Origin of the sequence: Rhodococcus sp. PAMC28707 (assembly GCF_004795915.1) — a bacterium.
Taxonomy (GTDB): Bacteria; Actinomycetota; Actinomycetes; order Mycobacteriales; family Mycobacteriaceae; genus Rhodococcoides.
The window spans coordinates 4,590,930-4,648,600 of sequence record NZ_CP039253.1 but is presented as its reverse complement, the minus strand read 5'-3'; the positions used below and the strand labels follow the sequence as shown (position 1 = coordinate 4,648,600).

Genomic DNA, 57,671 nt, shown 5'->3' with positions numbered 1-57,671 from the left:
CAAGCGAACCTCGGATAACGAATACGACGGTTGCCCTCGAGCGACTTCCGACAGAATTCGACGGGCTGCGAGTCGCGTTGGTGTCCGATCTTCATGTCGGACCGGCCCGCGGGGAATCCTTCGTGCACAAGGTCGTCGACGATATCAATGCGCAGGGCCCGGACCTCATCTTGCTGGACGGTGATCTCATCGATGGGACCGTCGATCTCGTCGGCTCCGATCTGAACCCACTACGCGAGTTGTCGGCACCACTGGGCGTCTTCGGAGTCAGTGGCAACCATGAGTTCTACGCCGACGACGGTGGCAAGTGGCTCGACTTGTGGTCGACTCTAGGGATCACCGTTCTGCGAAACGATCGGGAGGAAGTGACGCGAAACGGCGTAAACATCGACATCGCCGGAATCAACGACGCGACAGCACCCGCGCCTTACGAACCCGATCTGAGCGCTGCCCTCGAAGGGCGTGAGTCCGATCGATTCGTCCTTCTCCTGGCCCATCAACCCAAGCAGGCGCACGAGGCTTCCGAAATGGGAGTGGACATGCAAGTGTCCGGACACACCCATGCGGGTCAGATTTGGCCGCTGCGCTATCTGGTGCCGCTACAGCAGCCGAGCGTCGAGGGACTGGACCGGATCGGCGGCACGACCCTGTTCACCACGCGTGGGGCCGGAGCGTGGGGTCCTCCTGTACGAGTTGCAGCTCCGCCCGAAATCTCGATGCTGCAACTCGCCGGAGCATAGTTTCAGGCGAAGGCCTCGATCGGCGGGCAAGAGCACACCAGGTTTCGATCTCCGTGTGCCCCATCGATTCTTCGCACTGACGGCCAGACCTTCGCCCTTCCGTTCACTGCGTCGGGGAACACTGCCTCAGCCCTCGAATACGGGTGATTCCATTCACCTACGAGGCTTTTCGCAGTGTGCGGCGCACCGCGAAGTGGGTTGTCTTCCACTGGCCACTCCCCTGCATCGACTCGATCGATCTCAGCGCGGATCGCGATCATCGCATCACAGAAGGCGTCGATCTCGTCCAAATTTTCACTCTCGGTCGGCTCGACCATCAAAGTGCCTGCGACGGGGAAGCTCATCGTCGGCGCATGGAAGCCATAGTCGGCAAGACGCTTGGCAACATCGTCGACCGTGACGCCCGTAGCTTTGGTCAACCCTCGAAGATCGAGGATGCACTCGTGCGCGACCATCCCATTGTCACCGGTGTAGAGAACCGGAAAGTGCTCGTCCAGACGCCGGGCAATGTAGTTTGCCGATGCGATGGCGGTGAGCGTCGCGCGACGCAGCCCCACCGCCCCCATCATGCGGATGTACGCCCAGGTGATGGTGAGGATCGACGCGCTGCCGAACGGCGCGCCCGATACCGCGGGGCCGCCCCCGAGATCGGCTCGTAGGGGGTGCCCGGGAAGGTATGGCTGCAGGTGACTGCGTACTCCGATCGGACCGACACCAGGGCCGCCGCCACCGTGCGGAATGCAGAACGTCTTGTGCAGATTCAGATGGCTTACGTCACCACCGAAACGGCCCGGGCGGGCAAGGCCGACAAGAGCATTCAAGTTTGCCCCGTCCACGTACACCTGACCGCCGGCGTCGTGTACGAGTGCACAGATGTCGTCGATCTCGTGTTCGTAGACGCCGTGGGTGGACGGATAGGTGATCATGATCGCAGCCAACGAACCGGAATGCTGATCGATTTTGGCCCGCAGGTCGTCGACGTCGACGTCGCCGTTGCTGCGGCAGGCCACCACGACGACCTTCATGCCGACCATGACGGCCGAGGCAGCGTTCGTACCGTGTGCGCTCGACGGAATCAAGCAGACGTCACGGTGGCTGTCCCCCCGCCCGAGGTGATAGTTACGGATCGCGAGCAATCCTGCATACTCCCCTTGGCTTCCCGCGTTGGGCTGCAGACTCACGGCGTCGTAACCGGTGATGTCGACCAACCATTTCTCGACATCGGCTATGACAGAACGGATTCCTACCGTGTCATCATCGGGAGCGAAGGGGTGCAACCGTGCGAATTGTGGCCAGGTGATCGACTCCATTTCCGCGGTTGCATTAAGTTTCATCGTGCACGAGCCGAGGGGAATCATGCTTCTGTCGAGCGCAATGTCTTTGTCCGAGAGCATCCGCAGGTAGCGGAGCATCGAGGTCTCGGATCGATGGCGCGTGAACGCCGGGTGGGTCAAGAACTCCGAAGTTCGCACGAGGTTCGTTGGAATGGACTCGACCGACTCGGAAACGGAATCACCCGCGTCGAAGGCACTCAGAACGACGTCGACATGGGCTGTGGTGGTGGCCTCGTCGCAGGACACTCCGACTCGGTCGGCATCGACGAATCGGAGATTGATACCGGCGGTCTTGGCCGCATCGACTATGCCCTGCGCGCGTCCCGGAACGATCGCCGTGACCGTGTCGAAAAAAAGGTTCGAAACCAGTTGCACGCCAGAATTCGAAAGACCGTCGGCAAGCCGTCGTGCGTGCGAATTTACTTGGCGCGCAATCGCTCGCAGTCCGTCGCTTCCGTGATAGCTGGCGTACATTGCCGCCACTATCGCCAGCAGAACCTGAGCGGTGCAGATGTTCGAGGTCGCCTTCTCGCGACGGATGTGCTGTTCCCTGGTCTGCAGGGCAAGCCGGTAGGCGAGGTCTCCGTCCGCGTCGACGGACACACCGACCAGACGGCCTGGAAGCTGCCTCGAATGTTGCGAATGCACTGCGAGATAACCGGCATGTGGACCGCCGTAACCCATGGGAACACCGAAACGCTGAGTAGTGCCGAAACAGACGTCCGCACCCGCTTCACCGGGAGGGGTGAGGAGAGTCAGCGCCAACAGGTCTGCACCGATCGCAACGAGCGCACCTGCTTCGTGCGCTCGCGTGATCGTGTCCGCGTGGTCGACCAACGCACCCGAGGCGCCGGGCGTCTGCGCAAGCACACCGAAGAAGTCACCCTCGGGAAGGCCCTTGGCCAGATCAGTCGGTACCAATTCGATGCCCAGCGGCTCAGCCCTGGTTTGGAGGATCGCACGAGTCTGCGGGAACACATCGATGTCCACGAGGAAACGCGACGACGTCGACTTGCGATTCGCCCGGCGAAGAAGCGTCATGGCCTCAGCAGCCGCAGTGGACTCGTCGAGCATAGACGCGTTGGCCACTTCCATTCCGGTCAGATCGGACACCATCGTTTGAAAGTTGAGCAGCGCCTCCAAGCGACCTTGGCTTATCTCCGGCTGGTAGGGCGTGTAAGCGGTGTACCACGCTGGGTTTTCGAGTATTCCGCGAGTCAACACCGGAGGTGTGAGTGTGTCGTAGTAGCCGAGACCGATCATCGACGTCGCCACTGTGTTGTGCGAGGCAAGGGCGGCCAACTCGGCGAGGGCTTGATGTTCGCCCACCGGCTCCGGGAGAGTTTCGAGACCGTCACTGATACCTGACGACGACGCAGGATCGAGAATTGACTTCGGCACTGCGCGGGTCGCCAGTTCGTCCAACGATGCGACGCCGACAACGTGAAGTATTCGTTCGAGTTCGTTGCTGTCCGGGCCAATGTGTCGGTCGGCGAACAATGCCTTCACCGATTGCGGATCTGCTGTGCTAGAAGAACTTTCGGTCACGGGGGCGCTCCAAGGTGTGCGTACGACAGGGCCGGATCCTCCCCCTCTGTCGCGTGCTCACCGAAACGAGCGCCTGAGAGATTCAGCCGATCCGGACTCGAGGAGCTGTCCGAACGTCTTTTCACCTTGGGCGGATGGGTGCTCCCATCACTTTCCAGAGACGTCGAAGCTCACACGGTCCGTGTGCCTGAGAGATTGACGGGGAGGTATTGCTCCTTCGGCGTCCGAGACTGGCTGCCCCGGAACTCTCCCGCGCAAGCGCGACGCTCGAAGTCTATCCTGTCTTGCAGCTGGCCCGAGTCTTGCGGCGGGAGGCGAGCTCATCCTCGGGACTCGTCTCGGACTCTCCGCCGTCCGCACGCTCGGCCGGGAAGTCGGCAATAAGACCGGTCAGCTCGCGCATCGCTCCGTTGACGGCGATACCGAATACCCCTTGGCCGCCCTGCAGTAAATCGACTACTTCCTCCGCGGACGTGCACTCGTACACAGTGGTGCCGTCGGAGAACAGGGTGATGTTTGCCAAATCTCCGACGCCGCGCTTGCGAAGGTGATCAACCGCTACTCGTATGTTCTGCAGAGAAATTCCAGTGTCGAGTAAACGCTTGACGATCTTCAGAACCAGCATGTCCTTGAAGGAGTAAAGGCGTTGACTACCGGAACCAGCTGCACTGCGAATGGACGGAACTACGAGCCCCGTACGAGCCCAGTAGTCGAGTTGGCGGTAGGTGATTCCCGCTATCTGACATGCACTCGGAACTCGATAGCCCACCAGTTCGTCCGGAACGGAATCATCCGGGAACAGCCCCGGCTGAAAGTCGGGCACGAAGGGCGTCACTGTGGCGTCTGCCGCAGGCTGCGTCGGCAGATCTGCATTCGAGGTATCCATCGATTCAGCATCGTCCGGCACAATGCTCGATGAACCGTGGTGGCGTCCCTGCGGCTGATCTTCCACTTACTTGCTCCCTCTTCGGATGTCTCGACGCTGCTGCTCGGACCATGACGACGATAGAGGTCCGACCGGGAGACTATCCCGGTGTACTTCTGCGTGAAATCCACTCCGCTTACCCGGCAAGACTACGCCCCGGCGCGAACCAACGACACACGATCGTCGACTTCTGTGCTTCACAAGGGGAACGCTAGGGGGCCGAGGAGGGACAATCAACGCAACGCGCCGTAAACCTGAACCTAAAGTTGAGGTTGAGACTCTTCCGTTACCGAATTGAGGGCTTCAGCCGTCCGTGGCCTTGAAATCATCCGGTGAAACCGATTCCAGAAACTCCTTGAACTTCTCGACTTCGTCCTCGCGCTCATTAGGCATCAGGAGTCCTGCTTCGGAAAGGACAGGCTCCTCGGCAAATATAGGGACGCCCGCCCGCAACGCGATTGCGATGGAGTCCGATGGACGGGCAGAAACTCGGATATCCTTGTCGAAGACCAGATCCGCATAGAACGTGCCCTCCTGAAGGTCCACGATGCGAACTTCCTTCAAAGTGTGTCCCAAAGCGCCGATCAAGTCCTTGATCAAGTCGTGCGTCAGGGGTCTGCCCGGTTGCACACCCTGCTGCTCGAGCACAATGGCCGCCGCTTCGGTCTGCCCGATCCAGATGGGCAGGTATCGCTCTCCATCGGCTTCACGCAGAAGCAGAACGGGCTGATTCTGAGGCTGCTCGACACGAATACCGACAACACGCATCTCACTCATTGCCTCTGCCTCCCATATGCGTTGAAAATCGGGCCGCAGGTCAGGGTCCGCCCACTGCAGCCGAGTCTATTGGAATCGACCGGCCATGCGGAGGGTGGCCTAGGTAGGAGCACGAAACGAGGCGAACGCTCAGCGATCGAGCGCACCGCGCACCGCGGCCTTGACCAGACAAGTGTGCAGCGTCAAGGACAGCGCAGCCAGCTCTCTGATCATTTCTTCGGCTCGGTCCCGCGCTCCCGCATCTCGGCCCTTCGCAACTGGTCCGGCGATTTGCGCTACCAAACCGGCTTCCCGATCAGCAGCCAATTTGAAAGCTCGTAGGTGCCGAACCTCGAGACCGAACTGCAACATCGCTTTCGCAGTCCGCGCAAGGGTTATCGAGCCCTCATCGTAGAAGCCGGCCTGACCCGGCGTCAGTAGGCCGCCGCGAATGAGCTCGGTCACGAAAGTCTCGTCGACACCCGCTCGTTCCATGAGGTCGGCCTTGCTGACTCTGACCTCACGATCGGCGAGAAACTCTTCAGGCGACACTTCACCGGGAGCAATACTGAGGCCGCGGGGTCTGCGAGGCGCATCCTCTGCACGCTCGACGCGTGCAACACCACTGTCGATGGCTTCGAGCTGCTCTTTGATCACCTTCAGCGGAAGGTATTGATCTCGCTGCGCCGTCAATACGTATCTCAACCGCTCGCAATCGGCGATGGAGAAACGGCGGTATCCGGACGCTGTGCGCTCGGGCGAAATCAACCCTTCCGCTTCGAGGAATCGAATCTTGGAAATCGTGACGTCAGGAAAGTCGGGCCGAAGTCGATCGAGGACGGAGCCAATCGACATCCCCCCGGGAGACTGCTGCCCGACGGCGGTCACTGGCTGCCCGCACCCGCAGACGATTCGCCGACCTGGGATCCGGCGCCGCCGCGTGGACCTGTCAGGAATACCAGGCGGAACTTGCCGATCTGGACCTCGTCACCGTTGGTGAGCACAGCCGAGTCGACAGGCTCGCGGTTGACATAGGTTCCGTTGAGGCTTCCGACGTCGACCACCTGAAACTCGTTCTCGTCCTGACGGAACTCGGCATGACGCCGGCTCACAGTGACATCGTCCAAGAAAATGTCACTGTCCGGATGACGGCCGGCAGAAGTCGTCGGCTGGTCCAGTAGGAATCGAGACCCTGCATTAGGTCCCCTCTTCACGACGAGAAGAGCAGATCCGACGGGAAGGCCTTCCACGCCCGACACCGGGGCCTCCGAGGTCTGGCTCGTCGCCGAGTTATCCAGCTCCTGCAAGAAATCCGCACGAAAAACCGAAGTGGTTTCCGCTGGCGACTCTCCGTAGATGCCGTCGTTGTCGTTCTCGCTCACCGTTTCTCCTTCTCAGTCCTCTGCACCCTGGCGACTAACACCACGGTCGACGCAAAATAGTTTGCTTGTTCTGTGTTCCTACGGACCTGAGCCCCGACACGACAACTGCACAACAACGACCGTACCTTGCGGACGGGCATGGGTGTAGACGGTTGCTTCAGCTCGCGTCCGCTAATTACTCGGTCGTAATAGCAGCATATCCGTCCGCATCGAGCATCTCTGACACTGCGGCGTCCAAGACCTCTACCGAGGAGACCTCCAGCTCGACCAACCACCCGTCGGTGTAGGGTCCCGAATTCACCTTTTCCGGATCGGCCTCCAGAACTTCGTTGACGGCAATAACTTTGGCGGTCAGTGGTGCGAACACGTCAGAAACACTTTTGGTCGATTCGACCTCGCCCATGGAGGAGCCGGCGGTGACGTCGTCGCCGACAGAAGGCAGCTGAACGAACACGACATCACCCAATTGCGCCTGTGCATAGTCGGTGATACCAACTCGGACGCTGGATGGGCCTAGTCGCTGTACCCACTCGTGTTCAGGTGTGTAAAACAAATCGGCAGGCAGCTCGATCTCGCTCAACTCGGCAGTCCTTTCGTCTGAGCTCACCGGACGGTGATGCTGGGTTTTGCTCGATGAGCGTATTGACGTGATCATGGGTCCCGCAAGGCGGACACGGTGACCTGCTCCGATTGTGAAATCCGGCATTGACCTCCATTCCTGGCTACCGTATCGACCACACCGCCAGGAATATCCAATGCTGCGGCCAACGTCGCCGGATCGCCGACTGCGGTGTAGACGAACGGTGCACTTACCCTCTGCCCGTCCACGACGACCGCCCCTGCACTTCCCGCAATCCACGAGTCCAATCCGATACGCACTCCATCGTTGTCACTGCCGGCGATCTGCACCGTCTCCGCGCCTGCCGCTCGCAGCTCCTGCAACGCATCCACGAGGACCTCCGAACCGACGCCGTTGCGGGGGTCTTCCACAGTCATCACGATGCCTGGGCCCGTCGCGGGAACGGTCCCAACGAGTACCGACAAGGCGTCGAGACGCTCGCGCGCTTCGGTGAGCGCGGCACCGGAGCCGCCGTCCTCCTGCTGCAGTGTTGCCAGCGTGTCCTGTAGCGAGGTGATGTCTTCACGCAGCGCGGCTTCTCTACGACCCAGATTGTCCAGGAGGACGAGAAGATCGCCAGGGCGCGCGCTGTCGAGTGAATTCTCACTGTCGTTCACGCGAACCTGCGCGGCCAAGCCGATCCCGAGGGCGATCATCAAAACGATCGTCAGCGAACCGAACACGATCGTCCTGCGTCGGCGCCGATCACCGTGGAACTCGTGCCTTCCCTCTCGTGCCACTGCGGTCAGGCTCCGAACAGTCGACGGCGCAAGGCTGCGGCATTTCCGAAGATCCGGATGCCTAGAACTACGACTATGGCCGTCGACAGCTGTGTACCCACTCCGAGCTGATCTCCCAGCCACACAATGAGTGCTGCGACGAGCACGTTGAAGACGAACGAGACGACGAAGACCTTGGAATCGAAGATTTCGTCCAGATACGCTCTGAGGCCGCCGAAGACCGCATCGAGCGCAGCGACCACGGCGATCGGTAGATACGGCGCGACTGCACCGGGAATCTGCGGGCCGGACACGGTTCCGATCAGTACCCCGATCCCGAGAGCCAGGAATGCCAGCAGAACCAACCCGCCGCCGCGCCTGTTCAGAGCATGTGTGGCACGGTCGTCGGACATAGAGTTTGCCCCTACCCCTTCGTTGCGTTCCTGTGTCACCTTCCGCCTTCCTGCTGTGTACGCGGGGCAGTCCTGACCGCGGCTGCGGGCAGTTCGAGTGAATCCTCGGACCGCACTTCGAAGCCGACATCGTAGAGCTGAGTGAGCGCTGACATTCTCAGGTGGGCATCACTAACCGCAAATCGAACCTGCAGTTGGTCGGGCGACCCGATCGCGTCGATCGTGTACGGGGAGAAGACTGGATGATTGTCTACGAGCATGGCCCCGCCCGCCTGCCTGATCGTCACGTTCGGGCCGATTCGGATACCGTCGACTGCAATCGCCTCGGCACCACTCGCCCACAATGAATTCACGACCACTTGGAGATCTCGGTCCAGTACGGTGGCCGCAGAGTTTCCACGTTTCTTCTGCGAAACATCGGACAGGTTTGCCGAGGCAGGCGGCTCGGTGACCACGACGGCGATGCCTGCACCGGACGAAATCTCGGCACCCGCCGCAGACTCGATGTTCCTCAGTGAACTCAGAATCGATGCGCCGTCATTGTCGCTCTGTAAGACGCTCGACCGGGCTGATTCGACCTCGCCGGCGAGAGTGGACCGAGTTCGTTCCATCGCGTCGGACCGGCTCTCTGCCTCGCGTACCGTCTCCACCAAGTCGTGCGCTTGACCGGACGCGTCCGACCTGAGGACGTCGACTCGAGATAGCGCCACACCGAAGACGCTGCCGATGAGAACTACGCCGACGATGGCGAGGACCACGTCTATCGGGGACCGAGTGGATTTCGACGACTTGGTCGCCGAGGCGGCTGCATACCCTGGATCGAGGTGTTCGCTCATCAACGACTTCAGCAGTGAAGGCGTCGGGTTGCGTATCGGTGGTTTACGCATCACGAAACACGTTGATTCTGGCTCCTCGGAATCGTCTTCGCCACGACCGATGCCTTGTAGGTGTAGAGCACTCCTGTCCAGGTATAGAGAGCCGTCCCCCAAATGATCAGCGAATATCCGATCGGTGTGAGCACATCCGCGACGACCGACTCTCCGGTGGCACCGAGCAGCACAGGAAGGGCGACCATGATCACGAAGGTTGCTGCTTTACCCAGATAAATCACCTCGGGTGGCGGTAGTCCGCGTCGGCGGTAGATCAGCAAAGTACCCGCAAGGACAACGTCGCGTCCGATCAGAATCGCCGCCACCCACCACGGAATGATCCCGCGGGCAACGAATGCAGCGAGAGCACTCACGACCGACAATCGGTCCACCAACGGGTCCAGAATTGCACCGAGTTGCGATGACTGATCGAGCGCCCGTGCAAGCTTTCCGTCCAGCCAGTCGGTTGCACCGCTGAGCAGCAGGACTGTCAGCGCCCATCCATCTGCTTCAGGAACGAGGAGCAGATAGAGAAATAGAGGGATCGCCAGCAACCGAAGTGTGCTGAGCACGTTCGGCACAGTGAGAACCCTGCTATTGAGATCGGCGTCGGAACACGGATCGCTCACCACCCACACCTCGATCCTTTGTCGTCGACGCCTTGATTGAGGCTGGATTGGTACCCACACGTGGGGCGAAAAGTCACCGCCACGCGAACACCGGTTGCTCGAAGTCTGCCACGCGAGTATGGCGCCGATGGAAGACGACTTCGCGGAACTGATGAACGACTGCACCCGTCGGCGCGTGTACCAGCGAATCTCGGAACGGCCATTGGATGACGGGCCGTTCGGATTCCGGGATCGCCACGAATCTCGGGTCTATATCGATCTCCGAGGCCTCGACCTCGTACACGATCTCGACCTCGACGACGTTCGGCACGACATGCTTCAACGTATCGCCAACCCACACGACGAACGGCGTGATCACATACCCGGATCGAGTGCCGTAATCGTCGAGCCGGCCAAGGACATCGTGTGGAGAAACATGCACGTTCAGCTCCTCGCCGAGTTCACGCAGACAAGCATCCTCAGCCGACTCCCCCGGGTCGATGCCACCTCCTGGCAAAGCGAATTGCCCTGGATGAGCGCGCAGACGCGAGGGACGCATGGTGAGAAGCATCCGTCGTCGGTACGGTTCACCACCGATGGCTATGGCCACAGCGGCCGCTCGCATGTCGCCAACCGCCATCCGCCGAGAATCGAATTCCGATAATGCGGACACGATCGACGAACGTTCCAACCGTTCGTCCGCGATCACGACGGAATCCATATCGGGACGGAATATTGTCCGCGAACGTTCCACAAGACTTCGCCGTCGGATCGAACACCGAAATCACCAGAATGGATGCCCAACGCCGCGACGACCTGCTGGTCGGAATCGGGCATCGACAACTCCTCGGTCGGTGTGCGGGACAGTTGATACATCCTACTCATCGTGCAACGCCGAGCTCTCGCACGAATACCGGGTCCACAACGACGCGATCGACCCGCCAACCAGTCCAAGGCCTGCGCCCACAACGATTCCGACTGCTATACCGGGCGCGCCGCCGACGGCGGCGCCGATAGTGATACCTACCCCGGCGCCCATACATATACCGACGCCAGGAAACGACTCACCGAGTCGTCGGGCTGATCGACTTGTGCTCATTGCCATATCCCACAATCTTTTTCGATCGCTCGACCGGTCACACTCTGTCTGCATCTTCGGCGGGAAGCCGCACTGTCGGCGGAACTTCGTGCACGGAAATCGCGTCCGAGCCGGTGTGCCCATCGACCGAAGGGGTCTCCGATTCGCCCGGCAGCACCGCGTCGAGCGCACGTGGTACCAGCCAATACAGCAACGCACCGAAAAGGACCAGGATGTTGCACCATTGCAAAATGGTTGCTGCATTGTCGTCGGCGATTACACGGTCGAGGGCTTGCATGTTCATCACCAGACCGTGGAGAAGTATCAGGACCCACAGCCTTCGGAACCGGAAATAAACCCACACCGCAGCTGCGCCCCAGAGGAATGCCCACACGAACCCGCCGAAGCCGAAGTACACGTAGAGCAAGCCTCGCATGGTGGCGGCGAGAACCACGATCCATCCGATCGGTAGTCGACCCGCAAGAAGGAGAACGGGCAACGCCGCTAGGAGTGGCTCCTCACGCAACCCGGTTGCCAACGCTGAAGCGACAGCCAGCCAGGGTGACTCCACGACCGCCGGCACCGAGAAGTCGAACCGCGCGATACCTAGCTGGCCGAGCACCAACACGACCGCTGATGCACCTGCGATGGCCGCGCACCATGCGATGGCCGCATCGAGTGCAGTTCCATGGCGCTCGGGCAACACAGTGGCGAGAGTGCGTCGACGCAAGACGAGAGTCAGCCCGATCGCTATGAATCCCAACGACATCTGGACCGCCAGCGCAATGAGGTCGGCAAGTTGATCCGACACGCTCAGCACTGGGGCAGGCGCGTTGGGCTCCTGCATTCTCCACAGCGCACCGAGAATGCTGACCGAGTACAGCAAAAGCCAACCGGTCACCATGCCGAGAACGAACAGGACGCTGACGATCGACGCCGGGAACATCGATTGGTTCGGGCGCGACCACACGCTGCTGTTGCCCACCATCTCCGACCACCCGACCTCGAACGCCCATCCGAACGCGACCTGTCTACCACGAGTTCGAGATCGACGGGGACTTCGAACTGGGCGCGACGATGACCAGAGCGTCCTTCCGAGGTATAGGCGGATATCGGACGAATACTTGACTTGTTCAAGAAATGAGAGTCGTATCACAGGGGTGACCTCGAGGCCCAACTACCGGGAGATGTTGCGCGATGCAGCACTTCGTGTCACGCGCCCTCGCATCGAGGTTCTCGACGCGGTGCACACGTACCCGCACTCGGACACCGAGTCCATCTATGCCGTAGTTCGCGCTGAACTGCCGGTCGTCTCCAGGCAAGCCGTCTACGACGTGCTCAGCGCCTTGACTGCCGCACAGCTCGTGCGCCGCATCCAACCCGCCGGTTCCGTGGCGCGGTACGAATCCAGAGTCGGCGACAATCACCACCACCTCGTATGCACCTCGTGCGGGGCTATCTCCGACGTCGATTGCACGGTCGGATCGGCTCCCTGCCTCACCGCATCCGACACTCGAGGATTCGCTGTACACGAAGCCGAGGTCGTGTTCTGGGGCATCTGCCCAGATTGCGCGCCCCCACAGAGTTCACGATCACAATCATGATCGGTTCGATCAGCCAGCCCCGGAAGGAATCTCGTGTCTGAAGACCACACCACTCGCGAAAAAGAGATGAACCAGGACCAACCCCAAGAGGGAGGGGCCTGCCCAGTCCTACACGATCGGCAGCTACATCCGAGTGAGGGTGGGAGCAATCGTGATTGGTGGCCGCAGAGCCTCAATCTACGGATTCTCAAGAAGAACCCGGCCGTGGGTAACCCGATGGGCGACAACTTCGACTACGCCGCTGAGTTCGCCAAGCTCGATCTCGCCGAGGTCAAGGCCGACCTTGCGGCCTTGATGACGGACTCACAGCCATGGTGGCCTGCGGACTTCGGTCACTACGGACCATTTTTCGTACGTATGGCCTGGCACGCAGCGGGCACGTACCGGATCCAGGACGGACGCGGCGGTGCCGGCGCGGGGATGCAAAGATTCGCGCCGTTGAACAGCTGGCCGGACAACGCAAGTCTCGACAAGGCTCGCAGACTGATCTGGCCTGTCAAGAAGAAGTACGGCAACAAGCTCTCATGGGCCGATCTCATCGTCCTCACCGGAAACGTGGCAATCGAATCGATGGGGTTGCCGACCTACGGATTCGCCGGCGGCCGCGTCGACGTCTGGGAGCCCGACGAGGATGTCTACTGGGGACCGGAACAGACATGGCTCGGCGACGAGCGCTACACGGGCGAGCGGGAACTGGAGAATCCTCTGGCCGCTGTCCAAATGGGTCTGATCTATGTCAACCCCGAAGGCCCGAACGGCGAGCCCGATCCCGCGGGTTCCGCCGTCGACATCCGCGACACGTTCGGCAAGATGGCAATGAACGATATCGAAACCGCTGCGTTGGCAGTCGGCGGCCATACCTTCGGAAAGGTTCATGGTGCAGCCGATCCCGAGCCTCACATAGGCGCAGAGCCAGAGGCCGCACCGCTCGAGCAGATGGGTCTCGGCTGGAAGAACAGCTACGGCACGGGCGTCGGCGCAGATGCCATCACCAGTGGCATCGAAGGTACCTGGACGCCGACTCCGACGACCTGGGACAACACTTTCCTCGAAACGCTGTACGGCTACGAGTGGGAGGTCCACAAGGGTCCGGGTGGTGCATGGCAGTGGCGTCCGAAGGACGGCGCTGCCTCCGATCTCGTTCCCGACCCCGCCGACCCTGCCAAGCGGCACGCTCCGATGATGCTGACCAGTGACATCGCGATGCGTGTCGACCCGATCTACGAGCAGATCACTCGACGTTGGCTCGATCACCCTGAGGAACTGGCCGAGGAGTTCTCGAAGGTCTGGTTCAAGTTGACCCATCGTGACCTGGGGCCGGTCTCCCGCTACCTCGGTCCCGAGGTTCCAAGCGAGACCCTCCTGTGGCAGGACCCGATCCCGGCGCGCGACCATGAGCCGGTCGGCGAAGCAGACATCTCAAAACTCAAGAGCGTTATCCTCGCTTCGGAGCTGACCGGGCCACAGTTGATATCCACAGCATGGGCTGCAGCGTCGTCGTTTCGGGGCAGTGACAAGCGTGGAGGCGCCAACGGTGGGCGTCTTCGCCTGCAGCCACAGGCCGGATGGGAGGTCAACGAACCGGACGAACTGGCAAACGCGATTCGTGTTCTGGAAGGGATCAAGGAGACCTTCGACGCTGCGGGAACAGCGAAAATCTCCTTCGCCGACCTCGTTGTCCTCGGCGGATGTGCCGCCGTCGACCATGCCGCGCAGAGCGCCGGGCACGATGTCACGGTGCCATTCACTCCGGGGCGCACAGATGCAGCACAGGATCAGACGGACATCGAGTCGTTCGCCGCTCTCGAACCCAAATCGGACGGATTCCGCAACTACGTCGGCAAGGGCCAACGCCTTCCGGCCGAGTACTCCCTGGTCGACAAGGCCAACCTGTTGACTCTCAGTGCGCCCGAGATGACTGTGCTGGTCGGCGGTCTTCGAGCGCTGGGAGCAAACCACAAAAAGTCCGAACATGGAGTCTTGACGACGCGTCCGGGAACCTTGACCAACGACTTCTTCGTGAATCTCCTCGATATGGGCACAGAGTGGGTTCCCACATCGGAGGAAGGCATCTACGAGGGAAAGGACGCGGCGACGGGAGAAGTGAAGTGGTCCGGTACCCGTAACGACCTCGTCTTCGGCTCGAACTCCGAACTGCGCGCCCTGGCCGAGGTCTACGCGTCGGACGACGCCTGCGAGAAGTTCGTCCACGACTTCGTCGCTGCGTGGGACAAAGTAATGCAGCTGGATCGCTTCGATCTGGTCTGAGCAGAATAATTGTCGGTCCGACGCAGCGGGTTCACCCCGTTGCGTCGGACGGACTGTGCTCTCGCCAATCTCCTCTCGGACGTCCGAGAGGAGATTGGCTTCGGGCGGAAGGGGTAAACAGGATCGATGACAAGTACTGCACTCGTTTCGTCGCCTCCCCTACCTGCACCCTGTGGTCCCTTGTCGGCCGCTGTCGTGGACTTCATCACCGGTAAGTCGACAACTGCGCCCCCGGCTTCCGGTGGAGTGGATCCGATGTCTCGGGACCTCCATGTGGCGTTGGCTACGTGCTACGAGTTGCACTACCGAGGCTTCGCCGGAGTCGACGACCGCTGGGAATGGAATCCGGATGTGCTGCGATTCCGCGCAGGCTTGGAAGAGTCGTTCATGTCGTATCTTCGCGACAGCGTCGAGCCAGGGAACGACGCGATTGCCGAAATGGAGTACTTGTCCGTTGCGCATTCTTCGGGTACCGGGCCTTCCTGGTATCTGCGCAATGAAGGTTCGTGGGAACACATGCGCGAGTACTTCGTTCACCGGTCGATCTACCATCTCAAGGAAGCCGACCCGCACGCATGGGCAATTCCTCGGCTGCACGGACAGGTAAAAGCGTCGTACGTCGCGGTCGAGTTCGACGAGTACGGCGGCGGGCGCGGTGAGCGAGTACATCAGAAATTGTGGGCAGACCTGATGGATGCCGCCGACCTGAATTCGACTTACCTCGGATATACCGATCGAGTGCCTGCCGAGACGCTCGCCTGGGTCAATTTGATGTCGCTCTTCGGTCTGCACCGGGGACTGCGCGGCGCTACGGTCGGGCACTTCGCTGCCACTGAGATCACGTCCTCGCCCGGGTCACAGCGGTTGGTCACCGGCCTCGAGCGGCTAGGGGCACCGCAGGCCTGCATCGAGTTCTACGCCGAGCACGTCGAGGCAGACGCCGTGCACGAGCAGTTATTGCGTCACGACGTCGTCGGCGGCCTCATTCGTACAGAACCCCATCTCGAGTCCGACATCGTCTTCGGGATGCGCGCTCTCGATTTTGTCGACGCTGCGCTGGGTGACCGAGTACTGACAGCGTGGCACTCAGGCGCGTCCAGCCTGATCTGAAAAACTTTCCCGAACGCTGCTCAGGCGTGCCGGTTGCCGTCTACCATCCGATATTGGGTTTGGATCAAGCAATCCCCGCACTGGTGGGGCGCACGTCTGACTGGGGGCGGAACCGCTATGTTGTCCGACGTGATCGATGTGACCATCGACTTCGAACATTCGAAAGATCAAGTCTGGGAAATCGTGACTGCGCCGGAATGGTATTGCCGGTTCTTCATGGGACTAGAGTCCTGCCTGCCTGTATCGGAATCGATTCCGGGCGCGTTCACGGCAAGGGTCGACAGCATCGATCACGCTTTGCGTCTCGACCTCGATTACGTGAGAACGACGATGTCGATCACTCATCTCGATTCCGGCGGATTCGTCAATGTCCACCTCACCGAGGTTTCGCCGGGCCGATGCACGGTCGACGTGACTGTGTTCAAAGCATCCCTGAACGGCGCGTACTCGCGTGTTCCCGACCGCAACAGCGTTGTATGCGATTGGTTGCGAGCAGGGTTCGCGCACCTTGCCGACTACCTGGCGGGGAAGCAGACCTCTGTTCTCTCCGGTTCGGGTAACTCCCGGACGATGCAACTCGATATCGCCAAGACAATGTACAAAACCGGTGTCATCCGCACTGCACGTCCAGATCTTGCATTTCGACAACTGAATTCTTTGTCCAAATGGGGTTTCACGCTGGGCGGCGGGTTCGGGGCAGCCGCGGCGACATCACCGGATGCCATCGCGCTTATCGACGACCGAGGAACTCGGACGTTCGCAGAAGTACATCAACGGTCACACCGCATAGCTGCGGGTTTGTACGCGATGGGGCTGCGCTCCGGAGACACCGTCGGGGTGCTGGCACGCAATCACATCGCGATGACCGAATGCACCGTCGCCTGCGGATTACTGGGGGTAGACGTGGTGCTGTTGAACACCGGCCTGGCAGCACGACAAATCGAAAGTATCGCCGACCACCATCAGCTGAAAGCCTTGTTCGCCGACGACGAGTTCGACTCGATCATCTCGCATGTGGCCCAGGAAGTGCCACGAATCAGCCTCTCCTCGCGCTCGACCGTTCCTGGCAGGCGCCTGCTCGAGCAGCTTGTGGCACCCCCGTCCGCGACATTCTTTCGGCCCGAGCATCCGGGAACATTGGTGGTTCTCACCTCCGGAACGAGCGGAACTCCCAAAGGCGCATTCCGCCCCACCGCCAAAGGGTTCGGGACGATCGCAGCGATGTTGTCGAAGATGCCGCTGCAGGTGAACGAGCGAATGATGATCGCCGCCCCACTGTTCCACAGCTGGGGTCTGGCGGCACTTCAGCTCAGTACACCGCTGCGATCGACGGTCGTGTTGCAGGACAGATTCGAACCTGAATCCTGCTTGCAAGCGATTGCAGAGAATCGTTGTACCTCGCTCATCGCGGTGCCGATCATGCTGCAACGTATCCTCGAGTTACCCCCGGACGTCCGCGCGCGGTACGACACCTCGAGCCTGCGGGTAGTGGCATGCAGCGGATCGGTGCTGGCAGGCTCCATGGTCACTCGCTTCATGGACACATTCGGTGACGTTCTGTACAACTTCTACGGCTCTACAGAGGTGTCGTGGGCGACGGTCGCCGGACCTGCCGACCTCAGAGCTGCTCCTACTACGGCCGGAAAGCCGCCCCTTGGAACTCTTGTGGCCATTCTCGACGGCGGAGGTGATCCGGTTCCGCGCGGCTCTGTCGGCAGAATTTTCGTAGGTAACGACATGCTGTTCAACGGATATACCAACGCCCCCAGGCCTGCTGTCACAGCAGGCCTGGGGGCGGACATGATGGACACCGGCGATCTGGGCTACCTGGACTGCAACGGCCGGTTGTTCGTCAGCGGCCGGGACGACGAGATGATCATCTCAGGTGGAGAGAACGTCTTTCCTGGTCCTGTCGAGGATGCGATTGCTCATCTTCCGCAAGTCGGCGAGGTCGCAGTGGTAGGTGTATCGGACAAGGAATACGGTCAGAGGCTGGCCGCATTCGTCGTGATGCGCGGCGCCGCAGGACTGGACGATGACATGGTTCGTCTCTACATCAGAAATCGGCTGAGCCGATTCTCAGTGCCTCGCGACGTCACGTTCCTCGACGAGCTTCCGCGGACAGCAACCGGCAAGGTGATCAAACGTCTACTGATTCAGTCCTCGCCGCAAACCCCGCTCGCGACCTAGCCTGCCACCACGGCGATAGAAAAAAAGTCCACCGCGCCGGGGCATCAAGATCGTCGGGCTGACTGTCCCCGCGATATGCTTTCGGCTACATCCGGCGGCGAACCGAGGCTATTCATACATGAGTGCGACCTTGCGCCGAAACAAGTCCGAATCGAAGTCGTTCTGGACGCGATTCGATACGCGGACAACGATGGTGATCACGAGCGCCTCTGGGGCGCTGCCGCTACTGGCAATTGCGCTGATCTCACCGTCGTTCCTTCGCGACGGCGCGCTACCCCTCCTGACCGCAATCGTCGTCTTCACAGCGATTACCGTGCTCTACGCCGTGCACGTCGGCAAACTGACAGATGGGCAGTTCGCTGTCCTCGGTGCCGGCGGCATGATCGGTGTCGCAATTTCGGCTTACCTCATCGCCGATCCTGCCGGTACGCGAGCAGTAACGTCACTGCTTGCCGTTGTACCTGCAATTGCAGCGTCCGGCTCCTCGCCCCGCATGACTGCCGCTCTCACGGCAGGTTCGGTGGCAATGGCGACGTGGTTGTCGGCCGTCAGTCTCTCGTCCTCAGGCGTTGCGGTCACTATTGTCGCTATCGGTGCGGGAGCAACGTCTGTGCTGGTACCGGTGATCCTGATCGCGACCCTTCGCCGGTCTCTACTCACCGTCAACAAGCGCCTCAATGTCCTGGCGAATACCGATCCACTCACCGGTCTGCTCAATCGCCGCGGCATGATGACACAGGTAGAAGCATTGCTCGACCGGACGTGCGACAGTCGCAGTCAGTTGTCCGCCCATGTCATCGACATCGACCATTTCAAGGCCGTGAACGACAGTCATGGCCACGCTGCAGGCGATCTCATACTCGTGACAATTGCTGATGCCCTCGTTCATGCAACCGAGGAGACCGGATCGAAAGGAACGATCGTCTCTCGCATCGGTGGCGAAGAATTTCTCGTATTGACTCCCCTTACCGAAAACCATTGTTTCGAATCGAACATTCTCGAACGTGTCCGCTCCGAATGCGTGGTCACCGTCAGTATCGGATCTGTCACTGCAGACGTCCGTGCCGTCCTCGATCCCCGGCTCACCATCGACGGTGAGTTGGAGAGCCCCCACGTCGAGCAAGTCATCGATACACTCATGCACGCCGCCGACAACGCCCTCTACGCTGCCAAATCCAGTGGCCGCGACCGTGCGTCACACGCCGGGACAATAATGGTCACGTGGAACTCGACGCGGCAGACCGATGAATCGTTATCCCCTCGAATATGATCCCCGCAGTCGTAGCTTCGATGTCCATTATGCGACTGCAGACGAGTGATAGCCGTTTCCGGTCAACGCACGCGCGTCGCTTTCCATAAGGCCCCAGACCTCCGCATGTGCTTCTCGTGCAATGGTCTCCCGATCCCACCACATCAAACGCGTGCGGTACTGATCGCTGGGGTACGCAGCAGCGGGCACAGTTGTGTCGATTCGCCCTCCGGATGTTTCCCACTGACGAAGCACATGGTCGGCAGCACTTGCGAACAAGTACCTGCTCCCTGTCAGTTCGATGGTCGGCAGCGCCGTTCTCGCCAACAGTCCCGAGATCACCCGCGCCGGCGCTCCCTCTCGTACCCACGCGCTCTTCATCTCGATGATTCCGTGCGGAAGTCGAGTCCGGAGTTGACCTCTGACCACGTCGAGTCCCGGTGAGTCCGCCCATTCGGTCAACACATGCGACTGCTCGACATAGGTATAAGGACCCTGGGCCCGAACACCACCGAGCATCTCCCCGTCAGGTCCGAGAACGACATAGAACAACGCTGTCGTCGCGCCCGATTCCACCTCGTCGATGTCGAGAGCACACGTCACACCATGGCGCGAGTACGACGACCAAGCACCGTCGACATACCTCGTCCAGAGTTTCGGTGCTGCAGAAGGCATTGCCGCAACGAGAGTCATCGATCCCTCGCAGTGGCTGATTCTCGGGCCGAATATTGCGTCGACGGGCCGATGCATCCCTGAAAGCTTCGACCGAGCGGCACGCGAACCCCAGTTCGCGCTAGGGGTTGCATTTCGGTAATTGACTGTCGCAGGTGCAGACACGGTTTCTCCTAAGAAGACATGCCGAGTTCCAAAGGTCCCCGGCAAGGGGCGAAGGCCGACGCTATCGGGCGCCGACAGTTCAGTTGCCAAGTGGCAACCAGGCAATTCTTCCTGGTCGTGGAACATTTGACTGTTCGAAGGTCGTAAATCTTCGTCCCAACACTGTGGATAGTGGTACTTCCGGCACCGACGACGCACTCTGTCAAGACTTTCGACACCGATTTCGCAGTCGTATCGGACGTCAGTGAACACAGAGCGCACCTGGATCGGTTATCTTGACGACAGCGGAGCACCTGCTCGAGCGTCCGAACGAGAAGAGTGAGATCCACGTGTCAGAACATCGGATACTGAATTCGGCCCTCGAGAGCGATATAGCAACCGTCGAGGAACTAGCGGCTCAACCCGGAATACGGATTCTCGACGCGTCACAAAACCAGCTTGAATCGTTGATGGGTCTTTTGCCCACCCCATCGGCAGAGGTCCTCGACGAGCCACAACGGTGGATTCACTATCCGTGGAGAAACTCGCTCGTGAAACTACTCGGGCCGAAAGGCTTTCGGACTCTGCGACTGGACCGAAACAGAAACAAAATCACCCTCTCCGAGCAGGAGCGGATGACCGAACTGCGCGTGGGAGTCGTCGGGCTCAGCGTGGGGCACGCCGTGGCGCACACCATCGCTATCGAAGGACTGTGCGGTGAGCTCAGACTCGCCGATTTCGACGTCCTCGACCTGTCCAATCTCAACAGAGTCCCGGCATCGGTGTTCGACCTCGACATCAACAAAACCACGGTCGCGGCACGCCGAATCGCCGAACTCGATCCATACTTGACAGTGGTTACACACCCCGAAGGTCTGATCGCCTCCAGCATGGACACGTTCATGGACGGACTCGATATCGTCATCGACGAATGCGATTCGCTCGACGCGAAGTTGACTCTCCGTGAGGCCGCCAGAAGTCGAGGCATACCAGTTTTGATGGAGACCAGCGACGGCGGAATACTCGATGTCGAACGGTTCGATCTCGAACCGACCAGACCATTGCTACACGGCCTCCTCGGAGATCTCGATGCCCGCTCCCTGGCTGACATCACACCGGAGCAGAAGGCACCGCTGGCTGCGCGGATTCTCGACCCCACAAAACTGACTCCCCGGATGCTCGCTTCGCTACCGGAAATCGGAGTGTCGCTGTCCACTTGGCCCCAACTCGGCAGCGATGTCGCACTCGGCGGCGCCTCGGTTGCGGCAGTTGTGCGCACTTTCGGATTGGGCACGCCACCGCCGTCGGGAAGGGTGCGAATCAATTTGGAGACGCACATCTCGGCAATCGTCGACTTTTGACCGGTGGTCTTCACAAGATCGGGCGAAATCCGATGGCCCGCCTCGGTGTCAAGCGGCGAGCCGGTCTACTCGACGGCTCGACCGATCGTCGCTGCGGGCGTCCGCTCTCGGCGAGCACGGTGGCTGGTGTCGCAGAACGGATAGATCTTGCTCCGCTTACACATGCAGAGCGCGACGACACTGCGATCCGATACGACCTGGGATCCGTCGGGCATGGTGATCTCCACCGGACCGTCCACAAGCATCGGCCCGCGATCCACCACGCGAATACGTGTACGTGACATGAGGTTCTTACCCGATCTACTCGACACCACAGTGTGAACAACACACCTGACTGTGTGCTTTGCTTCCGCTGCAAAGCTGACGGTGAGGCAGTCCGGGGTTTACCCCGCAGCCTCCGCTTCGAATCATGTGTCCTCCTGCGCCGAATGACAACACCGATGAGGCGACGGGCACGGGCGGCAGCCGCCAGACGGACTACGGGAAGCCTTGCATTGCTGGCGCGTAGCCGAGATCGAAACTAGCGTTTGCACTATGAGCGAGTCGAACGGCCTGGGCGACAAGAAGTACGCAGCCCACCCTGGGGAACAGCACGACGAGGGTCTTTCGTCACGGCTCAATTGGCTGCGCGCGGGTGTGCTCGGCGCCAACGACGGAATAGTCTCCACGGCAGGACTCGTCGTCGGCGTTGCGGCGCTTTCGGCCGAGCGGGGACCGATACTCACTGCAGGCGTCGCCGGTCTTGTCGCAGGTGCCGTGTCGATGGCACTCGGCGAGTACGTGTCGGTGAGCACCCAGCGGGACAGCGAGAAGTCCCTACTGGCCAAGGAAAGAATAGAGTTGCGTGACGATCCCGACGCGGAACTGGAAGAGCTGACCTCGATATACGAAAGCAAGGGGCTCAGCCGGGCCACTGCCCTCACCGTCGCTCACGAACTCACCGCGCACGACGCTTTCGCAGCGCACGTCGACGCCGAACTCCACCTCGACCCGGATAACCTGACCAGCCCGATTCAGGCGGCACTGTCGTCTGCTCTGTCCTTCACATTGGGCGCAGCGTTGCCCCTCATTGCGATACTCGCGCCACCGGCGTCAGCTCGAATTCCGGTGACCTTCGTGGCGGTTCTGTTGGCACTGGCGTTGACCGGCCAGGTCAGCGCGCGCCTGGGCGGTTCGCGGCCGGGCCCTGCAATGTGGCGCATCGTCATCGGTGGCGCGCTGGCCATGATCGTGACCTACCTGATCGGACAACTGTTGGGTGTTGCCGGAGTGTGACGATCAGGGCTGCGCAAGGAGTGCGGTGAATTCTTCGGCGTAAGCGAGCTGCGTTCGCAATTCGGCGCACGTGCTTTCGGCGCGTCGATGACATTCGTCGACGTATCGCGCGGCAGTTGCTCGTACCTCGCGGTCGGCGGATCCATCTGCTCGCGCGTCGAGAGCGGTAAGAAGTTCGCGCATCTCCCCGAGCGTGAATCCCAGTGGTTTCATGCGCCGTATGACGAGCAGCCGCTGCACATCTGATTCGGTGTACAAGCGGAACCCGCCTCTACTTCGCGCCGACGGTGTCACCAAGCCCGCATCGTCGTAGTGACGAATTGTCTTGATGGACAGTTCGGTTCGCGCTGCGACGTTGCCGATCTGCATATGTGCCGCTTCGTCTTGGCGTTGAGGCATATCCGCATAGCTCCTTCTTTACACGCGTGAACCCGTCAGTGCCCTGCGCCGAGTTTCCCGCTCAGTAGCCCGTGTCGCTGCGCGCTGGCCTCGTTCAACCCGACGATGGTCGCGGTCTTCCCCTTGGCTGCGTATTTGGTGGTGATCGCGTCGAGAGTCGCGACGGTCGACGCATCCCAGATATGTGACGACGACATGTCGATGACGATATTGGCAGGGTCGCCGACGTAATCGAACTGATAGATCAAATCGTTGCTGGAGGCGAAGAACAACTCACCATGCACTGCGTAGACGCGGGTGTCCGGGTCCGGGTGTGCCACATCGACGACCTCCGTCAGATGCGCGACGCGTCGCGCGAACAGGACCATCGCGGTCACGACTCCGACCGCCACCCCGTAGGCGAGATTGTCGGTCGCAACGGTGACCGCGACCGTGGCGACCATGACGAGGGTTTCGCTCGTGGGCATCCGGCGCAATGTCGCCGGGGCGATGCTGTGCCAATCGAAGGTGCCGACCGAAACCATGATCATCACCGCCACCAACGCGGCCATCGGGATCAGTGAGACTACGTCGCCCAGACCGACGACGAGAATCAGCAGGAACACGCCCGCGAGGAACGTCGAGATCCGAGTTCGTGCACCGGAGGTCTTGACGTTGATCATCGTCTGCCCAATCATCGCGCAACCGCCCATACCGCCGAAGAATCCGGTGACGATATTGGCGACACCCTGGCCCCAGGACTCTCTGGTCTTGTTCGAGTGAGTATCGGTGATGTCGTCGACGAACTTCGCAGTCATCAGCGACTCGAGCAGACCGACGATGGCCATCGTGAACGCGTACGGGGCGATGATCTTCAGCGTCTCGAACGTGACGGGAACGTCAGGAAGAAGTAGCGACGGCAAACTCGACGGAAGTTCCCCCTCGTCACCGACATTGGGAACATTCAGCGCGAAAACGATCGTCGCTGCCGTCAGCAACACGATCGCGACCAGCGGCGCAGGGACGATGGTGCTCAACTTGGGCAAGAACACCATTACTACGATCCCGATGGCAACCATGGGATACACCAGCCAGGGGACCCCGATAAGGTGCGGAACCTGGGCGATGAAGATGAGTATGGCCAGCGCATTGACGAATCCCACCATGACGCTGCGTGGGATGAACCGCATCAATTTGGCGACCCCCACCACGCTGAGCAGTATCTGCAGAACCCCGGCGAGAATGACAGTCGCGATCAGATACTCGACGCCGTAGTCCCGCACCAATGGCGCGATGACCAAGGCCACTGCACCGGTGGCCGCCGAAATCATTGCAGGTCTACCACCTACGATCGAGATCGTCACCGCCATGGTGAACGACGCGAACAGCCCGACACGCGGGTCGACGCCGGCAATGACCGAGAACGAGATCGCCTCTGGAATCAGAGCCAACGCCACCACCAGCCCGGCGAGAACCTCGGTCCGCAACCGCCGCGGCGATCGCAGCGCAGACCACACCGTCCATTGTGGTTCGATCGTCTGCTCTGCGGTGGCCGCGGAAGCCATGTAGATGCTCCATTCTCTGTCGAGGAATGTGGTGTGAACCGAAGATGCGGGGTGTTGAACACTTGTCGGTGTCGAGAGCAACCTCCCTGGACGGGCGCCCCTGGAAAGCACTGCTCCCAAACCTACTCTCCCCTTGGGGTAGAGTTTCACTTGGGAACGCTATTCCATGACTCATCTCACGCAAAAGGGCAATCAGAGAATTCCAGGCTTCATAGCCGAATGCCCTTTCGGGGTCGAGTCCACCTTGGAGCTCAACCGCCCATGCGACTACTGAGCTTCGACCGACATTTCGCCCATCTCGCCCCAGCCGGATGCATCCACGGTCTGGCTGACGATCTTGGGCGTCGACGCAAGAGCTTGCGGGAGTTCTTCCATCGCCTTCTTGAAGTGATCACTGTTGACGTGTGCACCACCGGCTTCGTCATCGCGGAAGGCCTCGAGCAATACGTAGACAGATGGATCTTCGAGGCTGCGAGACCATTCGAACCATAAATTGCCCGCCTCGGCGCGGGTATTCGCGGTGAACTCGGCTACGTGCCCGGGCCAACGCTCGGTCCACTCGGGCTTCGTCTCGAACTGTACGACGATGAAGATCACTGTTTTCTCCTTGGATTTCGGAACTGCCGGAAAGCTGACTTCGGCGGCTGGCCCTCGCTCGAGCCCCGGGCGATGTCAGTAGTCGTCACTGGAGTCCGAGACCCCAGTCCCCTGCCTGACCCGTTGAATGTGGATGCGTCGAGCGAGCCTGATCATCGGGCGAATCAAGAGCTCGACACTGCCGATCAAGAACAACCATGTGCCCGCGACTGCAGTCGTCTCGCCGAAAAACAAGACACTGCCGATGATGAACCAGACCGCAACCAGGATGTCGTTGACGATACTGACGACCTCCCAACGCTGACGAATCACCAGTTCCTCGTGCCCGATGGTAAAGGTCAGTTCGCTCATTCGAGGCTCCCGCTGTTCGAGTGTGATGCATAGGTAACTACCCGCAATTCGTGCCTCGAACACACAATCTCATGTCACGGTCAGATAGATCAGGGCCACATTCAAAACAACGATGATGGCTGCGATGAGCCACGCCGCACAGGCCGTGATCCGGTGATTGACATCCTGTCCCATCAATACTCGATCGGAAGTGAACCGCACCAATGGGATCAATGCGAACGGGATGCCGAAAGACAACACGACCTGGGAGACGACGAGTGCGCGGCTGGGATCGATCCCAGCAGCAAGAATGAGGAGTGCAGGCACCAGCGTCACCACTCGCCGCAGCACAATCGGAATCCGTTTGCGCAGTAGGCCGTCCATGATCATCGCGCCCGCATACGCCCCCACCGAAGTCGACGCGAGCCCCGACGCAAGGAGCCCTACCGCGAACAGCAGCGCGACCACTGGACCCAATGTCTCCGCTACCGCCGCGTGGGCACCCTCGATCGAGTCGACACCATCGCGTCCGCCGAGAGTTGTTGCCGCCAAGAGCAGCATCGACATGTTGACGGCTCCGGCCAACAGCATTGCCAATCCGACGTCTACTCGGGTGATCCGCAACAGCCGCCGACGTACCGGTCCTGGTTCGGGATTGCCGTGGCGATCACGTGCGAGTCCGGAGTGGAGGTAGACCGCGTGCGGCATGATCGTTGCGCCCAGCATCGCTGCTGCGAGCAACACGCTTTCTACACCGTCGAATCGTGGGACAAGTCCCGCAGCGGCCTGCGAAAACGACGGGGGTTCGACGAACACGCTGGCGAGGAAGCCGATGGCAATGACCGCAAGCAACCCGAGGATCACGAACTCGAACGGCCGTTGTCCACGCCGATCCTGCACCAACAACAACATCATCGACACCAGCCCGGTGATCAGGCCGCCGGCAAGAAGTGGCAGGTCGAACAATAGATACAGTGCAATCGCACCACCGACGACCTCGGCGAGGTCGGTCGCCATGGCGACGATCTCCGCTTGAGACCAATATGCAAGTCGCACAGATCTACTCGATTTCGAGCGGACGACCTCGGGAAGCGTCATGCCGGTGACGATGCCGAGCTTCGCGGACAGGAATTGCACGAGTCCGGCCATCACATTCGCCGCCACGATCACCCACACCAGTAGATAGCCGAACTGCGCGCCCGCACTGACGTTCGAGGCGACATTCCCCGGATCGACATAGGCGATCGCCGCAACGAAAGCGGGACCGAGCAAGATGCTGGCCGCTCTGAACCGTGACGGCAACCGCACGGGCTGGCGTGGTGCGGGCGACTGACTTATCACACCAGTCCGATCGCCGCTTTTTTCATATTGCTGACAATATAGTTCGGTCACCCGAACTATTCGATCGACCCGATCCTTTGCCTTGTTCGAGGGCGACCTACATACGACTCGGGTCCGGACCGAGCGCCGAACTCGGTATAACATCAAGCGATGACATCGATTGATGACAAACCGGAGGAGCGGCTCGCGACCCCTCGCGGGTTCGTACCAGTCCTAGCCGCAATTTGTACCGTCGTCGCGATCGTCAGCAGCGTCGGCGCCCCGTTGATCCCAACCGTTGCCGACGCATACTCGGTCTCGTTCACAAGTGCCCAGTGGACGCTGACGATAACGATGCTGGTAGGAGCCGTTACCGTTCCGGTCCTCGGCCGCCTCGGAGACGGTCCCCACCGACGACCCGTGATCATCGGAGCGCTGTCCGTAGTCTTCATCGGTTGTGTCCTGGCCGCGATCCCCAGCAACCTCGCACTCCTGCTCATCGGGCGTGGCCTCCAAGGAGTCGGGCTGGGGCTCGCGCCGCTCGCGATGGCGGTAGCGCGCGATCACCTGACACCGGTCGAGGCCAAACGCACCGTTGCGGCATTGTCGGTCACCGCGGTTGCGGGCATCGGTCTCGGCTACCCCTTGACTGGGGTAATTGCGCATTTCTGGGGCTACCACGCCTGCTTCGTTGTCGCATCTGCGGCATCGCTGGCCGTGTTGGTCGGTGGCATCACATCGGTTCCTTCCAGTCGGCACGTACCGCACAAGCCGCTCGATATTGTCGGGGCAGTACTCCTCGGAATCGGCCTCACTCTGTTGCTGATTGCACTCACCTCCGGCAGCTACTGGGGTTGGACTTCCTTCCAGACGATCGGATGTGCGGCGGTAGGCCTCGCAGTCGTCGTCGGCTGGACTTTCCACGAGCTGCGGACTCGGTTCCCACTCGTGGAATTGCGGCTGTTGTCCAAACCCGCAGTCCTGACTGCTGATGTAACCGGACTTTTCGCCGGTATCGGGATGTTTGTTCTGTCATCGGCCGTCATCCGCTTCGTGCAAACTCCGTCCGACACCGGATACGGACTCGGTCGGTCGGCGATGGTGGCTGGTCTCGTACTCGTGCCCTTCTCGTTGACGAGTGTGTTCGCGAACAGACTCCTTCCGCTGGCCGAGCGGTGGATCAGCAAATCGATGATCATGCCGATCGGTGCGATGGCCTTCGCCGGCGCGCTCACGCTGTTCCTGTTCGGTCGAGATGAACTATGGGTCGTATTCGTACTCATGGGGGTAGCCGGCCTCGGGATCGGGTTCACCTTCGCCGCGATGCCGGCATTCATCGTCAGCGCGGTCCCACCGCACGAAACAGGGAGCGCTCTAGGAGTCAATCAAGTTGCACGCACGGTCGGTGGCGCGGTGGGCAGCGCTTTGAGCGCCACCGTGCTCGCGATATATACGGCCCCCGGGCAGACGTTCCCGGACAGCGCCGGCTACACAGCGACCGCCATCGTCGGTATCGGCCTGTGGACGGGCACGGCAATTTTGGCTTTTGCACTGTCCTATCGAGGCAGCCGCGCCGAAAGACTGCCCGCCAGGTTGGTCGACGAGAGCATCGAGTCGGCTGCCACCGGCAGCTTTGCCTACGACATCGCCAGCCGCAGAGGACAGAGTGAGGATTCACGATGACCGAGACACGCCCGGTAGCCCGCGTTCGTGACTCCGACCGCACCAAGCAGGATCTTCTCGAAGCTGCAACAGAGCTGTTCGGCGCACGTGGATATGAGCGAACGACGATCCGAGAAATCGGCGAGAAGGCGGGCGCTGATCCTGCCTTGATCGCCCGCTACTTCGGGAGCAAGGCGGCCTTGTATATCCAAACCCTGCCGACGGAAAACGAAAATCCGCACCTGTCGGACATGCTCGATCCCGCTCGGATCGAGGCAACGATTCGGCGTGTTCACCAGGTGGGTCCGAGCCCTGTGCTGCAGGCGGTCGTTCGCGCGCACGACGATGCGGCGGTTCAAATCGCAGCGACAGCTCGGATCGACGCCAAACTCACTGCGGGAATACAAGATCGGATGGAGGAGGCAGGTCTCGACTCCCCACGACTGAGAGCCCAGATGGCAGTGGCGGTGCTGGCAGGAATCGCGTTGGGACGCGCAGCCGGAACCCTCGACGAGCTAGCGGGTGCAGACGAAAACGAGGTCGTGCAACTGACAGTCCGGTTGTTGGAGTCTCTTTTGGACGCGAACACGCTGTCACCCGACGATTCTTCGCGGTCTGGAGTCTGACCAACGAAACCCCCTCGCCACCATAGCCACTCAGGGCTTCAAAATTACCTTGACCGCGCCGTCCTGCTTCTTCTGGAATATCTCGTACGCGTGCGGGGCCTGCTCGAGAGGCAGGGTATGGGTTGCGAACGAATCGACACCCAATGGATCGTCGTCACCGAGCAGGGGCATGATGTCGTCCACCCACCGCTTCACGTTTGCCTGGCCCATGCGCAGCTGAATTTGCTTGTCGAACATGGTGAGCAGTGGAAGCGGATCGGCAACCCCGCCATAGACACCGATCAGTGAGATGGTGCCCCCACGACGGACGATGTCAATGGCGGAGTACACCGCATCGAGTCTGTCGACTCCGGCCTTTTGCATCATCGGCTTACCGAGAAAGTCCGGCAGCAGACCGGTGAGCTGCTGCGCAGCCTTCGCCACAGGTGAACCATGTGCTTCCATCCCGACAGCGTCGATCACCGAGTCGGTGCCGCGCCCGTCGGTGAGATCTCGAATCACGTCGCCGAGTTCCCCCGCATGCTGGGCGAGATCGACGGTCCGAATTCCGCGGGCTTGCGCACGGGCAAGCCGCTCGGGGACTCGATCGACCGCAATGACGTCGAAGCCGAGGTGGGTTGCGATGCGGGCAGCCATGTCTCCGATGGGGCCGAGACCGAGGACCGTCACCGAACCGCCCGGCGGGATGTCGGCGTACACAACGGACTGCCACGCCGTCGGAAGCACGTCCGACAGGTATACGTACCGCGAATCGGGTGCTACAGATGGAACTTTGATGTGGGTGAACTGTGCCTGAGGAACGCGCAGATACTCGGCCTGTCCTCCTGGGACACTGCCGTACAGCTCGGAAAAACCGAACAGTGCCGCACCCATTCCCTGCTCGCGCACCTGGGTGGTCTCGCATTGTGTGTACAACGAGCGATCACACATGAAACAGCTACCGCACGAGATCTGGAAAGGAATCACTACTCGGTCACCGACAGCCAAGTTGGTAACCTCCTTACCGACTTCACGAACAATGCCCATCGGCTCGTGACCCAAGATGTCCCCTGGGTTCATGAAAGCGCCCAGCACTTCGTACAAGTGCAGGTCAGAGCCGCAGATGTTCGTCGAGGTGACCTCGATAACGGCGTCCGTGGGCTTCTCGATGATGGGGTCGGGAACCGAGTCGACGCGAACATCACGCTTACCGTGCCAGGTAACTGCCTTCATGGGACTACTCCTTCGCTTTTCATGCAAAAGTCGGCCTTCGAGCGGCCAAACCGACTATCAGTTTCCGCCGGCCGGAGCGACGGGGCTCTGACTCATCACTCGATCCCACCAGCTGTCCAGTGGGCTCGGATCGACCCAGATCACGGATTCGGTAGCTTCGTCGTTTGGCATTCGTACTCCAGACCATGGCTGCTCGTATACTCCGAGGCGCCAATCTGCTTCAGTGCCACTGTCTCTGATACCCGAGGACGTCAGTGCGAAACACACGCAGACCTGATTCTGCAGCAATCGCCGGCGTCTCTGTGGTCAGCTGTCCTGGCCCTTGTCCTCGGCGACTTCGGGAGCTACCTCCCGAGTAGCCATTCCGCCATTCTTGCCTTCGTCCGTCGGCCCGGGGCGACCGCCTTTAGGCGCGGTGGACTCGGATTCGATGTTGTCGCTTTTTGTCATGTAGCACCCACTACCCCAAATAGTGGTGAAGCAACCTGATGTCGGATCAGGAATCGGCTGGGCGACGACCTTCGATGACAATCAGTTCTTCGCTTCGACATCCCGCCTCGATCAAGCCGACCGCTTCCATCCACGGTGCACGCTCACGAAGAACTGGCCCGAAGTCGATCGTTCGACGGCGTATCACCTCGGCATCGAGGCCGGTATCCCTCAGCCGATCGAGGGAATCCTCGACCCCACAGAGTTCGGACTGCACCATGATCACTGCTCCCCCCGGCACCAGAAGATCGAACGCATGCTTGCACAGAAGATCCAACACCACTCGGCCGCGGTCTCCTGCGTCCCACGCACGGTGCAGACCCATCCCGACCGGAGCACGAGGCGAGGGTACGTACGGCGGATTGGAGACTATGACACCGAACGGCGCGTCTTGCTGCGCGTCGACAAGCGTCCCCACCCGTGCGTCGATGCTGACGCCGTTCGCATCGGCATTCGACAGTGCGCAGGCAACTGCGCGGCTGGAGATGTCATACGCGACAACTTCCCGGGCGCCCCGACTGGCAGCTTCGATCGCAGCAATTCCGCTCCCGGTACACAAGTCGAGCACCCGGGCACCCGCCACTGCGGTATGCGTAGCAATCTCGGCGCACAGCAAGAACGAATCGTCCTGCGGCGCATAAACTCCGTCGTCGACACTGATGGATGGAAACGAACGCTCTCGTGCAGCGGTCACCGGCACCTCCCTATTGGTACTGGGGAGTGCCCCGCCTTGTCTGCAGGCAAACCCCGTCCAGCAAGACGACTATCTTTCCCGGGAACCCATCGGCGAAACAGCCCTGTTCGGCTGATCATCTCGGGTATGACATCTGGGACACAACCGACGCCGACGCTGTCTGGTCGGTACTGGCCGACGGTTGGAAATACGCGGTGCGGGTCGTGGATGCATCCCACATCCGCGCAGTCGACAGCGCATGGCCGTCGCAAGGTTCATCGATCCATCACTCGGTGGGCCTGTGGCCGGCGGTGCTGGACGACACCACAACCGTCCTCGACTCCTCCCTCTGATGGGAGCTCCAACTCCGGGCACATGCCCTGCCGTTCGGGACCGCTCACATCACTATTCGATTGCACCCGCAGGCGCGCGTTTGTCGAATACAGATGATCGAACGCGCTGCGAGCAACGAGTTCGACATTGTGATGCCCTGTGTCGGCGTCATGTTCGCCCGGCCGGAGGACTTCGCGCACTACTTCGAGAAGAACTATGAACCAACGATCGCGAGGTACCACCGGGTCGCGGACGACCATGCCGCAGTCGCGGCTATGGACGCCTCACCGATCGAGCTGGCCGGCCAATTCTACGAAGGGGCAGCAATGGACTGGGAGTACCTGATCGTGACCGCGAAAGTTCGTTGCTGAGGCAGCAAAGTGCCTCAGCCCCCGTTTGCCGCGCTCTGGCCGGCACGACGGCCGAAGAAGCTGCCGTCGCCGAGTGACGCCCCGCTGGCGTAGCCGCCCGCGCTGACGCCTGCGGTGCAGCGACCTGCAGCGAAGAGGCCGGGGATCGGTTCGCCGGAGACGTGGAGCACCTCGGAGGCCGTAGTCGTCCGCAGTCCGCCCAGGGTGAACCCGCCCGTCATGCCGCGCAGGTCGATCGCAGCAATCGGAGTGCCTATCGGCTTGACCCATTCGGTCTTCTTACCCAGCAAGGGATCCTCACCGTTGACGGCATGACGGTTGTACAGCTCGACTGTCGACTGCAGAGCGCCTGCGGGCAATCCCATGTCGGACTCCAGCTCGTCCACCGTCTCAGCGACCCAGGTGGGTCGGCGCCGAAGCTGCGGGGTCGAAGTCTGCGTAGTCATCGCGACCTCGTACGAGGCCTCGTCGATGACGAGGAACGCCTCGTTGAGGTTTTCGAACAGAACAGCCTGACCTACACGGCCCGGGTAGGTGTCCTCGTTGATGAAACGCTGGCCTCGTCCGTTGACCAATATTCCACGGATGAACATTTGTGGGTCACTGAAAAATGCGACTTCAGCGGCATCCATGTGCGCGAGGTCGGCACCGATCGCCTGCGCCATGCGGATTGCGCGTCCATCGTGCTCTTCGATCGACGCGGCCGGCCGATTGATCAACTTGGGCGCGAACGACTCGACCATCGTCTTGTTGTAGGCGAAGCTGCCGGTAGCCAACACCACGCCGTTACGTGCGCGGACCGAAACGGTCTTGCCGTATTGCTTGGCTTGGACTCCTACAACCCGTCCGTCGGTATCGACGATCAGCCTCTGAACCCGCATGTCGTACTCGGATCTGACTCCGAGGGCGGCAGCCTTGTCGGTCAGCGGCTTCATCAGCATGTATCCGCCGCCCTTTTCGGAGCTGACGTGTTTGTCTTTCATCTGGGGGACGTGCCCTCGCGGCGCCGGCGGAATGATCGAATTGAACGGTGCCGCGTTTTCCCCTCCGGTGTACTGCAAACCGTCGTCGTCTGGGGGCTCCCAGCCCGGTTCACCCCAGAAGCTCTCCTTGAACGGAACTCCGCAGTCATCGGCCAGCCAGTGATAGTGGTCGACGCTTTCCTCGCAATAGACGTCGATCTTGGCCTCATCGACGCCGGGCCCCAAAGCAGCCTTCATGAAGGCCTTCATGTTGTCCACGGTGTCGTCGAATCCGCAGGCTTTCTGCAGAGGTGTTCCGCCACCCATGTAGATGAAGCCACCGGCCATCGCGGCCGCGCCACCCCATCCACCGGTGCGTTCGAGCACCAGGACATCGGCGCCTGCCTGGGCCGCACCGACCGCGGCCGCGGCTCCGGCCACACCGAAGCCGGCGACAACGACGTCGGCTTCGTAATCCCACTCGCTCACCTGCGCTTCGGGGATGGGTCGGATCGGGCTGTCGGTGTTCGATTCGGTGCTCGTCACGAGATTCAGTACAGTCCAAAAACTTCTCGAAGTGTGAAATTTCCCGGTGACTGAGACTGTGTGCCTGGTCGCGCGACATCCACACGGCCGTTCAGGCCAGGCGCGAGACCTGTAGCGCCGGTAGCCCGATTTTCTGAATCGACGTCACGCGTGACGATCGTCTCGACTCGGAATAGCTCGCCATCTCCGAAGGTTAGCGACTGTAAGTAATTCGAACGAAGAACGCAATGCTGCCGACGAAAAGAGCCGAACCAGTGAAGTTGTTTTCCCCCTTGACCTTAGGTGAACTGAAGCTTGCAAACAGGCTGGTCATGGCGCCGCTGACACGTGTGCGGTCAGGACGAGACGGAATTCCCGGCCCACTGGTGGTCGAGCATTACAAGCAGCGTTCCTCGCTCGGTCTCATCGTGACCGAAGGGACGTATCCGTCTCATGCAGGTCAGGGCTTCCCGGGTCAGCCCGGGCTCGTCACCCCTGAGCAGATCGATGGTTGGCGCAACGTCGCGGACGCAGTGCATTCCGAAGGAGGGCTGATCGTGTCCCAGGTCATGCACGCCGGCCGGGTGACACACGAGGGAACAACGGGCGGCCACGAGGTAGTCGGGCCGAGTGCGGTTGCCATCGAAGGCGAAACCCGCACCTACGACGGCAAACAGTCCTACCCGGTTCCGCGCGCACTGCGAACCGATGAATTGCCCTCGGTGATCGAGGAGTTCGTGCAGGCGTCGAAGAACGCGATCGCAGCTGGTATGGACGGCGTCGAAATTCACGGTGCCAACGGCTATTTGCTCCACGAGTTCCTCTCACCGTCGTCGAATCGACGTGAAGATTCCTACGGCGGATCACCGGAGAACAGGGCCCGCTTCGTCGCTGAAGTAGTCGAGGCCGTTGCCGAGGCAATCGGCGCAGGCCGAGTCGGAATTCGTATCTCTCCCGAACACAACATCCAAGATGCCTACGAGAAGGACGCCGACGACGTGCGGGCGACCTACCTGGCGCTCATCGATCGGATTGCACCCCTAGGTCTCTCGTATCTCAGTGTCCTGCACAAGAATCCGGCCGGGGAACTCGTCCAGACGTTGCGGCAGGCCTTCGGTGGTCCGACGCTCGTCAACAGCGGATTCGGCGAGATCACCAGCCGCGAGGAAGCGCTGTCTCTTCTGTCAGACAACATCGGCGATGCAGTGGTCGTCGGTCGGCCTGCCATCGCCAATCCTGATCTCGCATACCGTTGGCGCGAAGATCTGCCCTTGAATACACCTGATCAGAACACCTTCTATTCCGGTGGCGCAGAAGGTTACACGGACTACCCCGCATTGCAGCACTGACGACACGTTGCACATGGCCCGCACCCGAAAAGTGGGCGCGGGCCTTTGCATTTCACGGACACGGGGTCAACGAGGGTTGAACACTGGCATCACCAGCGAGATTGACCGCCGTCCAACGGGATGACCGCGCCGCTCAGATAGCGTGAGGAATCCGAGGCTAAAAACGCAACGGCTTGGCCGATGTCGCGTTCAGGATCGCCGATACGCCCCATTGGGATCGTCCGAACGAACTCCTCGGCTTCCTCCGGATTGTTTTCGATCCACCACTCGAGTGCAGGCGTAAGTGCATGCGGGGCAACGCAATGTGCGCGAATCCCTTCATGTCCCCATTCACTGGAGGCGGTCCGAGTCAGCACCCGCATGGCTTCCTTGGTGGCGGCGTAGACCCCGAATCCTGATGTGTCCCAACGAACTGCAGACGAGGTGATCATCGTGATGATGACTCCCCCACCCCGCTCGACCATCGATGGGTGGACGGCTCGCATCAGCCGCAGTACCGCACGTGGTCCTGTTCTCAGGGCGTAGTCGAAAAAGTCGTCGCCGGATTCGTCGAGGGGTACCGGGAAGGCGGAGTTCGCGTTGTTGACCAGAATGTCGACGCCCCCGAAGGTCTCCATTGCTGCGCTCACAGCAGCCTCGCAGGCGCCGTCCGAGGCGATGTCCACCTCGTAGACGGCTACGTCTGCAGCCGAGGTCACCTGCGCAACTTCCTCGGCTACAGCCTCGAGTTTCGAGCGGGTACGGCCGACGAGGAAGCACTTGGCCCCCGCGCGTGCGAACTCCAGAGCGACCCCCCGTCCGATTCCTTGGCCGCCCCCGGTGATCAAAGCGATCTTGCCAGTGAGGTTTTCGGTCACAACTGTGTCCTTCCGTCTTGCCATGGATTTGCCGTCATCCGAAATCCGGGCAGGCTGGTGAGTTCGTGTGCGAATTCGTAGGTTCGGGTGTAACCGGTGTGTGCTATGCGCCAACGGCCGTCCTCGCCCCGCTGATAACGGTCGTCGTAGAACGCTGCACCTCTGAGGATGGCACCATATTGGGGATGCATGACCATGTCGGACAGGTACCACACCCCACTGGCGCTGTCGCCCTCGACGACGATCTCCGGGTGGTCCACGCGATGCTCGGTAATGAGTCCCGGCACCATCGCACTACGCATGAATGCCAGGACATCATCGCGTGAGGTGAACCGCAGGTGCTCACCGTATTCGGCAACGACATCCTCGGTCAGGGTCTCTGCGAATTCGTCCCATCTGCGGCAGTCGAGGGTCCGAAGGTACCGATATTTCAGTTGTTCGATTTCCGCGACGTCGTCACGCGTCACTAGATGCTCCTGTCGAGTGCTGGAGATCCAATGAGAACACGTTCTAGTAAGAACTGGGGCTAATTCGGCACACCCAGCCCGGAAGTTGCGTCATGTGACGAGCGCCCACGACGCACTCGCGTCGGTCACGAAGTCGACATGACCGCGACCAGAGCAGATGGCTCGGGGCCGCCAAGCACACTGACCTGCGATTCAACTGCCGATACGGTGCAATCGAGGGCACTCGAATTCTGTGTTCTGCTCGGGGCGTCAGTGTGCAACATGCTGCGCTGACGCGTGATGAAGACACTACGCTCGCCCTCGTGCCGAACCACGGAGGCAGCGTGAGCGGCGGCACCGGGACTGCGCCGCAACAACATCGAAGCCACCCGGTTCTGCGCGAACCTACGGGTCCCGAACGATCCCCCTCATGGGCCGACAAGGTGGAGACAGGGTCCGACTTACGGATTGCCGCCGGTATTGCCGGCACCTCCCAACCGGGCTGATGAGTGCTCATCGGTGACGGAAGCGGTCCTTCAGCTCCGGATCGTTCTGCCACCACAATGCTTTGGTCTGCGGTGGAACAAGTGGTTCATGTGGATCGGCGCTAGATTCCGCGGCGGCGGCATCCGCGGCCAGGGCTTCCGCAGCGTCGAGTTGGGCGTCGATTTCGGCGGCGCTTGCGCGGTCGTCGAGGTTGAAAGCCCGCATCAAAGCCAACAGGAACGGTATGCCGATGACATCGCCGAGTATCCACAAAATCCCCGCACCGATAATTTGATCGGTTTCCCAGTCCGGTCCCCACGTACGTTCATGCATCCCGTAGTAAGCCGGAGCGATCTGGGGTCCGAGCCAAATCACGATCCGAGGACTCCGTCACCGATTACCTCCACCGCGGTGATGACCAACGAGATCAGTTGGGAGAACTTGCGAGGTACTGGATCTGCTTGCAACCGCGAGTAGAAATAACCGAACCCGATGAAGACCAGCAATAGTCGGGTGAACTGATCGACGACGTTGTTTTGCAAGACTGCGACGTACCAGTTTGTGAGATATAGGAGCCACGGCGTGGCGAGCATGATGATCGATGTGGTCGCTGGGTAGGTAAGAATCCGGGCGAGGCGGCTGTGGATCGCGGCATCGAATTTCTCACGTCGACGCGAGTCGAGCGCGTTGCGCAGCACCGTGAGCGGCTTTCCCAGCGCGAAACCGAACGGAACGACGAACAGGAGCAGCACGACCTGCAATGCACGAACCCAGAACAGGGTGTCCGCGTATACGCCGATGAAGCTGACCGCAGCGAAAAGCCATGAGAAGCTGCCCACCAGGAGAAAGGTGAAACGACGAGTGTTTGTGACTACTTGATCCCCATCCGAGCGAATGGAGCTCGCCCGCCAGTAGCCGACACTGATGACGGCAACCACTGTGATTGTGGGTATATCCCATCGCCATGATTGGAGCGCCGAGGCGACGGTCAAGGGCGTGTCTACGAATGTCATCTGGTCACCATTCGCCTACAGGTCCGTTACACGATGATGTGCGCGCCGAACTGCATAAATGGGCTGTCAGTCGACGCACGGTATCGAGTCCCCCGAGTCGGTATGCATGGGCGCTCCCTGGGCCCCCGTCGTAGGAATCACGGCGCTGGTGGCGGGTGTCGGTGCAGGCGATGCAAGCGGGGGCACGAGCGAAGTGAGAATCCGGTCGACATCGGCGGAACCCAACACGATCGACACGTGGTCGCGAGAAAGCGTGTCGTCTGCCGAATCTGTGGTTCCCCACTGATCGACCAGGCTATCGGCGGTGTCGACGGCATCGGCGCCGTAGGCGATGGTCGTGGAGGTTGTCGACTCGGAATTCCCGACACTGTCGACCGTGTATCCCTCAGCGGTGAGCTTGGCGGCAACAGTGGCGGCCAGACCCTCGCGGCCGGTGCCGTTGCGGATATCGAGCACATCCGCCCGTTCAGGAGGAAAGGCAAATGTCGACTCCGCGATCGGACTACTCATCGGCGCCGGCGAAGCACCGTCGAACAGTGCGGACACTTCGGCCCGCAACCTTGCGGGGTCGATGATGTTGACCGACTGGTCGTCGATCGTTTCGTAGCTTTCGATTGGAAGCGTGTAGAAGTCGAGTTTGCCGTCGGTCAGGTTGCCCGCTTGTGACGCGAACTTGACCGGATCCATGTTCGCGTCGATAACGATGTCCTTGTCGACCACATCGGTCAATGCCTGCATCTTCGAGATGTTGCCGACAACCCCGGAGGACTCGAGATTGTTCACCACAGCAGAGATGAACGCCTGTTGCCGTCGAGTGCGATCGAGATCCCCGTTGTCGAGCCCATGACGCTGGCGGACAAAGGCCAAGACTTGCGCCGCGTCCAAGGATTGTTTACCTGCCGGGAAATTTGCTCCTGAATATTCGGAGTCGTCCACGGAGGAATTCAGACATACTTTCAGCGGGCCCAGGGCGGCCGCGATGTCATAGAAGCCCATGAGGTTCACCTCAGCGAAGTGGTCGATCGGAACGTGCAGGAGGTTTTGAACCGTGGACAGAGTGGAGCGTCGACCGACCTCTCGTCCTTGTTGTTCTCGCGCAGTAGGATCGGTCATCCCGCTGGCCGTCAGCCGTTGATCTTCGTCGAACTTCGCGAGACCATAGGCTTCCTTGATCTTGCGCATTCCGTATCCGGGCACCGAGACATAATCGTCTCGCGGTATCGACACAGCGCTGGCGCGGTCTCCATTCCCTGGAACATGCAACAAGATCAGTGTGTTGGTGTTGTAGCCGCCGACGTCACTGTCTCCAGCATGTAGCTGGTCGGTGACGAATTGGGCCGGCAAATCGCTGCCGTCCATTGCTTTCCGACTGTCGAGTCCGATAAGAAGTATGTTGCTGTCGCCCCTGCTCGATCCCGAGGCATCCGCGCCGAGCGCGCTGAGGGCATCGGAGGTGTTCAGGTGAGAGGTCACGCTGGTGCTGATCATCCACCCCGCGCCGACGCCAGCGAAAATCAACAGTGACAGTGAAGCTGCTGCGAAGCGCCCGACTCTGGGCGAACGAGGGACGACATGAGCGTGTCTGCCGTGAGGCCTTCCCTTTGACAGACTTCGACGAGAGCTCACCGATCGAATTTACCGCGCAAACCTGAGCGCAACCTGGGGTGACAACTCCAACCAGGCCGGTGCTGAGCATCGAGCACAGGCCACGATGGCGGGCGAAAATCTGTAGAAGAAGACGAGGACAGAATGTTATGAAGCGAAACCGAACGATCCCGCCGATCGATCAGACAGCCCCGCGACCGTAGGTTTCTCCAGCAACTCTGGATACGCGCTGCGCTCGGTTCGCAGTGTGAACCTCGTCGTCACTCACAGTTCACGCCGCACTTTGGCGGGCGCTCCGGCAACGAGTGAGCGAGGTGGAATGTGCATACCTTTGAAGTCGGAAGGCCATCACCGCGTTCGTCGAGAAGAGGCCAGGACTTTTTCGCGGAGCCTGACGCGTCTGCTTGAATCTTTTCGCGCTACTGCGAGTTCGATCTGGCCGGGCTGAACCGCTGCCACAATGCCGTGACGAGCAATGCTCCAAGCAGTGATCCGATGATTCCGCTCGGCCGCAGCGATATTCCGTCGCCGGCAATCAAACTCACCACCAAGCCGCCTACGAAGGAGCCCACGATGCCGGCGGTGAACGCCAGCGTCCAGTCCATGCCGGTCTTGGACTTTCCCAAGATCAACTGCGCGCCGGCGCCTATCAGAAGACCGAAGAGAATTATTCCTATGATCAGCACTGATGCGACCTAGCCTTTCAGAGTGCACGTTCGTTATGCATGGGAGCACTGATTGTCAGGCCAGAGTATGCGAACCGACCCGAGATGTTCAGGTAATACGGTGGATGGTCGGCAAGTGTGTCCTCGCTACGACATCGGCACTCATAGCCGTTGTGCCCGCAAACGTTCGACCAGCCCGAGAGTGAACCGGTCGATTTCCTCGATGGTGAAGTTTCGGTTGCGGCTGACGGAGTCGGAGGGTCGTCGCAGGAAGTGCTCGCCCCCCATCGGGATGCTGATCAACTCGATGACTCGTTGAAGCCATCGAACGACCCGAATGGACGAAGACACATGGTCGGCCAGCAGCAATGTCCCTCCGGGCCGAAGGACACGCGTCATCTCGGCCAGTGCCGCATCGGGATCAGGTATTGCGCAGAGGGAGAACGTGCAGACGACCGTATCGAAGGATGCGTCGTCGAAGGTCAGGGCCTGCGCGTCACCAAGCATAAGTTGCGCTCTGGGCATGGCTTCCTTGGACTTGTTGCCTGCGCGAGCAAGCATCTCCGGGCTGAGTTCGATGCCGGTCAATTCGATGTCAGGTGGGTAGTGGTTCAGATTGAGGCCAGTACCGACGGCAATCTCCAGCACCCGACCTTCGGCGCGGGCGCAGATCCACGATCTGGTGTCTCGAAAAAGAACACGATCGAGGAATGTCATATGTTTGTCGTAGTTGGCCGATTGCTTGTTCCAATATCGTTGCCACCGCTCGAGTCGGTGTACCGAGTCCCCTGACATCACTCATACCTTTTTCGTCGTGTCGAATGTTTGTTCCTGGCAGAGCTGTTTGTCTTACAACATCCCAGCATGCCATCTCACACCTAGTAGGTCGTCACGACGCGATTCCCAAGGACCAGGCAAAGACCGTATAACTGGCGACGGTGATCAGAGCGATCGCGATGAGGTTGAGCCACAGGCCACCTCGCATCATCTGACCGATCGTGATGTAACCACTCGCGTACGAGACGGCGTTCGGTGGTGTCGCCACCGGCAGCATGAACGCGCAGGTTGCTGCGAGCGCGACCGGAATCGTCAGAAGCAGCAGATCGAGGTCCATGCCCATCGCCACGCCACCTGCGAACGGAAGGAATGTCGCAGCTGTCGCGGTGTTGCTGGTGAGCTCGGTCAGGAAGATGGTTGCGGTCGTTGTCACCACGATTAACAGGATCACAGGGATCGTGTCGAGACCCGCTGCCACACTACCGATCCAATCGGTCAGGCCGCTGGACTGAAACTGGGCCGATAGGGCGAGTCCACCGCCGAACAGAAGCAATACCCCCCAGGGCAGCTTGATTGCTGTCTCCCAGTCGATCAGACGCACTCCTGCTTTACCTCCGCTGGGGAGTAAGAACAACAGAATAGCCGCGGTCATCGCGATGCCGGTGTCGGAGGTCGGTGGGTCATCGAAAATCAGCGGAACCGCGACCCAGGATGTGGCTACCAGAAAGAAGATGACCGCCACCCGGATTTCACCCTGTGACATCTTCCCCACAGCATCGAGTTCTCCCCTGATGAGTTGCTTACCGCCGGGGATGTCGTCGATCTCGGGCTTGAACAAGACGTGAGTGAGCAAAAACCACGCGACAACGAGCAGAACGACGGTGAGTGGCACTGCGGCAACCATCCATTCGAAGAATCCGATGGTGATTCCCTCGCCCTCCAAATAACCCACTTGCAAGGTATTGGGGGGTGCTCCGATGATCGTCCCCAAAGAGCCGATCGAAGCAGCGTAGGCAATGCCCAACATCAGAGCGGTCCCGAATTTGCTTTTGATCACCGCCTCCGAGACCGTCGTGTCGGTCGGCACGTCATCGGCCGACGTCGAACGTGCCTGTGCGGAGGTGTCTGTGCCAGATTCTTCCGTGGTGTGCTCCACCTCGGCCTCCTTTGCGATGTCGAGCACCAGAACCAGAACCGAGACGCCCGATGGGGATCATCATGACCGCGGGGACGGTATTCGAGACCCATATCGACAGAAAACCCGTCGCGATCAAGAATCCGGCGATCACCATCGTCGGCTTGGTGCCGGCATAATCGCGTAGACGAATACAGCCATCAGTACACCGGCGGCGAGTCCGATCCATTGGCGCTTCCGCCGACCTGGCTACACCTCGTCAGCGCGTTCACCGGCCGACTGCTGATCGACTTCGTCGAACCCGTCCGCGTAACGCCATTGCGCACCCGAACACCCCTCGTTCGACACTCGGCGCAGCTCTTTGACCGACTCGCCGCAGTACGAACGCAATCAACCTTCTATCACGGGTACAGCTTCTACGGCAGGTACCTGGGTAGGAGGGCTCACCGCAGCGGGGGGCCCGTCGGATGGAGGATTCAACCGCCCCAATTAGGAAGACTGGTCGGGAAGGTTCGGGACATCACACTGTCCCGCCCGAACGAGGAGCATCGTGAAACAACTATCCAGAAGGCACTTCTTGACAGGCCTTGCCGCCACACCGATCGTGATACTCGCCGGATGTGGCGACGGCGAGAACGAGCGGGCTCGAGCGTCGACGTTGCGGCAGTTGCCGATACCGCCCATAGCCGACCCCACGGTCGATGCCAACGGCACACGCCATTTTCACCTGGTCGCAGCGGCCGGCGCAGCGGAACTAATCAGCGGAACGACGACGGCCACATGGGGGTACAACGGTTCTATATTGGGGCCGACGTTGCGTGCTCGTCGCGACGAGACTGTGGCTTTCACCGTCGAAAATTCTCTGCCCGAACCGACGACCGTGCATTGGCACGGAATGCACGTTCCAGCTCGGTTCGACGGTGGACCCCATCAAACGATCGACCCCGGGGACAAGTGGGAACCTACATGGACCATCGGCCAGCCGAGCGCGACACTGTGGTACCACCCGCATCCGCACGGTTCATCAGAAAAGCACGTGTATCGGGGGCTCGCAGGGTTTTTCATCATCGACGATGATGTTTCCGACTCACTCGAACTGCCCGGTGACTACGGAGTGGACGACGTACCGCTGATCATTCAGGATCGTCGATTCGAGGAGGACGGCAGCCTCGATGAGTCGGACTCCACAAATATTGGACTGTTGGGTGACACCATCGTCACCAACGGGGTCGCTGGGGCTTTCCTTCCCGTCACTACCGAGAGCATTCGGCTCCGCATCCTCAACGGATCGTCTGGCCGCCTGTACAACCTCGGATTCGATGATTTCCGCGAGTTCCAGCTCGTGGCAACCGACGGCGGCTTGCTCGCAGAGCCGCTGCCGTTGAGCAGGATTCAGATCAGCCCAGGTGAGCGCGTCGAGGTAGTTGTACATATTGACGGGGGCACCCATTCGATGCTGCGATCGTTTCCAATCGACGATCGCGGCGGGCTGGATCAGAAATCCGCCGACTCCTTCGGCTTTGCAGATACCTTCGACATCCTCGAACTTCGCGGACGGAAGCAGCTCGAAGTATCACCGAAACTCCCGGCAGTCCTATCGGTCCTACCGCGGTTGGAAGTTGGAACCGGCACAGCGGAGCGGGAATTCGACTTACAATGGTTCATGATAAACGGCGCGAGAATGGATATGAACCGGATCGATTTTGCGTCCGTCGTCGATACCACCGAGGTGTGGGCGGTGAAAAACGTCGACAACTGGCCACACAACTTCCATGTACACGACGCTCAGTTTCAGATCGTCGATATCAACGGGACGCCCCCACCACCAGAACTCGACGGATGGAAAGACACCGTGTACACGCCACCCGGGCAACAGATACGGCTGGCATTGCGGTTCAGCCACTACACCGACCCGACAGCGCCGTACATGTATCACTGCCACATGCTCATGCACGAAGACCAGGGAATGATGGGACAGTTCGTCGTGGTCGAGCCGGGCACACAAGCATCGCAGACAATAAGCTCCTCCGCCGACATATCAGGTATGGAATCGATGCCGAATTTTGAAGGCATGCACCACTAGCCCATTCCCTTGGCGAATATCGCGAGACGTACTCGGTTGTCGCGACCGGTCTTCTCCATCAAATTCGAGATATGCGATTTCACCGTGGTAACACCGATATGCAGTCGATCGCCGATGTCTCGATTGCTCAGCCCCTCGCCGACAAGCTCCAGCACATCATGTTCGCGCATAGTCAACGACACCGCCGGGACCGCTGCATCCGCGATGTCCGAAGAGGCGGTAAGCGCGCGATCGACGATTCGACGCATGAGCTCCGGGGAGAACAAGAAGTCTCCGTCGGCCGTCCGCCTGATAGCGCTCAGCAAGTCGACCGGCGAGGTGTCCTTCACCAGAAACCCGGCGGCACCGGCCGCCAACGCAGGGTAAAGATGGTCGTCGTCATCGAACGTCGTCAGCACCAGCACCTTCGATGCAGGGTTGGATGCCACGATCTGTCTCGTTGCCTCGATACCGCCGAGACCGGGCATTCCGAGATCCATCAAGGTCACATCGGGTGAGAATTCGGCGGCCAACCGAATTGCCTCCAAGCCGTTGGATCCCTCGCCGACAACGGCCAGATCCGGTGTCGACTCGCACAACATGCGAAGGCCGGCACGTATCAAGCGTTGATCGTCGATGATCGTCAACCGGATCACAGCGTGTGCCCAGGTGTGGTGGGGGCGGCGGCTGCTGTGGCGGGGATCCACGCGTCGAGTTCCCATCCGTCGACGGTTGCTGTTGTCACTAGTTGTCCACCCACCAGGGCGATGCGTTCTTGCATGCCGATGACTCCGTATCCCTCGCCGCTAGGCGGCATGCTTTCGACTCCAGTATTGATGATTCGAACCGAGAACCCTGCGCCCTTGCGGGCTATCGACAGATTTACAGCCGATCCAGTCGCTGCGTGTTTCATCACGTTCGTCAACGACTCCTGCACAATTCTCAGCAACGAGAGCCTGCTGATGGCGTCGAGTTCGCAGATATCAGCGTCCACGTCGGCCACCACTTCGTATCCGGCGCGCCGAGTGCGTTCGATAGCCGCGTAGATTTCAGATCGGACGGCACCTGGGTCCACCAGAGGCACTTCGTTCAAAGACGGTTCGCGAAGCGCGGCAAGAAGTCGACGGATATCGGCCAGTGCGTCGGATGCTGTGAGGTGCACATCATCGAGAACTGCGTCCACACGCGGATCGACCCTTCCGAGTACATGTCGTGCCACTCCTATCCGCAGGACGATCGACGCCATGTGGTGCGCGACGAGATCATGCAATTCTCTTGCCACAGCGGTTCTCTCAGCTGAGCGTGCACTGATTTCAGCTGTTACCGTCCTGGCTTCTGCATCTGCGGCACGTTCCTGATAGGTCGCCGCAAGCTCGCGCTGCGCGCGAATGTAAAGACCAAGCAGCACGGGGAGCCCGACGAACAATGCAGTCGAAGCGACTGTAGTCCAGCGCCAGAAGGCATCGGGGTGGTCGAGCCACGCCCCGAGCACCAACGCACCTGTCCAGACCATAGTCGCGAAAACTCGAGATGCTCGGGACGAGCGCAAAGCAACCTCGCCCAGCGATACGGCGCCGAGGTAGGGCACAAGCTCCGACACGCCCCAGGCTTGCGCGGCGAACAGTGGAACGGACAACGCCGACAGCGTGATGGACGCAACGAGCGGTGCCCTATCCCCAACGCTGAAGACTACTGCCGATGCGCACCCCAGAAACCAGTAGCTCAACGGTACATAGAACTCGCCCGGGAAGGTGCTGGCAATCAGCAGGATCGGAACCAACGCCATCGGAGCAAAACGAATCGTCCTACGCACCGGAATGTCGATCATCACACCACCGTAGGGGAACCACCTCGCTCGCCGTCGGTGGTCACGACCATTGGGACGCCACACCAACGACTTGATGACCTCAGCTGCGTCGCCTGAAGCTACACACTTCACCTATTGGGGTAAAACTACTCCGACGTCGCGCACACACACAAAACTGACAGGCGTCATCAAACCGCCTGTCACAACCACAATTCGAGACAGAACTGAAACATGTTCTAATATTGCCCAACGAACGTGGCCCCCAAGGGACCAAACGGAAAGTCGCGACCGCCGAGGGGGTGCAGCGATATCACTAGGCTGACAAAGGGGGAATGTAGCCCTGCGGCTCCCCGATCGATTAGCGGCATCCAGCCCAACGGGACGGAGGCGGCACTACTGACCCTGCAGTCACTCAAGGCGCAACGTGTGCTCGTCGAACTGGGACTTCTCGCAAGGGTCTCGGGTGCTGCCATTTTGGACAACTTAGGCGCTGCCGTGCTCTGACAAGATAAAGGTGCCCAGTAGGAAACGAGAAGGTCAGCAGGAACATGAATACATTCAAAGGCGTAGACGAGCACTGGTACCGCGCATTGTTCGACGCGAGCACCGTCGCGATAGCACTAGCCGACGAGCAGGGCTTGCTGATGGCCGCGAACGACGCCTACTGCGCGATGGTCCAACGCACCTGGGGAGAGATTGCCGGTCGATCCTCCCGCGAATTCACCCATCCCGACGATCTCGCACAGCATGCGGCGATGGCGCAGTTAATGGCAGGAGCACGAGAGCAGGGCCAGGTGCTCCGGCTCGAGAAGCGGTATGTCCGCCCAGATGGCACGCTGAGATGGGCATGGGTCTCCGCAGTCGCTGTCACGGCACCGGATGGCCGGACATGGACTGCTTCGGTCATCCACGATACGACCGAACGCCGAATCGCCGAAGACATGTTGCAGGCCGCAGCAACGACTGATCCTCTCACCGGTTTGCTCAATCGCCGTGGTTGGCGAGAAGGGTTGCACCGGCTGCACTACCCTCCGCAATGCACCGACTCACTCATACTGGCGATGATCGATCTCGATCGGTTCAAGGCGTACAACGACACGCACGGCCACCCCGCCGGCGACCAACTGCTCACCACGTTCAGCGCAGCTGCGCGCGGCATCCTCGGTCCGCAGACCCTGTTTGCTCGTTGGGGTGGTGAAGAATTCGCATTGGCTCTACCCGGAATCGACGTCATACAGGCGCGTCGAATTCTTACCGACATCGCGGCGGTCGTTCCCGACGGTCAGCAATTCTCGGCTGGATTCACTGCGCTGCAGCAGCGCGAAACCCTCTTCGACTGCTTCGATCGCGCCGACGTGTTGCTCTACCGCGCCAAGCGAGACGGCGGTGGTCGAATGTACGATAAACACGATGACCTGGCCTGATGTATGGCCGCTGCCAAGCCCCACCGAGATCACGTCGAATTCACAACCGGTGCCCGTCGGGTTCGTTGTGGGCGCGCTTACATCGTTTTCTGATGCCATCGGGTCAGCGCCCGCCTCGTATCCGGTGGCAACCACCGTGACGTGATCAAGTCCTGTTGTCTTTGGACTCACTTATCGATCCCATGGGGAGTCTGACCTCGAAACGAGCTCCACCCAGTGGCGACCGAAGAACGGTCACCGACCCACCATGTGCCGCAACCGTGCCGGCGACAATAGCCAAGCCCAGTCCCGCACCGCCTTCGTCGCGTGTCCGAGAGGAGTCCAGGCGGACGAACCGATCGAACACTCGCACTCGCTCCGACTCGGCAATACCCGGTCCATCATCATCGACTGTGATCAGAGCAGACCCACCCGACTCCGCACAGGACAATTCCACTCGACTGTTCGCGTGCCGAACTGCGTTATCGACAATGTTGCGCACCATCCGCGCCAACGCCTGCTGATCCCCGGTCACCCGAACAGGAACAATCGACGTTCGAACAGTCACCTCCGACATCGATCCGACACGTTTGCCCTCCTCATAGAGCAGATCGTCGAGGTCGACGTCGACTGCGCTGGCGGCGGTCTGCTTTTCGTCCGAACGAGCAAGCCATAAAAGATCTTCGATCAACCCCCGCATCCGTCGCGCTTCGGGAAGGAGCGAATCGTCTATCAATGTCGCATCGATCAACTCCGGCCGTGCTGCGGCAAGCTCGAGAGCAGCAGTGATCGTCGAAAGCGGACTCCGAAGCTCATGCGAAGCATCACTGACAAACCGCTGCTGCGCACGCTGACCGGCGTGGAGGCGCTCCAACATCTCGTTCATGGTCACCGCAAGTCGAGCGATCTCGTCATGTGCTTCCGGAACCGGAATCCGCTCCCCCAGTTGGCCATTGGAGATCGATGCCACCCGGGTCCGGATACGTTCGACGGGGCTCAACGCCGCACCGACGAGTCGGTACGTCGCCAACGCGACGAGCGCGATCACAATGGGGCCAACGATTGCCAGTAGAACCGCAACCGTGGTGACGACGTCTTCGACCGGCTCCCGGTCGGCACCCACCAACACCGTCACCGGCCCCTCTCGCGTCGTCGCACCGCGGCCCGTCACCCAGAAATCGCCACTCTCGCCGACCTCGACACGCCCCAGATCCTGCGTGGTCGACGACGGAACCTGGAAAGTCGACAACGGCGCATCACCATCCCCACTCGAAGAAGCCCGCACCACTCCGGACGCGTCGATGACCTGCAGAATCCCGATCTGACCATCGGTAGCCAACAACGAATCGTCGATCTGCGACGGTGAATCGGACTCGAGCTGCTCGCAGACCTGCACCGCGCGTGCCACCGCAGCAGTACGGGCAGAGGATTCGAGAGAGCTGTAAAGAACACTCAACAACGCACTACCGGCACCGATCAAACACACAGCAAGCACCAGGGTCGTAGCAACCGCCGAACGCACCCGCACGGTCCAACGTCGTGGCCGCAACACATCGAGGTAGAAACTCACGCCCCCAGTGTCCTACCTGCAGCGCCGAAGACAACGACCATCTTCAGCATCTCTTCAGGAATACCCTGCCAGAGTCGTTGTCCATGACCACCACACGCATGTTGGCGAGCAAAGTCCCCGAGGTGACGCTGTACTTCTGGATCATCAAAATCCTGGGAACTACCGTCGGGGAGACAGCCGCCGACGCACTCAACGTGGATCTCGGGTTCGGTCTCACCGGGACCACCATCGTCATCGGCATCATGTTGGCCGCAGCGCTGATCTACCAGTTCACCCTCCGACGTTACGTGCCATGGATCTATTGGCTGGTGGTCATCCTGATCAGCGTCGCCGGCACGCTGATCACCGACAATCTCACCGACAACTTCGGCGTTCCACTGGCAACAAGTACCGGATTCTTCACCGCCGGACTGATCCTCACCTTCGCAGCCTGGTACATCACCGAAGGAACACTCTCGATTCACAGCATCCGAACACGCCGCCGCGAAGGGTTCTACTGGCTCGCAATCCTGTTCACCTTCGCACTCGGCACCGCTGCCGGGGACCTCGTCGCAGAGCAGTACAAACTGGGATACCTCACCTCGGCGCTCATCTTCGCCGCCATCATCGCCCTGGTCACCGCCGCGCACTACGCCCTACGGCTCCATGCCGTCCTCGCATTCTGGATCGCCTACATCGTCACCCGCCCACTCGGCGCCTCCATCGGTGACTACCTGACCCAGGACAAAAATGCTGGCGGCCTCGGACTCGGACCGACCCTCGTCACCGCCGTATTCGTGATTGCCATCGTCGGTTCCGTGGCATACCTGAGCATCACCAAGGCCGACGTCCTCGACACCACATTCGACAGCGCAGATGTCAGAGACGCGGCGAAGGCGTGACACCACGCGAAGGGTAGGGCGACGTCGCCCAGTGGCCACACCAGGATATCGCTGGTCACCGGGCGTGCTGATCGCACCGAGTTGGAGCAGCCCGTACTGGGTGCGTAGCGGTACCGAAGTTGTGCAACGGGAACGAGTCTCACCCTCTCAGCTCTCCACAGGGATCCTTCAGGAGCCCGCAGGCATATTCGGACATGTACCCCACGCATGAATTGTGCACCCGTCGACCGAAGGAACCTCGTGAACATCAAGAACAAGATCGTTGCAGTAGCCGCCGTCCTGCTGGCCGGAGCATCCATCGGTGGCGGGATCGCTGCCGCACATACCCTCGATCACAGTGCAGCACCGGACAGCAGTGTCGTCGACACACCGGAAGCGGGTGACACCCCCGACACACCGGGCACAGCGGACGTTCCAGAAGCAGGCGACACCCCCGACGCACCCGGCTCGGTAGACCTGCCTGGGCCCGGTGATGTCGCGGACGCACCGGGACAGTAACTCCGCCAACCAATCCGTAGCGCCCGAAGGTTGATAGCCTTCGGGCGCTGCCCTCACTTCGAACTCATTATCCTCTTGTACAACAGCATCTTTCATGCGTTCCTTCAGCACCTCTCGTGCATGATCGGTATAGATCGGACCACTTCTGTCAGGGGACGCTCATGCTCGCACCGAACCTTCCGACACTGCCGGATCACAGCGCGGACTCGCAGATCTCACACCGCGAGGTGAAGATCTGGAAGATGCTCGCAATCGCCGCGCTAGTTCTACTCTCGCTTGCGTCGGTGTCGTATGTGCGGGCGCTGACAGCCCCGGGCTACGCAACATGGAACGACAGAACCTCCTCGTGGATCCGTGACCACGGCGGCGCCCCGGCCCTGAATCTGTACGAGAACTGGCGCTACGCGAGCCCACCTCCGGACACTCAACCCGACCTCACACAACACGCCACCGCGAGGGCACTATCGGGCGGCAGTGCAACCTCGTTCGGGACCCTCCCAGTCCTGCCGACCGTCGCAGGATCACCTGCCCCGACCTGGATCCCCGGCCGCACCGGCGCAGACGGTATCCCCGTCGCCTATACCGCACTGTTTCAACCGGACCCGGTCCATCGCAGCGCAGTGGCTGGAGTAGCCCTTGTCTCGGGCTCAGCGACGGTCGCTCATATTGTCGAGGGAAAGTCCCAACCCGTCGCCGACGACAATACTGCCGCCGCGGTACCCAGCGCTCGGATACCCAGCCTGGTGGCCGCGTTCAATTCAGGGTGGAAGATGAAAGACATTGCCGGCGGATACTTCTCGAACGGGACATCGATGCAGGGCCTAGTGGACAATCAAGCCTCTGCCGTCGTCGACGATGCAGGACGCCTGAGCGTCATCGACTGGACAAGTGGTGCGGCGGTCAACCCGCACATCGTGGCTGTCCGGCAGAACCTGGCGCTGATCGTGGATCACGGATCGATCGCGGCGGGTCTGCAATCGAACGGCGACAACCGGTGGGGCAGCGCGAAGAATCAACTGCAATACACCGAGCGCTCAGCATTGGGCACCACCGCACACGGCGACCTCGTCTACCTTGCGGCATCGAAAGTCGATCTCCCCACGCTCGCACAGGCACTCCTCGACGCCGGAGCAGTAACCGGGATGGAGCTCGATATCCACGGCGGACTCACCGAGTTCAATTCCTGGGCAGTCGACCACGCCGGAACGCTGACACCGACGGCAGTGCTCCCCACCATCCAAGACAAGCCTGACCGCTACCTCACACCGGACCAACGCGACTTCTTCTACCTCACACTGGCGTCGCCGACACCGAACCAACCCTGGGCCGCTACCGATACCTCCGCCACGACGATGCAAGCGGACGTACAAAGTGTGTCGATCACGTCGAGTGTGCGCTGACGCCACGACACCATCCGCTCGGAAAGACGACAGGCAACCGGGCAGCGGTTTCGAGTGTGCGCCTCTGCCCCGGACCGGAGTTGTTCAGTCGCCGGCACCGGCTGCGAGTCGGTATCCGACTCCCCGGATCGTCTCGATGCTCTTGCGCCCGAACGGCTGATCGACCTTCTTGCGGAGGTAACCGATGTAGACCTCGACGATGTTCTCGTCCCCATCATAGTTGGCATCCCATACCGATCGCACGATCTCGGACTTGGTGACCACCACCCCACTGCGCCGCATCAGAAACTCGAGCACACTGTATTCGCGTGGGGTGAGCGCCAATTCCACACCACTGCGGGTGACGCGGTGCCGCGCTGGATCCAACTCCAGATCCCCCGCCGTCAACACCGTCGGCCGCTCCGGAGCGCCACGCCGCACCAGCGCCCGCAACCGCGCCACCAACACCACAAAAGAAAACGGTTTGATCAAATAGTCATCCGCACCTAGATCGAACGCATCAGCCAGATCGTATTCACCGTCCTTCGCCGAAAGCATCAGGATCGGAGTCCACACACCCTGCGCCCGCAGATCCCGCACGATGTCGTAGCCATGCTTGCCCGGCAACATGATGTCGAGCACGAGCGCATCGAACTCCCCGCAGACCGCAGAATGAAACCCTTCGTCACCGTCGTGCTCGACCTCGACGGTGAAACCCTCCGCCACCAAACCGCGACGCACCATCTCAGCCAAACGCACCTCGTCCTCGACCACCAGTACCCGCATCGACAACTCCATCCAGGTAGATCTCGCACCTCCGACTACCAGGAGTAGACCAGACCCCTGCTGTGACCGGCGATACGCTTTCAGCGATTCTTCAGGAGCACTTCTGCACGCTGAAGCCGTGCTCCTCTCATCATCGACGTCCGCCGTGCATTCAACGGTCACCGAAGTATTCACCGAAGCCGCCTCCACCGATGTCGAAGCCGCCGGTCTCGCGATAGCCCTCGCCCTCGTCGTACTCGGGATAGTGCTCAGGACACGCGAGAATGGAGCCCGCGCGGCGATCTTCTCCGCACTGGGCTACGCCTTCGCTGTGCTGGTCCTAGCCATCGCGGTACACAGCAAAGGCGCTCTGACCGGCGCCGATGCACCCGTCGCCCAATGGTTCGTCGACCACCGAAATTCCACCCTCGATCACCTGGCAACCGCCATCACCACCGCAGGTGGCCCACCCGAAACAGCAGCATTGGGCATCCTCGTCGCGGTGGCGCTGATCTGGAGAACCAAGAGATACGGCCCGGCGGTGGTGCTACTTGCGACGGTAGCCGCAGCATCGATCCTGTGCACTGCACTGAAACTGATCGTCGGCCGCGACCGCCCACCACTGTCGATGCAGTTGATGATCGAAACCGATCCCTCGTTCCCATCAGGGCACGTCACCGGCAGCGGAGCCCTACTGATGATGATCGCGCTCATCGCCAGCGCGCGACGCCCAACGGCAGTACGCGCCCTGCTGCTCGGTATCGCGCTCGCTCTCACTGTCGTTGTCGCCTGCACACGCATGTATCTCGGAGTCCACTGGCTCACCGACGTCTGCGCCGGCGCTCTCATCGCCGCGGCCATGGCAACTCTCGGGGGCTACGCGCTTCACCGACTCGACGCCACGACCGCGGACGAACCCATACCGCCCCGGCACATCAGTCCAGTGTCGCGGTAGTGCACTATCCTCGAGGTATATCAGTGATTGAGGTGAAACCTGTGCGTCGAGCGTCCGGTCAGCTGGAAGAGTCCATCGTGCAGTTACTCGGTGAGCATCGAGAGCTGTCGGTGTCAGAGGCTCGTGGACATCTGGACGCCGAACTCGCCCACACCACGGTCATGACGGCGCTGGTTCGGCTCCATGGAAAAGGTCTGGTCGAGCGGGAACGCCGAGGACGATCCTTCGTCTACACCCTCACAGCGCCGGTTGGCGAGATTCCCGCGCTTCGTGCCGCGATGCGTATGAGGACCGAACTCGGTGAGCGGGACAAGCGTGCGGATGTGCTGGCAAGTTTCGTCGCAGCCTTGGACCCCGAGGACGAGGCAACGCTGCGCAGTCTGCTCTCACCTGCTGCAGGCGATCTGGATGAGCGCGGGCAGTGACTCTACTCGTGTTCGTTGCCGCGCTCCCCTGGGTGGTTTCGCTGGCGATTCGCATGAACATCGAACGCATCGATCACCGATTCACCCCTTCGACTGCAATAGTGCTGTTTCCAATTCTCGCTGTCGTCACCGCATTCTCGATTGTTGCCTCGCTAGTGGCAGTGTCTGCTGTTCTGGTTTCTTCGCCCAATCCCCTCATGGTCGTACTGGGTGTTGCACTCCTCGGGTGGGTTCTCTGGCGGTTCATCGAGGTGTCACGGCATTTTCGACGGGTTGTAGTCAGCTCTTCCATGGCCTCGCGCTTCGGAGCAGAAGCACGCACACCAGGGGGAACAGTCCTCGTCGACTCCGCTGAGCCCGACGCCTTTGCCGTGCCATCGGGTGGCGGTGCCGTCGTCGTTACGACGGGGCTCGTCGAAGTACTGTCCGATGCCGAATTGCATGCGGTCATCGAACACGAACGTGCGCATCTGCGATTTCGCCATGCACTATGGATCCAGATGTGCGAGATCGCGGCCCAATTCGATCCGGTGCTGCGCCCGTTGGTAGGGGGGGTACGGCATGCCGCGGAGCGCCAAGCAGATGAGTATTCTGCAACATTTGGCCGGAATGTGACCGTGTCTGCGCTCGCGCGAACGGCGTTGCTACGCAGTCATCTCGAGCGGGATGCGCAGTCTCGGAAACTTGCAAGTACCGGTGGCGACGTCGTCCGGCGCGTGCGGGCTCTGACGGAGCCCCCGCCGGAGCGCCAGCGTTACGCCGTCGTCGTCGCCGGCCTGGTGGTGATAGCCGCATGCGTGTCGATCTCGATCGCGCTGTTCGACGTGGCGCAGGACGTCATCGTGCCGGAGGCCGGAGAAACGCCTTCGTCTGTCTTCCAATAGCTTTGGCTGGAGGCGGGATCTCAGTTCTCGCCGTCGGCTTCCCGTCACTTGCTCGGGCCATCCTCCGCGGGGGCAGAAGTGACGGTGTCACCCCACGCTGCACGCGCACCGGAATCTCCGATCCGATACACCTGGACGATCGTTGCCACCCCGACAAGGACAGCCACAATCACGACGGCAACCGATAGCCACTGCATCGGCGGCCTCTCGCTACGTTCACGGAGATGCAGGAGTACCAGCAGTGCTGCAACCACCACAGCAGCGATTGCGAAGTAGAGCATGGTATCGCCGAGTTCAGCATGCGTCTCTACGGATGCAGACTTCGGAACGCGCTTTTCCAGCCATTCGCCAGCATCTGTGGTGAGTGGTGTCATCACTAGAATCAGCACCGACAAAGCCGCGATGAACCACACGAATCTTCGACGCACCCCTGCCCACACACTTGCCGCGACGGCAAGAAGTGCAGTCAGTGGCGCGAGGACGACGATGAGATGAATCAACAGAATGTGGGCTGGTAGGCCGTTGATCGTGGACACTTGGTTTCCTACTTCCGGTCACGGGTGTGCTTGCCCCACCACATTTATGCTACACGTTATGTAGTAGTTCTCACCGAACTGCGGATCGATTTCGGACCGGTGCGGACGTTTCACGAATGGCTTTGTGCTTCAGTCGGGTACAGCGTTCCAACTCGTAGTCGGATCGGCGACGATATCCCGCACGATCTGCTCGTACGACTGGCCGAACTCGGCAACCGTCGTACCGTCGAACAATGCCGTCGGATAGACGATGTCCACCCCGATTGCGGTGACAAGCCCCGCTGCATCTCGGCGCTCGGTGACATGGACATGCATATCGCATTTGGCGATATCCAGTGGACGTGGAGTGACCTCGAAATGGGCGTCGCCAACGTCGAACTTCGAAGTGGTGAAGATATCGAGGGACAAGGCGACTTGAAAGAGTGGATGCACGGAATCGACGGGGTCCTCGACGAGTTCACCCGCGACGTCGACGAACGGGGCAGTTGCGTGGTCGAGTGCTCTCAGTTCGCTGGTACGCGCCAGGGCAAGGACATCGTCGAACGTTCGCGCGGACGCGATATTCGTGCGGATGGCGACCGTATTTGTGAACATCCCTACGAGTTGCTCGAACCTCGGATCGTCTCGAGCTGCAACAGGAGTGCCGATAACGATATCGGCAGTCGTGCTGAGCCGCGCCAGAAGGACGAGCAGTGCTGACCGAAGTACGGTGAATCGTCCTGTCCGGGTACGGTGACCGAGCCCGTCCAGCCCGTCCACGACAGCTGAGTCGAATTCCAGCGAAACTCGGGCACCGGAGAAATCCCACAGGTCTGGCCTCGGCCGGTCCAGGGGCAAACCGATATCTGGTGGTGCTCCATGCAACTCCTTGCGCCAGAACTCCATATCGGCGGCGGTGGACCGAGCTGCGGCCCATACGCTGAAGTCGGAGTACTCCAGCGGCAGTTCTGTCCATTCAGCGGTCTTGCCGGCGGCCCGCGCGTTGTATGCGCGAACGAAGTCCGACGCCAACACACCAAGTGACCATCCATCTGCGGCGATATGGTGCACCACGCACGCAAGCAGATGACGATCGGAAGAGACCGAGAACAGCTGCGCCCGGATGGGACGCTCGGACCGAACATCGAATGGTTCTGCCAATACCGCATCTACCACGTCGGCATCGAATGCAGTCGTACCTAACACCGGTCCGTCGAGAAGAGAAGTCCGATCGATGACTTGCGCTGGGCCCCAAGTCGAATCCGGATACACCGTCCTCAGGCTTCGATGGCGGACCGCCAGATCTGCGAGCGCTGCTTGCGCCGCCTGAGCGTCGAACGAGCCCGTGATCTCTATGGTGAACGGCAAGTTGTACAACGGAAGGCGTGCGCCTCGATCGATGTGGCGCTGCTGCGGAGCGAGCGGGATGTACGCCGCAGTGTCCGAGCGGCCCCGCTCGAGACCAGATGAGTAGGCCGACCCCCGGTCGGTGAACCGGGCGTCCACCAGCGCGGACAGAGCACGGACCGAAGGGGCATCGGTGAGGTCTCGCACGCCGACCTCCACGGTGGTATCAGCGCGAACGAGGGCGAGAACTCTAGTGGCTGCCAGCGAATCGCCACCCATGTCGAAGAAGGACCTCTCGACATCGACGTGGTCGGCACCGAGAATGCGCGCATACGCCGCTGCGATCGCAACTTCGGTGGAACCCGATGGTTCGACGCCGCGTACCTTCGGCTGAATCTGCGGCGCCGGCACGGGGAGTGCTGCGCGGTCGAGTTTCTTGTTGACCGTCAGCGGGATCGCGTCGAGAATCGTGATTGTCGACGGAATCATGTGGGCCGGCAACCGCTGCGATATATCCAGTCGAATCTGCTGGGTATCGACGGCCTGCTCGATGGGCACGATGTATCCGTCGATGCGTAGCCCGCCATCGGGACCGTAACGCACAGTCGAGGATGCTGCAGTGACCTGTGGATGCGCACGAAGTACCGCATCGATTTCTCCGAGTTCGACCCGGTTTCCTCGGATCTTGATCTGATCGTCTGTTCTGCCGAGAAATTCGAGGTTTCCGTCCGCCAGGTGACGCGCCAGGTCGCCACTACGGAAAAGTCGTGAACCATTACTGCCGAACGGGTTTGCGAGGAACCGCGTCGCGGTTTCAGCACTGCGGCCGAGGTATCCGCGGGCCAGCCCGCGTGTCTCGATGAAGATCTCTCCGGTGGCACCGGCAGGCACCGGGTGCAGGGCGCGATCCAGGAGGTAGATCTTCGCTCCCGTCATGGCC

58 protein-coding genes, 1 pseudogene and 1 riboswitch (2 of these 60 cut by a window edge) are annotated in these 57,671 nt (G+C 60.7%); of the genes and pseudogenes, 21 read left to right on the top strand and 38 right to left on the bottom strand.

The features are described 5' to 3' along the window. Positions 1 to 740 carry the 3' portion of a metallophosphoesterase gene (locus tag E5720_RS21240; RefSeq protein ID WP_136172266.1) on the top strand. 400 nt of this gene lie to the left of the window's left edge, so only the last 740 of its 1,140 coding nucleotides appear in the window; its start codon lies beyond the left edge, outside the window; its stop codon occupies positions 738 to 740. Between the two features lie 2 nt (positions 741 to 742). Here E5720_RS21240 and gcvP read toward each other — a convergent pair whose 3' ends face one another. From gcvP to E5720_RS21175, 14 genes are all read right to left on the bottom strand, one after another. After that, positions 743 to 3,622 carry an aminomethyl-transferring glycine dehydrogenase gene (gcvP, locus tag E5720_RS21235; protein WP_247596085.1) on the bottom strand — a complete coding sequence of 960 codons (2,880 nt, stop codon included), beginning with the start codon at positions 3,620 to 3,622 and terminating at the stop codon, positions 743 to 745. A 165-nt stretch (positions 3,623 to 3,787) separates the two neighbouring features. Further along, positions 3,788 to 3,885: riboswitch (glycine riboswitch) on the bottom strand. A gap of 11 nt (positions 3,886 to 3,896) precedes the next feature. Further along, complete coding sequence (locus E5720_RS21230; RefSeq protein WP_348769861.1) at positions 3,897 to 4,487, bottom strand: MerR family transcriptional regulator; 591 nt, start codon at positions 4,485 to 4,487, stop codon at positions 3,897 to 3,899. Positions 4,488 to 4,850: 363 nt separating this feature from the next. Further along, positions 4,851 to 5,324, bottom strand: a complete 474-nt coding sequence (locus E5720_RS21225) for a bifunctional nuclease family protein (RefSeq protein WP_084345350.1) — start codon at positions 5,322 to 5,324, stop codon at positions 4,851 to 4,853. Between the two features lie 129 nt (positions 5,325 to 5,453). Continuing rightward, entirely contained in the window at positions 5,454 to 6,191 is a 738-nt protein-coding gene (locus tag E5720_RS21220; RefSeq protein WP_084345349.1) for a MerR family transcriptional regulator, read from the bottom strand. After that, positions 6,188 to 6,685 carry an FHA domain-containing protein gene (locus tag E5720_RS21215; RefSeq protein ID WP_136172264.1) on the bottom strand — a complete coding sequence of 166 codons (498 nt, stop codon included), beginning with the start codon at positions 6,683 to 6,685 and terminating at the stop codon, positions 6,188 to 6,190. The genes E5720_RS21220 and E5720_RS21215 overlap by 4 nt, the downstream gene beginning before the upstream one ends. Before the next feature lie 175 nt (positions 6,686 to 6,860). Then, the gene (gene gcvH, locus E5720_RS21210) at positions 6,861 to 7,265 is read right to left on the bottom strand and encodes a glycine cleavage system protein GcvH (RefSeq protein WP_136172263.1); all 405 of its coding nucleotides are present in this window, start codon (positions 7,263 to 7,265) and stop codon (positions 6,861 to 6,863) included. Positions 7,266 to 7,336: 71 nt separating this feature from the next. Further along, positions 7,337 to 8,044, bottom strand: a complete 708-nt coding sequence (locus E5720_RS21205; protein WP_247596084.1) for a DUF881 domain-containing protein — start codon at positions 8,042 to 8,044, stop codon at positions 7,337 to 7,339. A 5-nt stretch (positions 8,045 to 8,049) separates the two neighbouring features. Next, entirely contained in the window at positions 8,050 to 8,436 is a 387-nt protein-coding gene (locus tag E5720_RS21200) for a DUF1290 domain-containing protein (protein WP_247596083.1), read from the bottom strand. Positions 8,437 to 8,471: 35 nt separating this feature from the next. Continuing rightward, complete coding sequence (locus E5720_RS21195) at positions 8,472 to 9,323, bottom strand: DUF881 domain-containing protein (protein WP_247596082.1); 852 nt, start codon at positions 9,321 to 9,323, stop codon at positions 8,472 to 8,474. Beyond that, positions 9,323 to 9,937 (bottom strand): CDP-alcohol phosphatidyltransferase family protein, encoded by a 615-nt coding sequence (locus E5720_RS21190; RefSeq protein WP_136172262.1) that lies wholly within the window; start codon positions 9,935 to 9,937, stop codon positions 9,323 to 9,325. The genes E5720_RS21195 and E5720_RS21190 overlap by 1 nt, the downstream gene beginning before the upstream one ends. A 70-nt stretch (positions 9,938 to 10,007) precedes the next feature. Further along, on the bottom strand, positions 10,008 to 10,634 hold the full coding sequence (locus E5720_RS21185) for a CoA pyrophosphatase (protein ID WP_168708399.1): 627 nt from the start codon (positions 10,632 to 10,634) through the stop codon (positions 10,008 to 10,010). Beyond that, positions 10,619 to 10,750: a hypothetical protein gene (locus tag E5720_RS22330; RefSeq protein WP_281727905.1), complete on the bottom strand. Its 132-nt coding sequence runs from the start codon at positions 10,748 to 10,750 to the stop codon at positions 10,619 to 10,621. Before E5720_RS22330 ends, E5720_RS21185 begins: the two co-directional genes overlap by 16 nt. A gap of 40 nt (positions 10,751 to 10,790) precedes the next feature. Next, positions 10,791 to 11,012, bottom strand: coding sequence for a hypothetical protein (locus E5720_RS21180; RefSeq protein WP_136172261.1), 222 nt, complete (start codon positions 11,010 to 11,012; stop codon positions 10,791 to 10,793). Between the two features lie 37 nt (positions 11,013 to 11,049). Further along, positions 11,050 to 11,979, bottom strand: a complete 930-nt coding sequence (locus E5720_RS21175) for a CPBP family intramembrane glutamic endopeptidase (protein WP_136172260.1) — start codon at positions 11,977 to 11,979, stop codon at positions 11,050 to 11,052. 172 nt (positions 11,980 to 12,151) lie between these two features. On the opposite strand from E5720_RS21175, the gene E5720_RS21170 reads away from it, so the two are divergent. The 5 genes from E5720_RS21170 (at position 12,152) to E5720_RS21150 (ending at position 19,433) form a co-directional block, all read left to right on the top strand. Next, the gene (locus E5720_RS21170; protein WP_136172259.1) at positions 12,152 to 12,595 is read left to right on the top strand and encodes a Fur family transcriptional regulator; all 444 of its coding nucleotides are present in this window, start codon (positions 12,152 to 12,154) and stop codon (positions 12,593 to 12,595) included. A 66-nt stretch (positions 12,596 to 12,661) separates the two neighbouring features. Beyond that, positions 12,662 to 14,863, top strand: a complete 2,202-nt coding sequence (gene katG, locus E5720_RS21165) for a catalase/peroxidase HPI (RefSeq protein ID WP_136172869.1) — start codon at positions 12,662 to 12,664, stop codon at positions 14,861 to 14,863. Positions 14,864 to 14,989: 126 nt separating this feature from the next. Next, complete coding sequence (locus E5720_RS21160; RefSeq protein ID WP_136172258.1) at positions 14,990 to 15,973, top strand: iron-containing redox enzyme family protein; 984 nt, start codon at positions 14,990 to 14,992, stop codon at positions 15,971 to 15,973. A gap of 117 nt (positions 15,974 to 16,090) precedes the next feature. After that, complete coding sequence (locus E5720_RS21155) at positions 16,091 to 18,163, top strand: AMP-binding protein (protein ID WP_136172257.1); 2,073 nt, start codon at positions 16,091 to 16,093, stop codon at positions 18,161 to 18,163. Positions 18,164 to 18,281: 118 nt separating this feature from the next. Continuing rightward, positions 18,282 to 19,433 (top strand): GGDEF domain-containing protein, encoded by a 1,152-nt coding sequence (locus tag E5720_RS21150; protein WP_136172256.1) that lies wholly within the window; start codon positions 18,282 to 18,284, stop codon positions 19,431 to 19,433. A 27-nt stretch (positions 19,434 to 19,460) separates the two neighbouring features. Here the strand turns inward: E5720_RS21150 and E5720_RS21145 are convergent, their stop codons facing one another. Next, positions 19,461 to 20,249 carry a hypothetical protein gene (locus E5720_RS21145; RefSeq protein ID WP_247596081.1) on the bottom strand — a complete coding sequence of 263 codons (789 nt, stop codon included), beginning with the start codon at positions 20,247 to 20,249 and terminating at the stop codon, positions 19,461 to 19,463. A 275-nt stretch (positions 20,250 to 20,524) separates the two neighbouring features. Between E5720_RS21145 and E5720_RS21140 the strand changes: the two genes are divergently transcribed. Beyond that, positions 20,525 to 21,589, top strand: coding sequence for an Rv1355c family protein (locus E5720_RS21140; protein WP_247596080.1), 1,065 nt, complete (start codon positions 20,525 to 20,527; stop codon positions 21,587 to 21,589). Between the two features lie 65 nt (positions 21,590 to 21,654). Here E5720_RS21140 and E5720_RS21135 read toward each other — a convergent pair whose 3' ends face one another. Further along, the gene (locus E5720_RS21135) at positions 21,655 to 21,873 is read right to left on the bottom strand and encodes a CDGSH iron-sulfur domain-containing protein (RefSeq protein WP_136172255.1); all 219 of its coding nucleotides are present in this window, start codon (positions 21,871 to 21,873) and stop codon (positions 21,655 to 21,657) included. 250 nt (positions 21,874 to 22,123) lie between these two features. Here E5720_RS21135 and E5720_RS21130 point away from each other — a divergent pair, with 250 nt between their 5' ends. Next, positions 22,124 to 22,864 (top strand): VIT family protein, encoded by a 741-nt coding sequence (locus E5720_RS21130; protein WP_136172254.1) that lies wholly within the window; start codon positions 22,124 to 22,126, stop codon positions 22,862 to 22,864. Positions 22,865 to 22,867: 3 nt separating this feature from the next. Here E5720_RS21130 and E5720_RS21125 read toward each other — a convergent pair whose 3' ends face one another. The 5 genes from E5720_RS21125 to E5720_RS21105 form a co-directional block, all read right to left on the bottom strand. Continuing rightward, entirely contained in the window at positions 22,868 to 23,263 is a 396-nt protein-coding gene (locus tag E5720_RS21125) for a MerR family transcriptional regulator (protein WP_247596079.1), read from the bottom strand. 35 nt (positions 23,264 to 23,298) lie between these two features. Continuing rightward, entirely contained in the window at positions 23,299 to 24,807 is a 1,509-nt protein-coding gene (locus tag E5720_RS21120; protein WP_136172253.1) for a SulP family inorganic anion transporter, read from the bottom strand. Between the two features lie 267 nt (positions 24,808 to 25,074). Then, positions 25,075 to 25,404 carry a putative quinol monooxygenase gene (locus E5720_RS21115; RefSeq protein WP_136172252.1) on the bottom strand — a complete coding sequence of 110 codons (330 nt, stop codon included), beginning with the start codon at positions 25,402 to 25,404 and terminating at the stop codon, positions 25,075 to 25,077. Positions 25,405 to 25,479: 75 nt separating this feature from the next. Then, positions 25,480 to 25,755, bottom strand: coding sequence for a YrhK family protein (locus E5720_RS21110; protein ID WP_136172251.1), 276 nt, complete (start codon positions 25,753 to 25,755; stop codon positions 25,480 to 25,482). 69 nt (positions 25,756 to 25,824) lie between these two features. Further along, a complete protein-coding gene (locus E5720_RS21105) occupies positions 25,825 to 27,042 on the bottom strand; it encodes an Nramp family divalent metal transporter (protein ID WP_136172250.1) in 1,218 nt (405 codons plus the stop codon). A 183-nt stretch (positions 27,043 to 27,225) separates the two neighbouring features. On the opposite strand from E5720_RS21105, the gene E5720_RS21100 reads away from it, so the two are divergent. Together E5720_RS21100 and E5720_RS21095 are read left to right on the top strand one after the other, a co-directional pair. Next, complete coding sequence (locus E5720_RS21100) at positions 27,226 to 28,737, top strand: MFS transporter (protein WP_136172249.1); 1,512 nt, start codon at positions 27,226 to 27,228, stop codon at positions 28,735 to 28,737. After that, the gene (locus E5720_RS21095; protein ID WP_136172248.1) at positions 28,734 to 29,342 is read left to right on the top strand and encodes a TetR/AcrR family transcriptional regulator; all 609 of its coding nucleotides are present in this window, start codon (positions 28,734 to 28,736) and stop codon (positions 29,340 to 29,342) included. Before E5720_RS21100 ends, E5720_RS21095 begins: the two co-directional genes overlap by 4 nt. 30 nt (positions 29,343 to 29,372) lie before the next feature. Here E5720_RS21095 and E5720_RS21090 read toward each other — a convergent pair whose 3' ends face one another. The 3 genes from E5720_RS21090 to E5720_RS21085 all read right to left on the bottom strand — a co-directional run bounded on the left by E5720_RS21090 (position 29,373) and on the right by E5720_RS21085 (position 31,737). After that, positions 29,373 to 30,554 carry a zinc-dependent alcohol dehydrogenase gene (locus E5720_RS21090; RefSeq protein ID WP_136172247.1) on the bottom strand — a complete coding sequence of 394 codons (1,182 nt, stop codon included), beginning with the start codon at positions 30,552 to 30,554 and terminating at the stop codon, positions 29,373 to 29,375. A gap of 306 nt (positions 30,555 to 30,860) precedes the next feature. Further along, a complete protein-coding gene (locus E5720_RS21790) occupies positions 30,861 to 31,004 on the bottom strand; it encodes a hypothetical protein (RefSeq protein WP_168708398.1) in 144 nt (47 codons plus the stop codon). A 46-nt stretch (positions 31,005 to 31,050) separates the two neighbouring features. Then, the gene (locus E5720_RS21085) at positions 31,051 to 31,737 is read right to left on the bottom strand and encodes a HemK2/MTQ2 family protein methyltransferase (protein ID WP_136172246.1); all 687 of its coding nucleotides are present in this window, start codon (positions 31,735 to 31,737) and stop codon (positions 31,051 to 31,053) included. Between the two features lie 203 nt (positions 31,738 to 31,940). On the opposite strand from E5720_RS21085, the gene E5720_RS22325 reads away from it, so the two are divergent. Together E5720_RS22325 and E5720_RS21080 are read left to right on the top strand one after the other, a co-directional pair. Then, complete coding sequence (locus E5720_RS22325) at positions 31,941 to 32,069, top strand: hypothetical protein (protein ID WP_281727906.1); 129 nt, start codon at positions 31,941 to 31,943, stop codon at positions 32,067 to 32,069. A gap of 93 nt (positions 32,070 to 32,162) precedes the next feature. Then, positions 32,163 to 32,420, top strand: a complete 258-nt coding sequence (locus E5720_RS21080) for a hypothetical protein (RefSeq protein ID WP_136172245.1) — start codon at positions 32,163 to 32,165, stop codon at positions 32,418 to 32,420. A gap of 14 nt (positions 32,421 to 32,434) precedes the next feature. Here the strand turns inward: E5720_RS21080 and E5720_RS21075 are convergent, their stop codons facing one another. After that, complete coding sequence (locus E5720_RS21075; RefSeq protein WP_247596369.1) at positions 32,435 to 33,895, bottom strand: FAD-dependent oxidoreductase; 1,461 nt, start codon at positions 33,893 to 33,895, stop codon at positions 32,435 to 32,437. Between the two features lie 287 nt (positions 33,896 to 34,182). Between E5720_RS21075 and E5720_RS21070 the strand changes: the two genes are divergently transcribed. Further along, positions 34,183 to 35,256, top strand: a complete 1,074-nt coding sequence (locus E5720_RS21070) for an alkene reductase (protein ID WP_136172243.1) — start codon at positions 34,183 to 34,185, stop codon at positions 35,254 to 35,256. 89 nt (positions 35,257 to 35,345) lie between these two features. On the opposite strand, the gene E5720_RS21065 is transcribed toward E5720_RS21070, so the two are convergent. The 7 genes and pseudogenes from E5720_RS21065 to E5720_RS21030 form a co-directional block, all read right to left on the bottom strand. After that, entirely contained in the window at positions 35,346 to 36,113 is a 768-nt protein-coding gene (locus E5720_RS21065; protein WP_247596078.1) for an SDR family oxidoreductase, read from the bottom strand. Then, positions 36,110 to 36,580 (bottom strand): nuclear transport factor 2 family protein, encoded by a 471-nt coding sequence (locus E5720_RS21060; protein ID WP_136172241.1) that lies wholly within the window; start codon positions 36,578 to 36,580, stop codon positions 36,110 to 36,112. Before E5720_RS21060 ends, E5720_RS21065 begins: the two co-directional genes overlap by 4 nt. Before the next feature lie 492 nt (positions 36,581 to 37,072). Further along, a pseudogene (locus tag E5720_RS21055) lies at positions 37,073 to 38,058 on the bottom strand (cytochrome c oxidase assembly protein). Between the two features lie 66 nt (positions 38,059 to 38,124). Then, a complete protein-coding gene (locus tag E5720_RS21050) occupies positions 38,125 to 39,531 on the bottom strand; it encodes an LCP family protein (RefSeq protein ID WP_247596077.1) in 1,407 nt (468 codons plus the stop codon). Positions 39,532 to 40,082: 551 nt separating this feature from the next. Further along, a complete protein-coding gene (locus E5720_RS21040; RefSeq protein ID WP_136172239.1) occupies positions 40,083 to 40,349 on the bottom strand; it encodes a GlsB/YeaQ/YmgE family stress response membrane protein in 267 nt (88 codons plus the stop codon). A 141-nt stretch (positions 40,350 to 40,490) separates the two neighbouring features. Continuing rightward, positions 40,491 to 41,123, bottom strand: coding sequence for a class I SAM-dependent methyltransferase (locus tag E5720_RS21035; protein WP_136172238.1), 633 nt, complete (start codon positions 41,121 to 41,123; stop codon positions 40,491 to 40,493). 94 nt (positions 41,124 to 41,217) lie between these two features. After that, positions 41,218 to 42,261, bottom strand: coding sequence for a DASS family sodium-coupled anion symporter (locus E5720_RS21030; protein ID WP_348769840.1), 1,044 nt, complete (start codon positions 42,259 to 42,261; stop codon positions 41,218 to 41,220). A 529-nt stretch (positions 42,262 to 42,790) separates the two neighbouring features. Between E5720_RS21030 and E5720_RS21025 the strand changes: the two genes are divergently transcribed. Continuing rightward, positions 42,791 to 44,323 (top strand): multicopper oxidase domain-containing protein, encoded by a 1,533-nt coding sequence (locus E5720_RS21025; RefSeq protein ID WP_136172237.1) that lies wholly within the window; start codon positions 42,791 to 42,793, stop codon positions 44,321 to 44,323. Here E5720_RS21025 and E5720_RS21020 read toward each other — a convergent pair. Both E5720_RS21020 and E5720_RS21015 read right to left on the bottom strand, forming a co-directional pair. Beyond that, positions 44,320 to 44,958: a response regulator transcription factor gene (locus tag E5720_RS21020; protein ID WP_136172236.1), complete on the bottom strand. Its 639-nt coding sequence runs from the start codon at positions 44,956 to 44,958 to the stop codon at positions 44,320 to 44,322. The genes E5720_RS21025 and E5720_RS21020 overlap by 4 nt on opposite strands. Then, positions 44,955 to 46,130: a histidine kinase gene (locus E5720_RS21015; protein WP_136172235.1), complete on the bottom strand. Its 1,176-nt coding sequence runs from the start codon at positions 46,128 to 46,130 to the stop codon at positions 44,955 to 44,957. The genes E5720_RS21020 and E5720_RS21015 overlap by 4 nt, the downstream gene beginning before the upstream one ends. Positions 46,131 to 46,657: 527 nt before the next feature. Here E5720_RS21015 and E5720_RS22320 point away from each other — a divergent pair. After that, positions 46,658 to 47,533 carry a sensor domain-containing diguanylate cyclase gene (locus E5720_RS22320; RefSeq protein WP_136172234.1) on the top strand — a complete coding sequence of 292 codons (876 nt, stop codon included), beginning with the start codon at positions 46,658 to 46,660 and terminating at the stop codon, positions 47,531 to 47,533. Between the two features lie 145 nt (positions 47,534 to 47,678). Here the strand turns inward: E5720_RS22320 and E5720_RS21005 are convergent, their stop codons facing one another. Next, positions 47,679 to 49,082: an ATP-binding protein gene (locus tag E5720_RS21005; protein WP_247596076.1), complete on the bottom strand. Its 1,404-nt coding sequence runs from the start codon at positions 49,080 to 49,082 to the stop codon at positions 47,679 to 47,681. 83 nt (positions 49,083 to 49,165) lie between these two features. On the opposite strand from E5720_RS21005, the gene E5720_RS21000 reads away from it, so the two are divergent. From E5720_RS21000 to E5720_RS20990, 3 genes are all read left to right on the top strand, one after another. Then, a complete protein-coding gene (locus E5720_RS21000; RefSeq protein WP_136172233.1) occupies positions 49,166 to 49,963 on the top strand; it encodes a hypothetical protein in 798 nt (265 codons plus the stop codon). Between the two features lie 240 nt (positions 49,964 to 50,203). Further along, the gene (locus E5720_RS20995; protein ID WP_136172232.1) at positions 50,204 to 50,461 is read left to right on the top strand and encodes a hypothetical protein; all 258 of its coding nucleotides are present in this window, start codon (positions 50,204 to 50,206) and stop codon (positions 50,459 to 50,461) included. Positions 50,462 to 50,622: 161 nt separating this feature from the next. Beyond that, entirely contained in the window at positions 50,623 to 51,861 is a 1,239-nt protein-coding gene (locus E5720_RS20990; RefSeq protein WP_136172231.1) for a phosphodiester glycosidase family protein, read from the top strand. Between the two features lie 84 nt (positions 51,862 to 51,945). On the opposite strand, the gene E5720_RS20985 is transcribed toward E5720_RS20990, so the two are convergent. Then, complete coding sequence (locus tag E5720_RS20985; RefSeq protein WP_136172230.1) at positions 51,946 to 52,626, bottom strand: response regulator transcription factor; 681 nt, start codon at positions 52,624 to 52,626, stop codon at positions 51,946 to 51,948. Between the two features lie 118 nt (positions 52,627 to 52,744). On the opposite strand from E5720_RS20985, the gene E5720_RS20980 reads away from it, so the two are divergent. The 3 genes from E5720_RS20980 to E5720_RS20970 are packed head-to-tail and all read left to right on the top strand — an operon-like array spanning position 52,745 to position 54,869. After that, entirely contained in the window at positions 52,745 to 53,560 is an 816-nt protein-coding gene (locus E5720_RS20980; protein ID WP_168708397.1) for a phosphatase PAP2 family protein, read from the top strand. Between the two features lie 23 nt (positions 53,561 to 53,583). After that, positions 53,584 to 53,985, top strand: a complete 402-nt coding sequence (locus E5720_RS20975; RefSeq protein ID WP_247596075.1) for a BlaI/MecI/CopY family transcriptional regulator — start codon at positions 53,584 to 53,586, stop codon at positions 53,983 to 53,985. Further along, on the top strand, positions 53,982 to 54,869 hold the full coding sequence (locus E5720_RS20970) for a M56 family metallopeptidase (RefSeq protein WP_136172227.1): 888 nt from the start codon (positions 53,982 to 53,984) through the stop codon (positions 54,867 to 54,869). The genes E5720_RS20975 and E5720_RS20970 overlap by 4 nt, the downstream gene beginning before the upstream one ends. A gap of 44 nt (positions 54,870 to 54,913) precedes the next feature. Here E5720_RS20970 and E5720_RS20965 read toward each other — a convergent pair whose 3' ends face one another. Beyond that, a complete protein-coding gene (locus tag E5720_RS20965) occupies positions 54,914 to 55,405 on the bottom strand; it encodes a DUF2231 domain-containing protein (RefSeq protein ID WP_136172226.1) in 492 nt (163 codons plus the stop codon). A gap of 129 nt (positions 55,406 to 55,534) precedes the next feature. Next, positions 55,535 to 57,671, bottom strand: partial view of a non-ribosomal peptide synthetase gene (locus tag E5720_RS20960; RefSeq protein ID WP_136172225.1) — the final stretch only. It continues 2,264 nt past the right edge of the window; the window shows 2,137 of its 4,401 coding nt (coding positions 2,265-4,401); its start codon lies beyond the right edge, outside the window — the gene reads right to left on this strand; it ends in the stop codon at positions 55,535 to 55,537.

Coding starts and splice junctions, on each gene's coding strand:
- E5720_RS21225 (WP_084345350.1), bottom strand. CDS start 5,324: ATGAGTGAGATGCGTGTTGTCGGTATTCGTGTCGAGCAGCCTCAGAAT.
- E5720_RS21200 (WP_247596083.1), bottom strand. CDS start 8,436: ATGTCCGACGACCGTGCCACACATGCTCTGAACAGGCGCGGCGGCGGG.
- E5720_RS21195 (WP_247596082.1), bottom strand. CDS start 9,323: ATGCGTAAACCACCGATACGCAACCCGACGCCTTCACTGCTGAAGTCG.
- E5720_RS21185 (WP_168708399.1), bottom strand. CDS start 10,634: ATGGATTCCGTCGTGATCGCGGACGAACGGTTGGAACGTTCGTCGATC.
- E5720_RS22330 (WP_281727905.1), bottom strand. CDS start 10,750: ATGCCCGATTCCGACCAGCAGGTCGTCGCGGCGTTGGGCATCCATTCT.
- E5720_RS21180 (WP_136172261.1), bottom strand. CDS start 11,012: ATGAGCACAAGTCGATCAGCCCGACGACTCGGTGAGTCGTTTCCTGGC.
- E5720_RS21175 (WP_136172260.1), bottom strand. CDS start 11,979: ATGGTGGGCAACAGCAGCGTGTGGTCGCGCCCGAACCAATCGATGTTC.
- katG (WP_136172869.1), top strand. CDS start 12,662: ATGAACCAGGACCAACCCCAAGAGGGAGGGGCCTGCCCAGTCCTACAC.
- E5720_RS21160 (WP_136172258.1), top strand. CDS start 14,990: ATGACAAGTACTGCACTCGTTTCGTCGCCTCCCCTACCTGCACCCTGT.
- E5720_RS21155 (WP_136172257.1), top strand. CDS start 16,091: ATGTTGTCCGACGTGATCGATGTGACCATCGACTTCGAACATTCGAAA.
- E5720_RS21150 (WP_136172256.1), top strand. CDS start 18,282: ATGAGTGCGACCTTGCGCCGAAACAAGTCCGAATCGAAGTCGTTCTGG.
- E5720_RS21135 (WP_136172255.1), bottom strand. CDS start 21,873: ATGTCACGTACACGTATTCGCGTGGTGGATCGCGGGCCGATGCTTGTG.
- E5720_RS21130 (WP_136172254.1), top strand. CDS start 22,124: ATGAGCGAGTCGAACGGCCTGGGCGACAAGAAGTACGCAGCCCACCCT.
- E5720_RS21125 (WP_247596079.1), bottom strand. CDS start 23,263: ATGCCTCAACGCCAAGACGAAGCGGCACATATGCAGATCGGCAACGTC.
- E5720_RS21120 (WP_136172253.1), bottom strand. CDS start 24,807: ATGGCTTCCGCGGCCACCGCAGAGCAGACGATCGAACCACAATGGACG.
- E5720_RS21110 (WP_136172251.1), bottom strand. CDS start 25,755: ATGAGCGAACTGACCTTTACCATCGGGCACGAGGAACTGGTGATTCGT.
- E5720_RS21100 (WP_136172249.1), top strand. CDS start 27,226: ATGACATCGATTGATGACAAACCGGAGGAGCGGCTCGCGACCCCTCGC.
- E5720_RS21095 (WP_136172248.1), top strand. CDS start 28,734: ATGACCGAGACACGCCCGGTAGCCCGCGTTCGTGACTCCGACCGCACC.
- E5720_RS21090 (WP_136172247.1), bottom strand. CDS start 30,554: ATGAAGGCAGTTACCTGGCACGGTAAGCGTGATGTTCGCGTCGACTCG.
- E5720_RS21790 (WP_168708398.1), bottom strand. CDS start 31,004: ATGACAAAAAGCGACAACATCGAATCCGAGTCCACCGCGCCTAAAGGC.
- E5720_RS21080 (WP_136172245.1), top strand. CDS start 32,163: ATGATCGAACGCGCTGCGAGCAACGAGTTCGACATTGTGATGCCCTGT.
- E5720_RS21035 (WP_136172238.1), bottom strand. CDS start 41,123: ATGTCAGGGGACTCGGTACACCGACTCGAGCGGTGGCAACGATATTGG.
- E5720_RS21015 (WP_136172235.1), bottom strand. CDS start 46,130: ATGATCGACATTCCGGTGCGTAGGACGATTCGTTTTGCTCCGATGGCG.
- E5720_RS22320 (WP_136172234.1), top strand. CDS start 46,658: ATGAATACATTCAAAGGCGTAGACGAGCACTGGTACCGCGCATTGTTC.
- E5720_RS21000 (WP_136172233.1), top strand. CDS start 49,166: ATGACCACCACACGCATGTTGGCGAGCAAAGTCCCCGAGGTGACGCTG.
- E5720_RS20990 (WP_136172231.1), top strand. CDS start 50,623: ATGCTCGCACCGAACCTTCCGACACTGCCGGATCACAGCGCGGACTCG.
- E5720_RS20985 (WP_136172230.1), bottom strand. CDS start 52,626: ATGCGGGTACTGGTGGTCGAGGACGAGGTGCGTTTGGCTGAGATGGTG.